Here is a 57,671-nt window from a genome sequence, read left to right as displayed (position 1 = left end):
ATATTTGCTGATAGCCTTCGTGGTTGTCAGCGGCCCCGCTAAACTGCCGCTGTGAGTCAGATCTCCCTATGGTCTGAAACAAAGGGTATTTCAATACTGACCTGTTTCTGTGTTTCAATGTGTTTTCCCTATCCATCACCGCAAGGGAGTTTTGGCACATGCTGAGCGCATTTAAATTAAGTAACAATCGCTTATCCCGTTTGGAGCTGGATGAATCAGATGACCTGACTTCCTCACTTTGGGTCGATTTAGTCGAGCCAGAAGAGGGTGAGCGGGAACGCGTCCAGAATGAGTTAGGGCAAAGCCTGGCGACACGGCCAGAGTTGGACGACATCGAGGCCTCCGCACGATTCTTTGAAGACGAAGACGGCCTGCATATCCACTCCTTCTTCTATTATGAAGATGCTGAAGACCACGCCGGTAACTCAACTGTGGCATTTACTATTCGTGATGGCCGCCTGTATACGCTGCGCGAACGCGAATTACCGGCATTTCGCTTGTATCGCATGCGCGCGCGTAATCAAACACTGGTTGACGGCAACGCCTATGAATTGCTGCTAGATTTGTTTGAAACTAAAATTGAACAGCTGGCAGATGAAATCGAGAATATTTACAGCGACTTGGAAGCCTTGAGCCGCGTCATCATGGAAGGCCAGCAGGGCGATGAATATGATGCTGCGCTCTCCACACTGGCAGAACAGGAAGATATCGGCTGGAAAGTCCGGTTGTGTCTAATGGATACCCAGCGGGCGCTGAATTTCTTGGTGCGTAAGGCCCGTTTACCCAGTGGCCAGTTGGAACAGGCCCGTGAGGTACTGCGCGATATCGAATCTCTGTTGCCGCACAATGAATCTTTGTTCCAGAAAGTTAACTTCTTGATGCAGGCGGCGATGGGTTTTATCAACATCGAGCAGAACCGCATTATCAAGATTTTCTCGGTGGTGTCGGTGGTGTTCCTGCCGCCCACCTTGGTGGCGTCCAGCTACGGGATGAACTTTGAATTTATGCCGGAATTGCGCTGGTCGTTTGGTTACCCAGGGGCAATCAGTTTGATGATTATTGCCGGGTTAGCGCCATATCTCTATTTCAAACGCAAGAACTGGCTTTAACCTTCGCTCTTGAAGCTGCAGGGGTGTTAGCTGCGTTCACGCACCCGAATCACTTACTTATGTAAGCTCATCGGGATGAGTTCGCTTGCTGCCTACCTGCAACTTCAAGTTCTTTGGTTATCAATTCATAACTCAATGAGTAACCGGCGTTTTTGTAGGCTTGATATCTAGGTGCGCAGCTTGCGTTGGGTGTAAAGCGCATCCAAGGTGAACAGTAACAGCGCCGCCCAGATAAAGACGAAAGTGACCATTTTATCGTTGCCGATAGTCTCGCCATAGAAAGTGACCGCCAGAATAAACATCAGCGTCGGCCCCAGATATTGGAAGAAGCCCAGCGTTGATAGCCTTAAACGCGTGGCGGCGGCGGTGAAGAACAATAGCGGAATAGTGGTAATCACCCCTGCGGCGGCTAACAGAACATTCAGCGACCAAGTATTGGCGGCCATATGGCTGGTCGGGCTGTCGGCAATAAAGAACAGATAAACTGCCGCAATCGGCAATAGCCACATTGTTTCAACCAACATACCGGTTTGGGCATCAATCCCCAGTTTTTTGCGAATTAAGCCATATAACGCAAAGGTAATCGCCAGGCCCAAACCAATCACGGGCAGCGAACCGAATTGCCACAGTTGAATGAGCACGCCGCCGAACGCCAGCGCCACCGCAACCCATTGCATGCGGCGAAAACGCTCGCCGAGAAATAGCATGCCAAATAACACGTTGACCAACGGGTTAATAAAGTAACCCAGACTGGCTTCCAGCATGTGGTTGTGGTTGACCGCCCAAATGAATAATAGCCAGTTACTGGCGATTAGTACGGCGGTAACAGCCAGTAATAACAAACGTTTACGGTTTTTAATGGCGCGGCGAACTTGGGGCCAATTGCGGCTGACAGTCAGTAAAATCAGCATAAAGAAAAATGACCAAATAATCCGATGAGTCAAAATTTCATCAGCTGGCACCTGTTGGATGAGCTTGAAATAAGCAGGGGCAATACCCCAAATAAAATAGGCAGCCAGCGCAAAAAAAATGCCCTGACGGGTTCGTTGTTTATCCATGGTGTGGCTCAGAACAAGAAAGGAGATGCGGTGAGTGTACTTAACTTCACGTTATTATTCATCACCGCAATAGGTCGCATCAGCCAACCAAATAGGTCGCAGTCGCGCTGGCGATATGCATTTGGTTTTCATTATGCAATTCAACTCTGGCAACAGACACCTTGTTACCACTGCGTAAAATACTGCTGCTGGCAGTAAAGTGCTCACCACGGCCAGGGCGCAAATAGTCGACGCGCAGGTCGATGGTGCCCATTTTCGCCAGCTTCATTTGCAGTTGTTCCTGAATCAGTGGTTCATGGCGAACCAGACTATTCCCAACACATACCAGACCAGCGGCAACATCTAACACTGCGGCAATAACACCGCCGTGCAATATCCGCTGCGCAATATTACCGACCAGCTTGTCATTATTATCAAAAGTAATTTCGGCGTAATCTTGCTCGAAACGAGTTAATTTTAATCCCAATTCGCGGTTAAATGGCATGTGATAAACAAAAATTTCACCAATAAGGCTACGGGCACTTTCCAGTGTTAAAGGTGTTACAGGCATTATTTTTCTCTTAAAAGATAATTTCTCATGTTATTAGTTTGTTTATTTTATGCTCCTATTTTGTTGTTTTCCAGTCGTTAAATCATAAATATAAACAACACTAATCTCAGATAACATTTGTGTGTAGAATGAGCTGTTTTCATTACAAATAGAAATAATTCGTAAAACGATGAGGGAATTATGGGTAGATTTTGGCAGGTTTTAATCGCGTTATTACTGGTGCCAACATTGGCGCAAGCAGAAGAAGCAACGGTTGAGAAAATTCATGACGCACCGACAGTGCGTGGCAGCATTATCGCGGCGATGTTGCAGGATCACGACAATCCGTTCTTACTTTATCCGTATGAAACAAACTATTTGTTATACACCTATACCAGCGATATCAATAAAGATGCGATAAGCTCTTATGATTGGGCGCAGAATGCCAATAAGGATGAAGTTAAATTCCAACTGAGTTTAGGCTTCCCTATCTGGCGCGGTATTGCCGGTGATAACTCGTTGCTGGGTGCGTCTTATACTCAACGTTCCTGGTGGCAAGCATCGAACAAAGATGAATCCTCACCCTTCCGTGAAACCAACTACGAACCGCAAGTGTTCCTGGCATGGGCCACAGATTATGAGCTGGCGGGCTGGACATTCCGTGAGGTAGAGTTTGGTTATAATCACCAATCTAACGGCAAAGCCGATCCAACCTCACGTAGCTGGGATCGCGTTTATACCCGCTTCATGGCACAACGCGGCAACTTGGAAATTGACCTGAAACCTTGGTATCGTTTGCCCGAAAATGATGCCAAAGATGACAACCCGGATATCAATAAATACATGGGTTATTACCGCCTGAAAGTGGGCTATGCTCTGGGTGAAAGTGTGTTTAGTCTGGATGGTCGCTATAACTGGAATACGGGTTACGGCGGTGCTGAAATGGGCTGGAGCTACCCGATTACCAAGCATGTTCGTTTCTATACCCAAGTGTTCAGTGGCTATGGTGAGTCAATGATTGACTATAACTTTAGGCAAACACGGGTGGGTGTGGGTATCATGTTGAATGATGTCCTTTAACGTCATCCGGCGTTAGAAAAGTTTCAGACACAGGCCGGTTCACCGGCCTGTGCAGATCTCATAGTTGGGGAATAGTGTGTCAACCGCCGCAGTGATAAATAGGGAGTTACTGGCACAGCAAGTATTGCGAGATACTTTCGGCTACCAGCAATTTCGGCCCGGACAACAAGAAATTATCAATGCCACCCTATCAGGGCAAGACTGTCTGGTAGTGATGCCAACGGGCGGTGGTAAATCTTTGTGCTATCAGATACCGGCATTGGTGACGGATGGCCTAACGTTGGTGGTCTCCCCCTTAATCTCTCTGATGAAAGACCAGGTTGACCAACTGCTGGCCTATGGTGTGGGCGCGGGGTGCTTAAACTCATCACAAACTCGTGAGCAGCAATTGGCGGTGATGGACGGGTGCCGCAGTGGTCAAATTAAACTGCTGTATATCGCACCGGAACGGCTGGTGATGGAGAGTTTTCTCGACCAACTACATCAGTGGCGTCCTGCGCTGTTGGCGGTGGATGAGGCGCACTGTATCTCTCAATGGGGCCATGATTTCCGCCCGGAATACCGTGCCCTTGGTCAGTTAAAGCAACGTTTCCCTGATTTACCGGTAATAGCGCTGACCGCGACGGCTGATGAAGCCACGCGCGGTGATATCGTGCGGCTGCTTAATCTGGAGCAGCCCTTAATTCAGGTCAGCAGTTTTGACCGCCCCAATATTCGCTACACCTTGGTAGAGAAGTTCAAACCCCTTGATCAACTGTGGCGCTTTGTTCAAGACCAGCGCGGCAAAAGTGGCATTATTTACTGCAATAGTCGGGCAAAAGTGGAAGACACCACCGCGCGCCTACAAAGCCGTGGTTTAAGTGTAGCAGCTTACCATGCGGGTTTGGATAATGAGCGCCGGGCGCATGTGCAGGAAGCTTTCCAGCGCGATGACTTGCAAGTGGTGGTCGCCACCGTGGCTTTCGGCATGGGGATTAACAAACCCAACGTCCGCTTTGTGGTGCATTTTGATATTCCGCGCACTATCGAATCTTACTATCAGGAAACTGGCCGTGCCGGGCGTGATGGTCTACCCGCCGAGGCGATGTTGCTGTATGACCCGGCCGATATGGCGTGGTTACGCCGCTGTTTGGAAGAGAAACCGGCCGGCGCACAACAAGATATTGAGCGGCATAAACTCAATGCGATGGGGGCTTTTGCCGAAGCACAAACCTGCCGCCGATTGGTGTTGCTGAACTATTTTGGTGAGGGTAAGCAGCAGCCATGCGGTAACTGCGATATTTGTTTGGATCCGCCAAAGCGCTACGATGGGCTGGCTGATGCGCAAAAAGCGCTGTCTTGTGTGTATCGGGTCGGGCAACGGTTTGGTTTGGGCTATATCGTCGAGGTGCTGCGCGGGGCAAATAATCAGCGCATTCGTGAGTTTGGTCATGACAAACTGTCGGTCTACGGCATTGGTCGCGAGCAAAGTCATGAGCACTGGGTCAGTGTGTTGCGCCAGCTAATTCACCTCGGATTACTGAGTCAAAATATCGCGATGTTCTCTGCTTTGCAGTTGACCGAAGCCGCGCGTCCGGTATTACGTGCTGAATTGCCATTACAATTGGCGGTGCCGCGTATTCAGAGTTTGAAAGTGCGCAGCAGTGCTAATCAAAAATCCTATGGCGGCAATTACGATCGCAAATTATTCGCCAAATTGCGGAAATTGCGCAAATCTATCGCCGACGAGGGTAATATTCCGCCTTATGTGGTGTTTAACGACGCAACCTTGCTGGAGATGGCGGAGCAAATGCCGATCACGGCCAGCGAGCTGTTGAGTGTCAATGGTGTCGGGCAACGTAAATTAGAGCGCTTTGGCGCGCCGTTTATGGCCATGATCCGCGACCACGTAGATAACAACGACGACTAACGGGCCGACTTTTCTGCTATGAGAACCTTATTATGCTAATGCTATTTCTGACTGTCGCGCTAGTGCATTTGGTGGCTCTGATGAGCCCCGGCCCTGATTTCTTTTTTGTCTCGCAAATCGCGGCCAGCCGCTCACGGCGCGAAGCAATGATGGGTGTGGTCGGTATTTCGCTGGGGATTGTGGTCTGGGCCGGTGTCGCCCTGATGGGGCTAAATCTCATTTTGCAGAAAATGGCGTGGTTGCATGAAATCATTATGGTCGGCGGTGGGTTATATCTGTGCTGGATGGGTTGGCAACTGCTGAAATCAGCCCGTTCCAAACAAGAGGCTTCAGAAAGTGAGGTGCAAGTTGCACTTCCTGCGCGTGGCCGAACTTTCGTGCGTGGTTTTCTGACCAATTTATCGAACCCCAAAGCGGTTATCTATTTCGGCAGCGTGTTCTCACTGTTTGTCGGCGATGACGTCAGTGCGGGCGCTCGTTGGGGCTTGTTTGTGCTGATTATCGCGGAGACCTTTGTCTGGTTCAGCATTGTAGCCTGCGTCTTTGCTTTACCGGTGATGCGCCGTGGCTATCAGCGGTTATCCAAATGGATTGATGGGCTGGCAGGGGTGTTATTCACCGGTTTTGGTATCCACCTAATATTATCCCGCTAGCGATTTCCCCGACCGGTGAATTACCCAGTTGGGGGCATCATAACGGTTTTATACTTTTCGTGCGGTGGCCAGTAACGCGCCTATCAACATGAATAAGCTACCAAATATTCTGTTCAATAATTTCATTTGCTGCGGTGATTTAATCCAACCTGCGATTCGCGTAGCAAGAGTCGCGTAACCCATCATCACGATAATATCGACTATCACACTGGTGCTGCCGAGAATCAGATATTGCGCCACCTGTGGTTGATGCGGCAGGACAAATTGTGGAAACAACGCGGCCAGAAAAACAATGCTTTTCGGGTTGGTCAGGTTGACGAACACCGCGCGTTTAAACAGCTTGCGCCGTGGCAGGCTGTTCGCTAATGCATGCAAGTCCAGCGCCCCGGCGGCGCGCCATTGTTGTATGCCAAGCCAAATTAAGTAAGCCGCTCCGAGCCATTTTAACAGCTCAAATGCCAGCAGAGATTGTGAAATCAGTGCGCCAAGGCCCACCCCGACCAGCACAATATGCACAGCCAGCCCCAATTGTAATCCGCAGATGGAGGCAATGACACCGCGCGTACCATGACTGATGGTGGTGCTCATGGTGTTGATGGCACCCGAGCCGGGGGACAAACTGAGAATAATTGTGGTCAGCAGATAAGTTAACCACCAGTCTAAGGTCATTGGCAAAACTCCCTGAATGCATAAATTTATGCCACAATACTCTATTGCTAATCATTGTGCTATGGCTCACAGAGTGCCCAGTTACTCCGGCCAAAGGATGCAATTAGCTATGATTTATAACGTTATATTATATCGGGCCGCACTATGCTGTTAGAGACACACTATTCCGTTATAGAGACACATTATGCCGTTAGATAATAGCTGGTTGAGCCGTGAAGAGCAGTTTGCTGCTTTTGTTAACGGCCCATTGTTAGATTTTTGGCAGCAGCGGGATGAAGACGAGTTTATGGGGGTCGATAATATCCCCATTCGCTATGTCCGTTTTTGCTCACCTCAACATACCCGCGTGGTGGTGGTGGTGCCTGGTCGCATTGAAAGTTACGTCAAATACCCCGAAGTAGCTTATGATCTATTCCAGCAAGGCTATGATGTTATAGTGTTGGATCATCGTGGTCAGGGGCGATCAGGGCGTATACTGGAGGATGGTAACCGCGGTCATGTGATCAAATTTGATGATTACATTGAAGATTTTGCGCAGTTGGTGCAGCGCGAAATAACCGGTAGCCATTATCAGCAGCGTTTTGCACTGGCCCATTCTATGGGGGGCGCAATTCTGACGCGCTTTTTGGCGCAGCAGCCAGAGGCATTTGATGCCGTGGCGCTTTGTGCGCCCATGTTTGGCATCCATTTGCCAATGCCGGGCTGGCTGGCTCACCGGATTGTCGACTGGGCTGAAAAGCATCAAAAACTGCGGGATTATTACGCAATCGGCACCGGGCAATGGCGGCCATTACCCTATATGGTCAATATGTTGACTCACAGCCGTGAGCGCTATCGCCGCTATTTGCGCCAATATGCGGATACGCCAGAAATCCGTGTCGGCGGGCCAACTTATCATTGGATCCGTGAAAGCATGCTGGTGGGTGAGCAAATTATCGCCCAGACAGACAAAATTACTACGCCGGTTCTGTTACTACAGGCCAGTGAGGATCGGGTAGTGCATAACCCGGCCCATAATGCATTTTCTCAGGCAATGATTCTGGCGGGGCACCCTTGCGAAGGGGGGCAGCCTAAGGTCATTCAAGGTGCACGCCATGAGATCCTGTTCGAGCGGGACACCCTGCGTGCCGAGGCGCTAAGCGCCATATTGCGTTTTTTTGCGCAACATAACTCTTCTTTGCAACATAAAACATTGTCTGCAACATAAACAATCCGTCGGCCGGTAAATCCCGACACCACCAGAGGTTAGAACATACCGCTATGTATCATGTTGTTGCTTCCGATTTAGATGGCACCCTGCTGTCACCTGACCACATATTGACGCCTTATACCAAAGAGACACTCAAGTTGCTGACGCAGCGCGATGTGCACTTTGTGTTTGCGACTGGCCGCCACCATATTGATGTGGCCCAAATCCGCGACAATCTGGATATCAGCGCCTTTATGATAACCTCCAACGGCGCGCGAGTGCATAACACCGCAGGGGAGCTGATTTTCAGTCATAACCTCGATGCTGACATTGCCCGTGATTTATACAATATTGAACATCACAATTCAGATATTCTGACCAACGTCTATTTGAATGATGAATGGTATATGAACCGCGAAAGCCCTGAACAGGAAGAGTTTTTCCGCGAGTCGGTGTTCAAATATCAAGTGTTCGAGCCGGCTTTGCTGCCGACTGACGGGGTGTGTAAGGTTTACTTCACCTGCGAAGATCACGATAAGTTATTGATTTTGGAAGAAGCCATCAATGCACGTTGGGGCGATCGGGTGAATGTCAGCTTCTCTTTCCCGACCTGTCTGGAAGTGATGGGCGGCGGGGTGTCCAAGGGCCATGCGCTTGAGCAAGTGTCTAAAATTATTGGTTATTCATTGAAAGAATGTATCGCGTTTGGCGATGGTATGAATGATCTGGAAATGCTGTCTATGTCGGGCAAGGGCTGCATCATGCGCGATGCTCATCAGCGCCTAAAAGATATGTTACCGAACCTGGAAGTGATCGGCTCAAATGCCGATGACGCAGTACCCCATTATCTGCGCAAGATGTTTTTAGGTACTGATAAGTAACTGATTCATTGCAGTAAAAAAATGGCGCACTGTAGATGAGTGCGCCATTTCTTATATTAAGTTATCTCAGATGCTAAGTTATCCCAGATAAATCACTTACTGGTGTTGTCCCTGTTTTTGCAGGAATTGCACACCCTTATCTGGGAAGTCGGTAAATACCCCGTCAACCCCGGCTTGATTGTAAATAATATCAAACAGTTGGTTTACATTAGTGGCGTATTTAGGCAGTTTGTCCGCGCGGATAGTAAACGGATGCACCATCATATTGCTGGCATGCGCTTCCTTGACCATATCCGTCAGCTTGATGTTATCTGGTGTCGAGGTTTCCACCACCAGCATATGGTAGTCTGGGCCGATGCCGTCAGCATATTGCGCGATTTTCTTCATTGCGCCTGGCTTGAACATCCAGTCATAGCTGTAATTAACCCACTCACCATTAGGTTTCTGTTCGTAGGTTTCTTTCCAGTCAGTGTAAGCCACCAGTTGAACCAGTTTCAGGTCCATGCCCATCTTGGGTTCCAGCTCATTTTTGATACGTTTTAATTCATTGGCATCAAAGCATTGCAGATAGACTTTATCGGCTTTGGTGGTGTAACCGTACTGTTTTAACACTTCCAACACTTTGGTAGAAATGTCCTTACCTTCTTGCTTATGGAACCATGGCGCTTTGATTTCAGGGTAGATACCGATATTTTTACCGGTCGAATGATTCAGCCCCTGAACAAATTCAATCTCTTCCTGGAAAGTGTGCACACGGAAATCAGACTTGCCCATTGGGAAGCGGCCCGGATAGCTCTGCACTTTCTTACCATCTTTACCAATATCAAAGCCTTCGGTAAATTTCAGTGACTTGATTTCTGGTAGCGTAAAGTCAATAGCGTAATAACGACCATCTTTACGGGCGCGGTCAGGGAAGCGATCGGCGACATCTGTTACCCGGTCAAGATAATGGTCATGGAGAACTACTAACTCATTATCTTTGGTCATCACCAAATCTTGCTCAAGATAATCAGCGCCCTGTGCGTAGGCCATAGCTTTGGCGGGCAGTGAGTGCTCCGGCAAGTAGCCACTGGCACCGCGGTGCGCGATGACAACTTTATCTGCTGATTTATCTTGGGCTAAGGGTTCCGCTGCCTGTGCCATGCCGACGACTGAGGATGCCAGAATCATACTGGCTATCAGTGATTTGATGTGGTTTTGCATTGATATTATTCCTTTTATCAATTTCAGGGTATGAAAAAGGCTGTGTCGCTATTCATCCATATAGATAACGGCACAGCCTGTAAGCTACTTGATCATTTGGATATTATTTTTTATCCAGCTCGGCCTGTCTGGCTAGCTCAGCGTGATGTTTTTTCTCACTGAACATGACGACGATCAATAACAGAACAGCGATAATGCTGCCGCCAATCATGACCATAAAGCCGCCGTCCCAACCGAAGTAGTCAACGGTGTAACCAACAATGGCGCTGGCCGCAACCGAGCCACCCAGATAACCGAATAAACCGGTAAAGCCTGCGGCAGTACCCGCTGCTTTTTTCGGCGCTAATTCAAGGGCATGCAAGCCAATTAACATCACCGGGCCGTAAATCAGGAAGCCGATAGTGATCATACAGGCCATATCGATACCTGGGTTACCGACCGGGTTCAGCCAGTAAATAATGGTCGCGATGGTCACCAATGTCATAAAGAACACGCCGGTGGCACCACGGTTACCTTTAAATACTTTGTCGGACATCCAACCACACAACAGCGTCCCTGGAATACCAGCGTATTCATACAGGAAATAAGCCCATGAGGATTTATCCAGCGCGAAGTGTTTGACTTCTTTCAGGTAAGTTGGTGACCAGTCGAGGATGCCGTAACGCAGCAAATAAACAAAAACGTTAGCAATCGCGATATACCACAACAGTTTGTTGGGCAAGATGTATTGCATAAAGATTTGTTTCGCGGTCAGCTCTTCTTCCGCTTCTTGACTATAGTCATCCGGATAGTCGTTTTTGTATTCTTCAATCGGAGGTAAGCCAACAGATTGAGGAGTATCACGCATTAGGCCGAAGACAATCAATGCCACCAAAATGGCACCGAAAGCGGGCATATAGAGCGCAGCTTTCCAGTCGTTAAACCATGCCATACCCAGCAAGAACAGCAATGGCGGCAAGCCACCACCGACGTTATGGGCGCAGTTCCAGACAGAAACGATACTGCCGCGTTCTTTCTTCGACCACCAGTGCACCATGGTACGGCCACATGGCGGCCAACCCATTCCCTGGAACCAGCCGCATAAGAACAGCAGCACAAACATCACGGCGATACTGGATGTTGCCCAAGGGACGAAACCCATAAACAGCATCACGGCTGCGGAGAGAATCAAACCGGCAGAGAGGAATACTCGTGGATTCGAACGGTCAGACACCGAACCCATGATGAATTTTGAGAAGCCATAAGCAATAGAAATACCGGATAGTGCGAAGCCCAGATCCCCACGAGAGAAACCTTGTTCGATCAAATACGGCATGGCCAGAGTAAAGTTTTTACGCACCAGATAGTAGGCCGCGTAACCGAAGAAGATGCCCATGAAGATTTGCCAGCGTAAACGGCGGTAAGTGGGATCAACCTGGTCTGCGGGAAGCCTGGCCACATGTGGCGCGGGCTTAAAAATACTCAACATGAGTGCCTCCGATGGTTTTTTTGTAATTTTTGACTCCGGTATAGCCTGGTATCTACCCGGTGGTAAGCGCTGCCGATGATTAAACGGCAAAGCAACTGTCGTTTATGTTCCATAACGAGCGTCATACTAGATAAGATTGCGAAACTTATCTGTGAGTGATGGCGCATTTGTTACAGTTATATGAAAGCGGCGGCAATTCTGAGCGATTGGTTAACATTTTGAAACCGCTAATGACAAATTACCTGTGACTTTGATCACAATCATGGTTTTTATGCGCCATATTGTTTTCGTTTTTGGTTCGTTTTTGTTCCTTATCAAACAATATCCATAAAGACTGTGGCTCAATAGACTCATAATTAGCCGTCAGGCGGCTGTCTGATAATATGGGGTCTTTCATGACGAACAGTTCTCCTTACACAGAAACGGATGTCATCATCATTGGTGGTGGCGCGACGGGTGCTGGAATAGCTCGAGACTGTGCTCGGCGGGGTTTGGCCTGTACTCTGCTCGAGCGGCATGACATTGCCACCGGCGCGACAGGCCGTAACCATGGCTTATTACACAGTGGTGCGCGTTATGCTGTGACTGACGGCGAATCCGCGCGTGAATGTATTGAAGAAAACCGGATTCTCAAACGCATTGCCCGCCATTGTATTGAGCAAACCGATGGTTTGTTTATCACCTTGCCGGAAGACTCCCTGGAATATCAGGCGCAATTTATTGCGCGCTGTCAGGAGGCGGGGATCGACGCCGAAGCCATTGATCCAAAACAAGCATTGCGGCTCGAACCTGCTGCTAACCCCGCGCTAATTGCTGCCGTCCGCGTGCCCGATGGCACTGTTGACCCCTTCCGCCTCACCGCCGCCAATATGTTGGATGCCCGTGAGCACGGGGCCAATGTACTCACTTATCATCAAGTTATCGGATTATTACGTCAGGGTGACCGGGTGAGCGGCGTGCGCGTTTTCGACAGTAAAAATCAGCGTCAATATGATATCCATGCGCAAATCGTGGTCAATGCCGCGGGGATCTGGGGTCAGCACATTGCTGAATATGCTGATCTTCGTATCCGCATGTTTCCTGCCAAAGGCGCGCTGTTGATCCTCGGTCATCGGATCAACAACATGGTGATCAACCGCTGCCGTAAACCGGCTGATGCCGACATTTTGGTGCCAGGCGATACTATTTCACTGATTGGTACCACCTCCACCCATATTGAATATGATCAGATAGACAATATGGTAGTAACGGCACAAGAGGTGGATACCTTAATTCGCGAAGGCTCAAAATTATCACCGCAATTGGCGCAAACGCGCATTTTACGCGCTTATGCCGGAGTCAGGCCGCTGGTCGCTAGTGATGATGATCCTTCAGGGCGTAATGTCAGCCGTGGCATCGTCTTGCTCGACCACGCCAGCCGTGATGGGTTGGAGGGCTTTATCACCATCACTGGCGGCAAGTTGATGACTTACCGGCTGATGGCGGAGTGGGCAACAGATAAAGTCTGTGAAAAGCTCGGTGTAACAGCGGCTTGCACCACGGCCCAAGAGCCACTTCCCGGTTCACAGCAATCAGCAGAACAAACGCTCAGCAAAGTGATTTCTTTGCCCGCCAGTATTCGCGGCTCAGCCGTTTATCGTCATGGCGACCGCGCGACCCAGTTATTAGCCGGAAACCGTCTGGACAACAGTTTAGTGTGTGAATGCGAGGCGGTCACCGCCGGTGAAGTGCGCTATGCCATTGAATCTTTGTCAGTTAATAACCTATTGGATTTACGCCGCCGCACTCGCGTTGGCATGGGGACGTGCCAGGGAGAGCTTTGCGCTTGCCGGGCGGCGGGCTTACTCAGCCGTTTTAAAGTGACGACACCGCAACAATCCCGTGAACAACTTGGCCAGTTTTTGAATGAGCGTTGGAAAGGGGTGCGCCCAATAGCTTGGGGCGACGCTTTGCGGGAAAGTGAGTTTACCCATTGGGTTTATCAAGGGCTATGTGGTCTGGATGATAGCCCGAGTGCGGCCAATGAGCAGGAGAAACGCGATGAAATTTGATGTGATTATCATCGGCGGCGGGTTAGCTGGGCTGGCTTGCGGTATCCGCCTCGCCGAGCAAGGCAAATATTGCGCGATTGTCAGCGCCGGTCAAAATGCACTGCATTTTTCCTCCGGTTCTTTGGATCTCTTGGCGAAATTGCCCAATGGGCAGGCGGTCAGCCAGCCACTCTCTGCGCTTGAAACCTTAGCGGAGCTAGCGCCTGAGCATCCTTATAGCAAAATGGGGCAAACAGGGTCGGTGGGCGAGCTCGCGTATCAAGCTGAATCCCTGTTAAGCCGCTGCGGGCTGGATTTGGTCGGCAGCGCGGCTGAAAATCACTTGCGTCTGACCCCGCTGGGCAGCTGTCGGCCCACGTGGTTGAGTTCGTCGGATATCCCCGTCGCACCATTAAAAGGCCCGCTACCCTGGCAAAAAGTGGCGGTGATTGGCATTGAAGGATTCCTCGATTTTCAGCCACAGATGGTGGCCAGTGCTTTGCAGGAGCAGGGCGTTGAAGCAACAGCAGATTATCTGCATTTACCGGCGCTCGACCGTTTACGCGATAACCCCAGTGAATTCCGTGCGGTGAATATTGCGCGGGTGCTGGATTTGCCCGAAAACCGGCAACCGCTGGCCGATGAACTGGCGCGATTATCATCAACAGCGGAAATGATTTTACTGCCAGCCTGCATTGGGCTGGATGAATCAGCACCCTTAGAGGCGCTGCGCGCGGCGGTGGGCAAACCGATTCAATTGTTGCCAACATTGCCGCCGTCATTGCTCGGCATGCGCTTACATCAAGCCTTGCGTCGTCGTTTCCAGCAATTAGGCGGCATTGTTATGCCGGGTGATGCGGTATTGCGCGCCGAACTGGTCGGAAACCGAATTACCGGGTTGTATAGCCGCAATCATGGCGATATTCCGTTGCGGGCGGCTCAGATGGTGCTGGCGAGTGGCAGTTTCTTCAGTAATGGGCTGGTGGCGACTTTTGAGCATATCTATGAACCCATACTGGATTTGGATATTTTATCACTGCCAAACCGCGCAGATTGGAGCCACAGCAATATGTTTGCGCCGCAACCTTATTTGCAATTTGGCGTGAACACCGATAACCGGTTACGGGCGCTGCGTGGCGGTGTCGCACTGGATAACTTGCATGTTATTGGCGCTGTTCTCGGCGGCTATGACCCGCTGCAACAGGGGTGTGGTGCAGGGGTTTCATTGACCAGTGCATTGTTCGTGGCAGAGCAGATTGTCAGCGCTATGGGGGTGACATTATGACAGCGTTACCGCAGCACAAAAGCGCTCAGGATGAGCCTCTCTCTCAGAATCAACATTTGGCACGGGATAACAGCTTTGAAAGTTGTATCAAATGTACGGTTTGCACCACATATTGCCCGGTAGCGAAAGTTAACCCGCTTTATCCGGGGCCAAAACAGGCTGGCCCAGATGGTGAGCGCCTGCGTTTGAAAGATCCGGCGCTGTATGACGATGCATTGAAATACTGTACTAACTGTAAACGCTGTGAAGTGGCTTGCCCGTCAGATGTCAAAATCGGCGACATTATCCAGCGCGCTAAAGCCAGTTACAGCAGCAATAAGCCCAAACTGCGTGATGCTATCCTCAGCCACACCGATCTCATGGGCACTCTCTCGACGCCATTTGCTCCAGTCATCAATGCGGTCACGGGGTTAAAACCGGTGCGGGTTTTACTGGATAAAGCGCTGAAAATTGACCACCGGCGCGAGTTGCCAAAATATTCGTTTGGCACTTTCCGCCGCTGGTATCGCAAACAAGCTGAGAAACAGCAGCAATATACGGAACAGGTGGCGTTCTTCCACGGCTGCTTTGTCAACTATAACCATCCGCAGTTGGGCAAGGATTTAGTCAGTGTATTCAATGCGATGAACATTGGCGTTCAATTGCTTAAACGCGAAAAATGCTGTGGTGTGCCGCTGATTGCGAATGGGTTTATTGAACAGGCGAAAAAACAGGCGCGGGTGAATTTGGAATCCCTCACTGACGCGGTAATTACTCGAGATATTCCGGTGGTTGCCACCTCCTCAAGCTGTACTTTTACCCTGCGCGATGAGTATCCGCATTTACTGGATGTCGATACCGCGCCGGTGCGCGACAGAGTGGAACTGGCGACTCGCTATCTCTACCGTTTATTAGAAAAAGGGCGGGAATTGCCGCTCAAGCCGCTGTATTCAGAGGAAAAGAGTTCGGCCCAAAACAAACCGCTGCGCATTGCTTATCACACCCCCTGTCATATGGAGAAAATGGGCTGGACGGCTTATACCTTGGCGCTACTTCAACGCATCCCAGGTATTGAGCTGGTGGTGTTAGATTCTCAATGCTGCGGGATTGCTGGGACATATGGTTTTAAATCAGAGAACTACGCGACATCCCAAGGGATCGGGGCATCATTATTCCAACAGATTGAAGACAGTGGCGTTGATTTAGTGATTACCGACTGCGAAACCTGCAAATGGCAGATTGAGATGTCGACCAGCAAGAAATGCGAACACCCTATTACCTTACTGGCACGAGCACTGGCGTGATAGTCAAAGACAGAGCGCGGGTTTACCCGCGCTCTTAGGCTGATGACAAAGTGGCTTATCGCTTACTGAGTGAAGGGTTGACCGCACCTCGGGGCACTCCGACGGCTTACGCCGTTACGACCCCAACGGCGCGTTTCCCCTTCATTTGGCTTTATCCGCGCTATATTGGGAAGATTATCCCAGATTTATGGCAGTGATAATGGGCTTAGCTTCAAGGTGCTAATAATGGATTCAGCTTCAGTTTGCGCTTGCTGTTGATTATCGGCCGGTAGCGTAATTTGTAATGTCATCAATCGGTTATCGACTTTACCCATCAATACGGACGAATAGGCTTTCTGCCCACCACTAGTAATAATGCTGTCCAATTGCTGGAAAGGATGCCCGTCTACCTTAATGGCTTTGTTCGTCACAACCTGTAGGTTGGCATCACGAGCGCGTTGCTGTTCAGCCAGACGCTCAGTCAGAACATCCAAAGCTTCATTGGTATTATCACCTAAAATCACGATAACCGCTTTATCGCCAGTTTTGTTGGCGTAAACGTGCATGTTATTGGTTTGGTTGCCCATTTTTCCGCTTTGGTCAGACAAATCTGCCGGCAAAACAAACGCTACTTTGCCATCTAACAAGCTGACGGGCTGGCCCACATTGTTATCGCTGCCGCCATCGCAAGCACTTAATCCCACGACCAGCAGGCCAACAGCAAGAAACTTGGTTATTTTATGCATGGTAATCCCTTATCGATGATTAATATCCCCTCTGATTTGAGATGGCAGAGGGAACAGCAACGCCAACCACTTTGGGTATGCGACCTTATCGCACCTTATTCAGACGCTAAAAGCAATCTATTATTAAGCAATCTATTATTCATGAATCTATGGGTTAGAAATCCATGGGTTAGAAATCTATTGTTCAGCGGGGCTGACCCGAGTTAGCGTTTGCTGTTCAGTCTGCCGGGCAAAATACTTCAGTAACACATTGAGCATCACGCCATAGGCAGGCAAGAAAAACAACATGCAGATCAGTAGCTTGAAGCTATAATCCACCAAGGCGATTTCCACCCAATTTGCCGCCATAAAAGGATCGGAACTGCGGTAGAACGCAATAAAGAAGAAAGCCATGGTATCGCTGATATTGCCAAAGAACATGGCAGCAGTGGGGGCAACCCACCATGCGCTGCGCTGGCGAAGGCGGTTAAAGACTTGAACATCAAGAATTTGACCCAGCACATATGCCATAAAGCTCGCCACCGCGATACGGGCGACTACCAGATTAAAACTGGTTAATGCCGGGAACCCTTGCCAGCTTCCCTGATAAAACAGGGCGGAAATCAGATAAGAGATAAGTAAGGCTGGCAGCATGACGGACAAAATAATCCGGCGCGCCAAAGGAGCACCAAAAATCCGTACAGTCAGATCAGTGGCTAAGAAGATAAATGGAAAGGTAAAAGCTCCCCAAGTGGTGTGAAAACCGAAGATAGCGATCGGTAATTGCACCAGATAGTTACTGGAGGTAATGATGACTATATGGAATAGCGCCAGCCATACCAAAGCGGTCATCCGCTGTTGGGCAGTAAACGAAAACATAAATGTGACCTTTTTGGTTATTGGGGTGAGGGAACCCAAACATAATGTGCCGCAATTTCTGCGACGCGCCGCATAATACGCGTTTGCGCAACGAATGCAATGCTTAGTTTTAGCGCAATCGCGGGCCTTTCTATGAAAGTTATTGTGCCCTTGCACCCAACAACCGGCGGAGTAAACTATTAGGCTTTATAAGTTCGCCCGCTTTGTAAGTTCGCTTACACTTTATATTATTAGTAACCTGCTTATTGACACACAAGAGAACTGCAATGACCGATATTTTTGCCGATCCGGACAAAACACTTGATGCACTAGGATTACGCTGCCCAGAGCCGGTGATGATGGTGCGTAAAACCGTCCGGCATATGGAGGACGGCCAAACTCTGCTGATTATTGCTGATGATCCGGCCACGACCCGTGATATCCCCGGTTTTTGCCGCTTTATGGATCACCAGTTACTGGCACAAGATACCCAACAGACACCTTATCGCTATTTGGTCAAGAAAGGGGCAAAAGCGGAATAACGTGGGCTTTTACCCCAGTGTTCAAAAACTGATATTTGTTTCAAAACTGACATTTGTTTCAAAACTGATAGTTGCTTCAAATATCTCGTTTGCGCAATAACCTCAACGCGTTTGCTGTCACTAAGGCAGTTGCGCCGGAATCGGCTAATACTGCCAGCCACAAGCCGGTTAAGCCCAGTAAAGTGGTTACCAGAAAAATACCTTTTAACCCTAATGCGATAGTAATGTTCTGGCGAATATTAGCGTTGGCCGCTCGTGATAACAGGATGATTTCTGCCAACCCAGTTAGTCGGTTATGGGTCAGTGCGGCATCGGCGGTCTCCAATGCGACATCAGTGCCACTGCCCATCGCGATGCCAATACTGGCTGCTTTCATTGCCGGAGCATCATTAATACCGTCACCCACCATCACCGTCGGGTGTGTCGCATTTAGCGCCATAACTGCCTGCACTTTATCGGCAGGCAGCAATCCAGCGCGGTAATCAATCCCCAGCTCACTGGCAATAGCCGCCGCCGCGCGAGGGTTATCACCCGTTAGCATTACTCCTTGAATACCTAACTTTTTCAGTGAATCAATGGCCTGTTTAGCATCAGTGCGTAAAGTGTCGCGCAGTGCCACTAAACCAATGAATTTCTCATTTTCCAACACGGCGACCGCCGTTTTACCGCTACTTTCCAGCTCATCAATCAGTACTTGCCACTCAGCACTCAATAATTCCGGTGATATCTTACTGGGAGCACTGACACGAACCACTATCCCGTTAACCGTGCCCTCAACACCGATACCCGCCAACGCACGCCGTTCCTCGGCGAGTGGCAACAAGGGGGTATTTTGTTGCGCACGTTGCATGATGGCGATTGCCAGCGGATGGTGCGACCCCGCTTCTACCGCTGCCGCAAGCGCTAACAGGCGAGTTTCACTCACACCGGATACTGGCAGAATATCAGTGACTTGCGGTTTCCCCTCCGTCAGAGTACCGGTTTTATCGAAAGCAACAGTTTGAATGCGGCCCAATTGCTCAAGCGCCGCGCCCCCTTTAATTAATGCCCCGCGCCGTGTTGCCGCAGCCAGTGCCGAGGTAATGGCCGCCGGAGTGGAAATGACCAGGGCACATGGGCAGCCAATCAGCAGCAATGTCAGGCCGCGGTAAATCCAGGTTTCCCAAGGCTCGGCGAAAGCTAAAGGCGGAACCAGCATCACCAGTGCTGAGAGAAGCATAATGGCGGGAGTGTAAATGCGACTAAAACGGTCAATGAAACGCTCAATAGGCGCCCGACGTTCTTCTGCTAATTCAATGAGTTGTAGAATGCGGTCAATGGCATTATTACCGGGTTCAGAGATAACTCGCATTTCGGTAGCGCGATCGACCGATAAACTCCCTGCCGCGACTTTCTCACCTTGCACGCGTTCAACAGGAACTGACTCGCCGGTGAGAGCACTTTCATCAAAACTGGCAAATGGAGTCATTAATTCCGCATCAGCGGGCAGACGGCCCCCCGGTGAGATTTCAATGATATCGCCGGGGCGTAAACTGGCAACAGGCACCTGCTGGCGTTCACCGTTCTTGAGCAGCAATGCCTCTTCAGGTACCAGCGCCATTAGCGCGGTCACGCCACGGCGTGCGCGGTTTGCCGCATAAGATTCCAGCAATTCGCCGATCATAAACAGCAGTAATACCATTGCGGCTTCAGCCGTCGCGCCAATAAACATCGCGCCGATAGCCGCGACGCTCATCAAGGTTTCGATTGCAAAGGGGGTGCCGGAACGGATGAGTTTCCAGGCTTTGGTCGCAACGGGGATCAGCCCGACAATGGTGGTTGCGGCAAATGCGAATTCACTCAGCTGAATGCTGAATAATGAGATTCCCCAACTGATGAGCATCAGTGTGGTTAATAATATGATTGGTAAATATTCACGAACACGAGATTCTGGCGCAGTGTTTTTGCTCGCCATGGTCGACTGAGTATCGACCAGACTGAATCCAGCCTGTATGACGGCCTGCTGCACTTGGGAGCGAATATCTAAACGGGCATCGACCACCAGTTTTTCTGTAGCAAACAGGACTTTTACATTTTCAACGCCGCTCAGACTGCTGACTGTATTTTCAATTTTACGGGCACAACTTGGGCAATCCATTCCGTTAACTTGCCAACTAAATCGCTGGCTATCAGAAGGCGTCACGAGAGTAAGTCTGTCGCTTTCCTCGTCACCTTCATCGGCATGACTCTGGCTACAGCAACCTCCTTCTTGATGTGAATGCTCACTCACTGAATTTGTGCTGTTATTGCTGTTATTGCTGTTATTGCTGGAATTGGTTGCTTGTTGGCTACTGCAACCGGTTTGTTTTTTGGCATGACTATGACCACAGCCGCATTGGCTCTGTGTATCTGTTGAATGTTGATGTTCGGAATGTGAATGCATGGTGCCTCCTGGACAGAATGTAAAAGGTATACAGGATTTAGCCGGTATAGCTGCACTCTACACCTTAGAGTCAACTCCAGAGTCAAGAGGGTAAATGAGAATAATTACTAAACAGAGCTGAGAATAAGAGGGCATATCTGAAGATCACGCATTCTGTGCTGAGTACTCAGGCTCCATCCTTGGAACCTGCTGGTCGGCATTCTTTGCAAAACAATATGTTGCTGAACAATACATCCACAAAATAATGTTTCGCGGTAATGGGTAATTACAAATACAGCGACCTGACAATCAGGAAGTGCCCAACAAAATAGCATCCTGCAACAATGGCGTCAGAGGCTCGGAAAGAAAAACGATAGCGATTTAGGAGCCAGACGACATGGGATAGCAGCAATAACACGGTCCCTGTCAGCAATGAGAAACTCATGTCGGTGCTACGAGCAAAATACTGTTCGCCAGCCATCCACACCATGAGTAATGTCATTCCGACGAAAGCAACCACCGGCCAGCGCATTTCATCTAGCCGAGTCCAAATTGTGGCTAACAACAATGTGCCCACGATGATGAGAACTAAGGGAAGCGGCCAGAACAGGGTGAATGTCATCTGGCTGGCAAAACTAATGGTATACAGTAAATGGGAGAGGAAGAATGCACCCAGAGCATAAAGTAAGCGCTCACTGGGTAGCAGCAAGAGAGCATCCGCAACCAGAGTTGCCAGCAAGCCCAAAACAATCAGATAGCCCGCAGGGCCTAGAATAGGCGCTTGCCATGCGAGTAACAGCAACAGTAACAGAGTGACGGGTTTGAATACCCAACGTTGCCAGCGTGGGCCTCGGTAAGTTGCATCGACAAACAACCAACCAGAAAAGAATACGGCAAGGAATGGCCAGCTCATTATTTATCCTTTTTTCTATACAGGTTTCAGTGAAAGTACCTGTGTTGTAATGATAATCCGCAACGCCAATGACTCTGAGAATACATCAATTAAGTGTAAGGGATGGAAGCCAAGAGTGATAGCAGCACTACAGTGATTTGCATGATTTGTGCCACTTAATGCGTAGCAGTGCGCATAATCAGATTTAGCTGTGGGGGCAAACTGCTGAAGTCTTGGCCTTGTCTGGTTCACATGTTATGTTAACGCCGATTTCCGTTCGCTAAATCAAGGGATAGAGGCAATAGCACATGGTCAATGAACAATTGCTTTATCGCATTCAGTTTATAAATAATGGTAAGAATTATCAGCTTTATGTCAGAGAAGTCGGCCCAAGTACCTTATTTGGGTTTATTGAAATTGCAGATTTTGTCTTTGATAGTCAATCGACCTTACTGGTTGACCCCTCAACAGAAAAATTGAAGACAGAATTTTCCGGCGTTAACCGCAGCTATATCCCCCTTCATTCAGTCATTCGCATTGATGCGGTAACTGAAAAGGGCAGTGCTCGGATCTCTGAGTTGGGCAGCAACGTGATGAGCTTCCCTTATCTACCAGGTAATAAACCTTAAATCCCTCTCGCCAAGTGAGCTTTAGCGAGCAAGATTATTATGAATAAACTTCCGTTATTATTTATTGCTGTGGTGGTATTGATTGTTGTGCTGGCAACTCGCCAATATTGGCAGAAAAAACGGCAAGATGCGGAAAATGACCGCTCACCGGTGCGCAGCTTACAAGTTGAAGTTATTGATAAACGTGAAGTATTAGCGCCAAACCGCCGTTCGCGTCAACGTGAAGAGATTGTTGCTGAAGATAAACGCTATGAAGTTTATTTCCGGCCACTGCTGAGTACCCTAGAGGTAACTAAGGGCAGCGACATCAAAATGATACTGCCACAGGCAGAGTATAATCGTATAGATCAAGGTGCGAAAGGCACTCTACGTTTACAGGGGACGCGCTATATTGGCTTTACCCCAAATTCACTCGGTCAATAAATAACCTGTCGCCATAACAAAAATATATCTAGCGACAGTGAGTATTATTTTTTAGGCAATGGCGGCTGTTTTTTTTGCCAAGCCAACAATTCGAAAACCCCGAACACAAAAATTTTGAATTGTTGCCATCCACTGATTGGCTGATCTTTCGGCTGCGTAGATTTAAGTAATATCAGTTGCAAACCATGCATCAAGACCATGAAGATCATTGCGACATCAATAAAGTATTTCAAAGGCTTAGGAAACGGCTGGAACAGATTCAACAATAAGAAAAACCATACTCCTAACATCAATAACCGGCCGATATTAATCCACATGGTGTTGCTCCTGTTCTTCAGCTGATACCGTGTTTTTGAGGGTTTCTTCGCTACGAATATAGAGGCGATAAGCAACCTGTCCGGCAATTTTCTCTCGATGTAACTGCCAATTGGCCGGGACATCAGTGGCGGCACTTTCTGCTTCTGCTTCAACATAAATCCAGGCATCAGCCGTCAGCCAGTTGAATTGTTCCAATAAATTGATGGTTTCAGCCAGTAAACCTTTACGAAAAGGAGGGTCAAGGAATACCAAATCGAAAGGCTGGCCCGGCTGGGCTAACCATTGCAAAGAATTGGTATTGACCACTTGTCCATTGGCGGCACTCAATAATGTCAGGTTGTTGCTCAACTGTTTAGCGACATGTCGGTCAGCTTCTAGCAGTATAGCAACACCTGCATAACGGGATAGTGCCTCCAGTCCTAAGGCGCCGCTGCCTGCAAAGCAATCCAAACATCGGGCGCCTTGAATCATGGGCGCAAGCCAGTTGAACAATGTTTCTCTGACTCGATCAGTGGTAGGGCGCAGCCCAGGGCTAACGGGGACAGGTAATTTGCGCCCTCGCCATTTACCGCCAATGATGCGGATTTGTCCTGCGGACTGCTGTGGAGCTTGTTTTGCTTTTGCTATCGGTCGCTTTGCCATAGATCGCTTTGCTTGAAAGTTGGCCAGTATTACAGCACTGAATAAAAAAGTTAGTCACTATTCTACCTATGTGTGCAGTGTGGGGGAAACGTTAAACCTTTGTTGATTGAATTCACAATAGAAAGCAGCATCGTGCGCGTGTTGCTGTTCAGGGGAAAGTGATAGACTTGCGAACTATTATCTTATTTATGCAAACCCAAAGTAATTAGAGTCCAAAAATGGCAAAAGAAAAAAAACGTGGATTTTTTTCCTGGTTGGGCTTAGGCCGTCAGAATGAAGAACACACAGCAGAGCCATTGGCTACTGAGAAAGAAGATGCAGCTGAGCTGGCTATCGAAGAGCAGGCTATCAGCGAAAAACAGGCTGAAATAGCTTCAGAAAATACCGCTGACGCGGCGGCAGAGCTCGAGCAGGTCGCCCCAGGTGAATGGGATAGCGCTGCAATTAGCGAAGCTGCGGCTGAAATTTCGCCAGAGGTCGCAGTAGAACCAACTACGCAACTATTTGAAGAAAATATAGATTTTGCTGAAGATCCTCAATATTTACAGCATCATTTCTCACAGAGTCACAGTGATAAAGCCAACGTTGACTCATGGGATGAAGGTACTGTTAGTGCGCCAGAATTGCCGCTGACGGAAAGTCATGTTGTTATCGATATTCCAGAGCCACAAGCTATTGTTGATGAACCTCCGGTCGAGGTCATTGAGGAGTTTGCTAGCCTTGAAGACGAAATCGTAGCCGAAGAAAGCATTGAAGACGAACAAGACATTGAAACCGAAGAAACAATCGTAGCAGCGGCTCAAGAACAAGAACGGCCAACCAAAGAAGGTTTCTTTGCCCGTTTAAAACGCAGCTTAATCAAAACCAAGCAGAATCTTGGCTCCGGTTTTATGGGGTTGTTCAGCGGTAAGAAAATCGACGACGATCTGTTTGAAGAACTGGAAGAACAACTCCTGATCGCCGACGTTGGCGTCGAAACAACCCGCAAAATTATTACCTCTCTGACAGAGCATGCTAGCCGTAAGCAACTAAAAGATGCTGAGGCTCTGTATGGCAAGCTCAAAGAGGAAATGTCTGAAATTCTGTCTAAAGTAGACAAACCATTAGATGTCAGTGGTAAGAATCCATTTGTTATTTTAATGGTTGGCGTCAATGGGGTGGGTAAAACTACTACCATCGGTAAGTTGGCGCGCCAATTCCAGGCCGAAGGGAAATCTGTCATGTTGGCTGCGGGTGACACTTTCCGCGCAGCGGCGGTAGAACAGCTGCAAGTTTGGGGTGATCGCAACAAGATTGCTGTAGTTGCACAACATACTGGCGCAGATTCAGCATCAGTCATTTTCGATGCTATTCAGGCGGCTAAAGCGCGAGGCATTGATGTGCTGTTGGCTGATACCGCCGGGCGTTTGCAAAATAAAGCTCACTTGATGGAAGAGCTGAAGAAGATTGTCCGCGTGATGAAAAAGCTGGACGGCGATGCCCCCCATGAGGTTATGCTGACGTTGGATGCCAGTACCGGACAAAATGCGGTTAGTCAGGCGAAACTGTTTAATGAAGCCGTGGGGCTGACCGGAATTACCCTGACTAAGCTCGATGGTACCGCCAAGGGTGGGGTAATATTTGCCATCGCAGATCAGTTTGGTATCCCAATCCGTTATATCGGTGTTGGGGAAGGTATAGAGGATTTACGGCCATTTAAGGCTGACGATTTTATTGAGGCTCTTTTTGCCCGAGAGGATTAATACGGATGATTCGCTTTGAACAGGTCAGTAAAGCTTATCTGGGCGGACGACAGGCGCTGCAAGGGGTAGATTTTCATCTGCGTCCAGCGGAAATGGCGTTTTTGACTGGCCACTCCGGTGCAGGGAAAAGTACTCTGCTGAAACTGATTTGTGGCATTGAGCGCCCTAGTGCTGGTCATATCTGGTTTGGTGGTCATGACATCAGCCGCCTGAAAAATCGCGAAGTGCCATTCTTGCGCCGCCAGATCGGGATGATCTTTCAAGATCACCACCTGCTGTTGGACAGAACGGTCTATGACAATGTTGCTATGCCATTGATTATCGCAGGTGCCAGCACCGAAGATATTCGACGCAGAGTGTCAGCAGCACTGGATAAAGTGGGGTTGTTGGATAAGGCGAAAAACTTCCCTATTCAGCTCTCTGGTGGTGAGCAACAGCGTGTTGGTATAGCCAGAGCGGTAGTGAACAAGCCCGCGGTATTACTGGCAGATGAGCCGACCGGTAACCTGGATGATGCATTATCCGAAGGTATTTTGCGTTTGTTTGAAGAGTTTAACCGTGTGGGCGTTACCGTGTTAATGGCCACCCATGACACGTCGTTGATTGCTCGGCGGCGCTACCCGATTCTGACATTAAGTCAGGGGCGGATGTCAGGAGCGCATCATGGCGAATAATAGTGCGCAGAAAGCAAAAACCAAGGCGCTGAAAGGCGGCTGGCGTGAACAGTGGCGTTATTCGTGGGTTAATGCTGTTGCCGATATGATGCGCCAACCGCTGGCGACGTTGTTAACCGTGATGGTCATTGCCATCTCGCTGACCCTGCCAAGCGTGTGTTATATCGTGTGGAAGAACGTCAGCCAGGCGGCGGATCAATGGTATCCAACGCCGCAATTGACGGTCTATCTGGATAAAGCACTGGATGATAACGCGGCCGAAATTGTCGTGACCACGCTAAAAGCAGAAGCCGGTGTAGAGAAAGTTAATTATCTGTCGCGGGAAGAAGCGATGGGCGAGTTCCGCAACTGGTCAGGTTTTGGCGGTGCTTTGGATATGCTGGAAGAAAATCCGCTGCCCGCAGTTGCCATTATCACGCCTAAACTAGATTTTCAAAGTTCAGGGACGCTCGATACCCTGCGCGACCGAGTCAGTAAGGTCGAGGGGGTAGCTGAAGTTCGTATGGATGACAGCTGGTTTGCTCGTTTGGCGGCATTAACCGGCTTGGTCGGGCAAGTTGCTGCCATGATTGGCGTATTGATGGTCGTTGCTGTATTCCTGGTCATTGGTAATAGCGTGCGTCTGAGTATCTTTAGCCGCCGTGATACCATTAATGTCATGAAACTGATTGGGGCAACCGATGGGTTTATTCTGCGGCCATTCTTGAACGGTGGTGCGATGCTGGGTTTCGGCGGAGCGGTGTTATCACTGATTCTCTCTGAAGCGCTGGTATGGAAGCTCGGTTCGGTTGTGACACAGGTGGCCACGGTGTTCGGCACTAGCTTTACGCTACATGGGTTAAGCTGGGATGAATGCCTGTTGTTGGTGTTGATCTCGGCGATGATTGGCTGGATCGCCGCCTGGCTCGCGACGGTTCAACATTTACGCCGATTTACACCGCAGTAAAAAATGTTTGTTATACTCTTTCCCTGCAGTACTTCGATAAAGGCAGGGAAAGGGGCGTTGTTTACCCGTTCATACCTTAAGTTTTCCCTGATACGCACAGCGAGTTATCTGCTAAGATCAATAGCTGAAACTGTGATCCAGGCTGAACTTTTATGGCAATGGCCGGTCGAAGAACACAGTGAAATGATAAGGTGTCCAACGCTTGAATCTGCTTAAGCAGGTGCTAAAATATTGGCGTTGAGAGAAATCTGCACTAAACATGCATGCAATGAGAGGGTTTCGAATGACCAAAGAAATGCAAACTTTAGCCTTAGTACCCCAAGGTAGTTTGGAAGCCTATATTCGGGCTGCCAATGCCTATCCAATGCTGACTGCAGAGGAAGAGCGGGAACTGGCTGAACGGCTGCATTACCAGGGCGATCTGGGGGCGGCTAAACAGCTAATCCTGTCTCACCTGCGCTTTGTTGCTCATGTTGCCCGTAACTATTCCGGGTATGGTTTGCCACAGGCTGACCTTATTCAGGAAGGTAATATTGGCTTGATGAAAGCGGTTCGCCGTTTTAACCCTGAAGTTGGGGTACGTCTGGTGTCTTTCGCAGTACACTGGATCAAAGCAGAAATTCATGAATATGTTTTGCGTAACTGGCGGATTGTCAAAGTTGCGACCACTAAAGCTCAACGGAAGTTATTCTTTAATCTGCGTAAAACTAAGCAGCGTTTGGGTTGGTTTAACCAAGATGAAGTCGAGCTGGTTGCCAAAGAACTGGGTGTGACCAGTAAAGATGTTCGTGAGATGGAATCACGCATGTCCGCACAGGATATGACTTTTGACCCATCTCCAGATGATGAAGCACGTGATGGCCAATCTATGGCGCCCGTCCTGTATTTGCAGGATAAAACCTCAGACTTTGCAGATGGCATCGAGGAGGATAATTGGGACAATCACGCGGCAGACAAATTATCTTATGCATTGGAAGGCTTGGACGAGCGCAGCCAGCATATTATTCGTGCTCGTTGGCTGGACGATGACAACAAGTCTACGTTGCAGGAACTGGCTGATCAGTACGGCGTATCTGCTGAACGTGTTCGTCAGCTTGAAAAGAACGCGATGAAAAAATTACGAATGGCTATTGAAGCCTAATACAGCGACATAGATGCTGTGTGATACAAAAAAGGGCGATATTGATATCGCCCTTTTGCTTTTCTGACAGTTACGGCACCGCCATGATTTAGAAAGTTATCGCTGCCAACCCTGCGTATTACGGCTAAAACCACAGGCACGCAGAAGGCCATCTATTGCTGCGTAGTTTGTCGCAGTGACTTGCTTATCACTCAAATTCCACTGCTGAATCGTGGGCAACTGACGCAATGTTTCTTCAATGAGATAAAGCCCGACGCCGCGCCGCCGCGTCACTTCCCTGACACACAAATCCTCAAGTTCAGCCTGTTGGCCATCTACCGTAACTTTCACTGCACCTAACAAACGCTCATTAAATCGCGCAGCGAAGAGTGGCTTGCCGTCATTAATCCATTGCAGCCAACGGGTTTGTTGCTGTTCGGGCCAAATTTTAGCTAAATCGATAAGGTCCTGATGGGTAAGGTTTGTTAAACGTTCAATAGTCAGTTTCATCGTCGATAAACCGCAGAAATGTAAGGGTTATAGGGCTATGGTTTATTGTACTAGATCATAGGTCAGAGAGTTGTGTAAGTTTTTCTGTACGTTCATGGGGGAAAATGTTTTTTCGCTACTGCATTTTCCGAGTTTTAACAGAGTAAATGATCACATAACCAGCACAACTCACTAGCATTTGTGCAAAACCCATTCAATTTAATCCTAATTTTATGCTGTTTACACCGCTTGTTTCTGCTTGTCTCAGTTGATTTACAGCATAAAACTCCTGTTTAATAGCATGAAAAATAAAGTCTTATTAGAAAAAAGCATCACTTTTGAGACTAAATCATTATTACTTATGAATAAAACGTTACGGCGCTATAAAACGTTAAGACCAACACAACAAGCACGTTCACAATGACAGATGGGGAATTCGCGGATGAAATTAACAAAAGGTAAAATGTTGCTGGCTGGGTGTATAGCAATGGCGATGAGCCATTCTGTGCTGGCGAAAGACATCAAAGTTGCCATTGTTGGCGCGATGTCCGGCCCGGTGGCCCAATACGGTGACATGGAATTTACCGGTGCACGTCAGGCGATTGCTGATATCAATGCCAAAGGCGGAATTAATGGCGATAAGCTGGTCGGCGTGGAATATGATGATGCTTGCGACCCGAAACAAGCCGTAGCTGTTGCCAACAAAGTGATTAACGATGGCATTCGTTACGTTATCGGCCACCTGTGCTCCTCTTCAACTCAGCCTGCTTCAGATATTTATGAAGATGAAGGCGTGATTATGATCACCCCTGCTGCAACCAATGCTGATCTGACCACCCGTGGTTATAAAATGATCATGCGGACCACCGGTCTGGATTCTGACCAAGGCCCAACAGCAGCTAAATATATCCTTGAAACCATCAAACCTAAACGTATCGCTGTGGTACATGATAAGCAGCAATATGGCGAAGGTTTGGCGCGCTCCGTGCGTGAGAGCCTGAAAAAGCAAGGTACAGAACCTGTGCTGTTTGAGGGGGTGACCGCCGGTGATAAAGATTTCTCTACCTTGGTTGCTCGTTTGAAGAAAGAGAATGTTGATTTTGTTTATTTCGGCGGGTACTACCCAGAGATGGGGCAAATCCTGCGTCAGGCTAAGCAAGCTGGCCTGACAGCACGCTTTATGGGCCCAGAGGGCGTGGGTAACTCCTCACTGTCTAACATCGCGGGTGATGCTTCTGAAGGCATGCTGGTAACTTTACCAAAACGTTATGATCAGGTTCCTGCTAACCAACCTATTGTTGATGCGCTGAAAGCGAAGAAACTCGACCCAACCGGCCCATTCGTTTGGACAACTTATGCTGCGCTGCAATCGCTGACTACCGCGATGGAGCGGAGTGGTAGCCAAGAACCTGCTGATTTGGTCAAAGATCTGAAAACTGGTAAGCCGGTGGAAACCGTGATGGGGCCGCTGAACTGGGATGATAAAGGCGATTTGAAAGGGTTTGAATTCGGTATTTTTGAATGGCATGCGGATGGTTCATCAACCGCAGTCAAATAACAATAATATTAGAATCATCAAGTTTTAGGGTTGCTGTTGCAGCAATCCGGCCCCTTTTACCAACTGTATCCCCCCAGGTTTCGGGGGGATTTTTCCTCACTGCGCACAGTAGATTTGGTGCAGTTGGCTAGGGCAGCCAGGCAAGTGAATCAAAGGGTTAGAGTATGTCAGAGCAGTTTCTTTATTTCCTGCAACAGATGTTCAACGGGGTTACGTTGGGCAGCACTTATGCGCTGATCGCCATTGGTTACACCATGGTGTATGGCATTATCGGCATGATCAACTTTGCCCACGGCGAAGTGTATATGATCAGCAGCTACGTCTCCTTTATCGTGATTGCCGCATTGATGATGGTGGGGATTGATGCCAGTTGGTTATTGATAGGCTCTGCTTTTCTCGTCTCAATTGTTATTGCTAGTGCTTATGGCTGGAGTATTGAACGGGTGGCGTATAAACCGGTTCGTAGCTCTAAGCGCTTGATCGCGTTGATCTCGGCGATCGGGATGTCTATCTTCCTGCAAAACTACGTCAGCCTAAATCAAGGCTCGCGGGATTTGGCTCTACCGAGCTTGGTTACTGGTCAGTGGACGTTGGCTGAAACTAATGGCTTTGCCGCAACCATCAGCACCATGCAGTTGACCATTTGGATAGTCACCTTCTTGGCCATGTTGGCGCTGACACTCTTTATCCGTTATTCCCGCATGGGGCGCGCATGCCGAGCCTGTGCTGAAGATTTAAAAATGGCCAGTTTGCTGGGCATTAATACTGACCGAGTTATCTCACTGACTTTTGTTATCGGGGCGCTGATGGCCGCCGTCGCCGGGGTCTTATTGGGGCAGTTTTATGGCGTCATTAACCCATACATCGGCTTTATGGCTGGCATGAAAGCATTTACCGCCGCAGTGTTAGGTGGGATCGGCAGTATTCCGGGTGCGATGATCGGTGGTTTGATTCTGGGTGTGGCCGAAGCATTAACTTCTGCATATCTCAGCACAGAATATAAAGATGCAGTTTCATTTGCGCTGCTGATTGTTGTGTTATTAGTGATGCCTACCGGGATCTTAGGCCGTCCGGAGGTTGAAAAGGTATGAAACAACTCAACTTCCTTAACGCCATTATTTCCAGTTTTGTTTTACTCGTCCTTGCCTCGTTTGTGATGGGATTGCAGCTGCAGTTAGACGGCACCAAGCTTATAGTGCAAGGGGCTTCAGAGGTTCGCTGGTTGTGGATTGGCGCAGCTTGCATCGTAGTATTTTTCTTCCAATTAGTGCGGCCGTTCATCCAGCAAGGGATTAAAAAGGTCTCTGGCCCAGCATGGGTATTACCCAGCTTTGATGGCACCACCCCGCGCCAGAAATTATTGGCGGCTGCGATTATTATTGCTGCAATAGCCTGGCCATTTTTGGTCTCCCGAGGTTCGGTAGATATCGCCACCCTGACACTGATTTACGTCATGCTAGGGCTGGGATTGAATGTTGTGGTCGGGCTATCAGGCTTGCTGGTACTGGGCTACGGTGGTTTTTATGCTATCGGCGCTTATACCTATGCTCTGCTGAATCACTATTACGGTTTGGGTTTCTGGGAGAGTTTACCCCTGGCGGGGATTGTCGCGGCACTGTCCGGCTTCCTGCTCGGGTTCCCTGTTTTACGCCTACGTGGGGATTATTTGGCGATTGTGACACTGGGCTTCGGTGAAATTGTGCGTATTTTGCTGCTCAATAATACTGAAATTACCGGTGGGCCGAATGGGATTAGCCAAATTCCTAAACCGACACTGTTTGGTTTGGAATTCAGTCGCACCGCGAAAGACGGCGGCTGGGATACTTTCCATAATTTCTTTGGCCTGACGTACGACCCAAGTGACCGCATTATTTTCCTGTATCTGGTGGCGCTGCTGCTGGTAATCCTGACTCTATTTGTGATTAACCGGTTGCTCCGCATGCCGCTGGGCCGGGCTTGGGAAGCATTGCGTGAAGACGAAATTGCTTGCCGCTCATTGGGCCTGAGCCCAACTAAAATCAAGCTGACCGCGTTTACCATCAGTGCTGCTTTTGCCGGTTTTGCGGGCACGCTGTTTGCTGCTCGACAAGGGTTTGTTAGCCCTGAGTCTTTCACTTTTGTAGAATCGGCTTTTGTACTGGCAATCGTGGTATTAGGCGGGATGGGGTCACAGTTCGCTGTTATTCTGGCGGCCGTATTACTAGTGGTTTCGCGTGAATTAATGCGAGATCTCAATGCGTACAGTATGTTGCTGTTGGGTGCATTGATGGTGTTGATGATGATCTGGCGTCCGCAGGGCCTATTACCGATGAAACGGCCACAGTTGAAACTGAAAGTCGCCGATATCAAAGCTAAACAGGGGGAACAAGCATGAATACGCAACCTTTGTTAGCGGTTGAAGGGCTATCGATGCGTTTTGGCGGGTTATTGGCGGTAAATAATGTTGGCCTGAATCTCAATCATGGTGAGATTGTCTCACTGATTGGTCCGAATGGTGCCGGTAAAACCACTATCTTTAACTGCCTGACCGGCTTTTATCGCCCGACAGGTGGCACCATTAAATTGCGTGATCGCCATATTGAAGGGCTACCAGGGCAGGTCATTGCTCGGATGGGGGTGATTCGCACTTTCCAACACGTGCGTTTGTTCCGTGAAATGACGGTGGTTGAGAACTTGCTGGTGGCACAGCATCAGCATCTTAAAAGCGGTGTGTTTGCTGGCCTACTGAAAACGCCGGGTTTTCGGCGGGCAGAGGCCGATGCATTGGAACGTGCCGCAACTTGGTTAGAGCGGGTCGGATTATTGGAACTGGCTAACCGCCAGGCAGGAAATCTGGCTTATGGTCAGCAACGGCGTTTAGAAATTGCCCGCTGTATGGTGACCCGCCCTGAGCTATTAATGCTAGATGAACCGGCAGCTGGCCTGAACCCGAAAGAAACTGATGAACTGAATCAATTGATTATGGAACTGCGCGACCAACAGCAAGTTTCTGTATTGCTGATTGAGCATGATATGAAACTGGTGATGGGGATTTCTGATCGTATTTATGTAGTGAATCAGGGAACCCCGTTGGCTCAGGGCTTACCAGCAGAAATCCGTAATAATCCAGATGTGATCCGGGCCTATTTGGGCGAATAACTTATTTTTAAGTAAAAGTATTTTTAGATAAATAAGAAACGGGCGAGGCATAAACATAACATGTTGTCATTTAATAAAGTTTCCGCCCATTACGGCAAAATTCAGGCATTGCATCAGGTTAGTCTGCACATCCAGCAAGGTGAAATTGTTACATTGATTGGCGCCAATGGTGCGGGTAAAACCACTCTGTTGGGCACATTGTGCGGTGAACCGCGAGCTACCGAGGGCCGCATTGTTTTCGGCGAGCAGGATATTACGGACTGGCAAACCGCGCGTATTATGCGTGAGGCGATTGCCATTGTGCCGGAGGGGCGACGGGTATTTTCCCGTATGACAGTTGAAGAGAACCTTGCAATGGGCGGGTTCTTTGCTGATCGTCAGCAATATCAGCAACGTATTGAGCGGGTTTACGACTTATTTCCGCGGCTGTTTGAACGCCGTATTCAGCGATCTGGCACCATGTCTGGTGGCGAACAACAAATGTTGGCGATTGGACGCGCGTTGATGAGCCAGCCTAAATTGTTATTGTTGGATGAGCCATCTTTGGGGTTGGCACCGATTATCATTTTACAAATATTCGATACTATTCAACAGCTACGGGAAGAGGGAATGACAATCTTCTTGGTTGAACAGAATGCTAATCAGGCGCTGAAATTGGCTGACCGAGGCTATGTGCTAGAGAATGGGCGTATCGTTCTGGAAGATACCGGTGCTGCCTTGTTGGCGAATGAAGCCGTGCGCTCTGCTTATTTAGGCGGCTAAGTACTTTTTCTTCACATTGCCTGCATCTTAAATAAGGCCCAGATCCGGGCCTTATTACTTATCTAATAAATTTTATGCTAAAGGAATAATAGTAAAATTAAGTGTATCGCTATAACTACCTTTATCGGTGGTATCAGTAGGGTAAAGTCGTATTTTTGGTGACCAACACATTTGTTCCTCCCCCGCGTGATTATCATCTTTCAACTGTATGAATTTTTTATTGAGTGGTAATGAAAAGTCTGTTTTGGCATCTTCATCACTTTTAAGTGCTACATTATAGTTGATAATGTTATTCCCTTTACTTTCTTTTAATTGAAAATATCGGTTGTTTGGTGCTAACCCATTTATATTACTGGCACTTATCATATAACGGGTGTTTTGTATTCCTATAGCCCGATAGCTGATACAAAAACGATTGCTGGCTGGATGTATCAGTGGGGCATGTAAACCACTGCCACCGGCAGTTTTATCGAGTAGATTATCTAAATCGATACTTTTTAATCGCCATGTTGCGGTAGCTAAACGAAATTTAGGATCAACTTTTAGAGTCGATGGTGCCATATTCGCTTGAGGGTCAAAAGATTCGCATTGGTTTCCTGACGGGCTAAAAGAAACTCCTCTGGATGAAAGTAAAGGATGTTTTTGGTCATTGGAAATAAGCACACCACCAACAGTTGCCCCTATTCTGATATTTTTCAGGGCATTTGCATTAACCGTAAATGATACATGGTAGTGAGTAACGTTAAAGGCACTTGAATTATTTTTAAACTTAATTACTTTAATATTATTGCTCGACCGATCATGGTAAATACCATTAAGAGAAATATCATGTAGGTCTTGTAGCTTAATATTTAAATTTGGTGAGCCATCAGCATTATAAAAATAGAGTGAAAGTAGGGCTTTACGTGAATGTAATGATGTATTTTTCAAGTTAGCATCAGAAATATTGATTAGCTCCTTCCACTTTATACGATGCCCACCCGCATTCAGACCAAACAAGCCATCAATCAGACGTGCTTGAAAAGAAACTTTCACACTGCCATCATCTAATAGTTTTGCTGAGCAGTTAGAGTAGTATTGTGTATAGTCATAAAAATAAGGATTAGCCATCGCGACGGGGTGTAATATTAACAATAATAGTCCCATCAATAGTTTTCTGCTTGTAGTATTCATTTCGTGTCTCTCCATGACAGTCAACGATGAGTATTAGCTGTTCGTTTCAAATATTAATGTCAGCTGCCCGTAATATTTCCCTGCAGTATCTGGTTCGTTGGGAGCCAATGCCGAAATTTGCAATATATAGTCAGTGCCAACCGAATGAGTTGTTCCCTTATCTATGATGAATACTTCGGGAATAGCTGATAGTGGCTGTAAAGTTGCGTGGTCACGCCCCCAGCGTATTTCTGCCGGAGAGAATGCCACTTCCTGCGCACCAGAATTATTCGCCTGACGTACCAGTATCAATGGGTTTTTAACTGAAACTCGGAACCCCTCTTGCCGCCGTAGCTTTACTGTTACAGGAACTTCAGATTGATAAATCTTATGATTTTCCAGGCTAGGATTAAGTTTAATATTGTCATACCAACCGCCCTGTGGTTTTTCTACTTCGATTCTGGGCTGTGCGGTAATGTCTAATTTGACGTTAATATCCCCTAGAGGTATTGGAATACCTTCTGAAGCTGCTTGCCAGGGCAGCAATAGTAATATGGCTGCTATCTTTATCATGTTCATAATGCTCCTTAATCTTTATCCAGCAGAGCACTGCAAGCTGAATAATTTATCCTCAATCATCCCTTGTATATTGCTGAAGGGCAGTTGCCGGAATTGTTCGGGATAGAGATTAAAATCGTCTACTTCTCCCAATGGGGTTTTCAACTGATGCCACTGTAGGCGGGTATTCCCTGTATTTTCTAACGCTAACTTTCCGCCAATACAGTGATGCACCCACTGCGGTCGCAGTGAGGCCGGCAAATGTCTGACCAACCCCATATAACTTAGCTGTACGCCGACAACTGCACCTTCACCACCAGTGACTTTCAGGGTGTTTTCAGGTGCGACGGATAATCGATAAACTTGCTCTTTATCGGGTGCTTGCAATGCTTTAATGATTATTCTCGCGCTCTGCTTTGGGCCGAGTGTCAATTTGGAGGGGGCAGCAAACAGTATCGGATGAGATTGCTCCCCGACAGGAGTTAATGACTCCTGCCCGGGGGATTCACCGGGATTATTTAACTGAGACAGTTGCACCCTGATGTACTGTGTGTTTATGCCCCGATTAATCACCTTGACCACTGCCTTGGATTGCTGCATCTCCAACACATGCGGCTGAATATCGATGGTAGCCAAGACACTCAGCGGCAATAAACTAGCTACAACTAACAGTAAAGGTTTCATTATCTACCTGCCCGTTAAGCTGTTTTACTGACAAAGTGATAGGCACACCTGGGTACAAATTTAGGCTATCCGCCAGCGTGGCATTATCACGCGATTTTAGTTGTGCGAACTTATTGTGGACATTACCTGTGGAGCTGAGCATCAGCCCGTCAGGCAAACATTCATGCTGCCAGCGGCGAGACTGCGTTGCCATTGGAGGGACATGATGAATAAGCACGCCATAGCCAATACTGATGGTCATTGGGGTGTGGATTTTGCTTTTATCTTCGCTTCCTCCAGAGACTTTGGTCGCGACTACCGGATCGATATACAAGCGATATAGCGTTTCCTGAGTGGGCGATTTTAATGGCAGTAACTTTATATCCCGCTTTTGTTTCGGCCCTAATGTAATCCGGCTGGGATTAAAAATTATCTCAGGTTGAGGAATATCACTGATCAGTGTCTTTTTTTCTGGAGTCACTCCTGGGTTATCCACCCGTTGTAACGAGATATCTAAATAAAGTGCTTTATCACCACTGTTATAAACTTGCACTGTACGATTTTGCTCCAAAGCCTCGACCGTCGTGCGTGTGGGAAGGGCCATTAACTGCCCATAAGTTGCAGCAATGGGGGCTAGCAGCAAGACAATGGCCGATAGTAACTTATTATATTTCATGGTCATTCCTGTTGATGTTGGTCGGGGTGACAGCGATAAATATGCTCATGTTGCTGACGCATATTGCAGCGATAACGGACAGCACCATTTTGAACCGTGATATTTTTCAACATGACGTCAGAATTAATGGCAAATAGCCCATTGGGGTGAATAGTATCGCCAGTCTCCTCAATTGTTCCTGTAATTGGTTGATTTTGTTTATCTTTAAGAAATCCACTGTAAAGTATGTCGAGAGTGATATCGGCTTTGCTGACAAAGACTTGCCCTGGATGTGCACGGATAATATTGACCGGCAACTGAATGTTCATATCCAGATCACTGCTATCGTTATGGGTGCGGACAAAGAAACGGTCTTGATAGCGTGGAATCGGTATCGCGTAGATCCCTCCACCGCTTATCGGGATGCCTTCAGCGTGGAAGTTATAAGGCGTACCTGATAACTCTGGCGTTTCTATCAGTAATGCCGAGCCGCTGTAACTACTGCGCCCTAATGCTGCCCCTTGTGGACTAATGGCTAGCATGCCTCTGTAGCTGATGCTGCCGTTGGCTATCTTGTTATCGATACCTGCTCGGGCAGAAATATCCCCGCGACTTCCACTGCGTTGAGCAAAAGTGCCGATGCCATTGATTTTGCCACTGGTGCTGCCATTAATACCCAAAGCGCTGGTGCCATAGCTATCCGTAAACTCTTTTTGATAACTGGCGCTGCTGTTTAACTTCTGCTGAGCATAAGCACTGTTGATGTTGGCGCGGCTCTGGCGGAAGGACAATGTGGTATTAAGAAATACCCCGTAGTTGTTTCGGCTGTGCCATTGCCCACCTTTTTGCAGACCAAGAGACAGGTTCAGGCCAAATTGTGGCCGCCGCCAGTCCCAACTGCTTTGAATACGATGCCGATGATGACTTTTATATTGGTTGAATTGATAACTAAGTTGAGTTGGCCCTAAACGGCGGCTATAAGAGGCTGATGTACTGCCCGAGTTTGGTGCATATATCGACACATCGGGTGTTTGATAACGGGCCGCAGTGAAATATCCTATTGCAGAATTTCCACCCTCTAAACGCAGATAGCCCCCACCGTGTTTTTCACCAGACATCATGCTAAAGGTGGGCGTGATATTAAAGCCAGAAAACCCTAATGGACGCGATATGTTCGCTTCTGCCGCCCAGTGGCGACTATTATCTTTAAGTAACGAGATATTGGTTTGAACATTTTGTATTTTCATACTGCGGCCAAATTGCGCCAGATGATGAGAATGGTGTTTGCTACGTGTCGTCCCCTGGCCCATGGTCAGGAACCAACCATCATTGGTTTGAGTACCTAAATTGCTGATGGCTTGACTTTCTTGGCTGACGACGCGGCCAGTGTTATCCACTAAGCGAATATCAACATTGTAATAGCCGCCAGGGAGTTGGCTGTAATCAATTTCATTACGGCCAATTTGTGCAGGAATACGACGGATAAGTTGGTTATCACGATAGATTTCATAATCGCCATCTGAGATTGCGTACAGTACCAGACTACCTGCCGAGGGCTTATCGAGGGCTAAATAGCTTTGGCTACCCATGGTCACAAACTGTTCTAGCGCTGGATTAATTAGGGTATGGATACTGCCCGCGCTGTTATCCAGGTTATTTTGCTTACCTGCTCGTAAGTAAAGGGTTTGAAAGTTCTTTTGCAGGTACCAACTGTCAATGCCCATTTGAGTCATCTGCTGGTATTGCGATTGATTTACGAACGGGTAATTTCTCTTCGAACGGGCAGTGTTATAGAACCATTGCACAAAACCATAAGATTGCAGCGGAAGCCCGAGGTAGCCATTCCCGCGGGCAGAGATAGCACGGTAGTTTTTCGCTGTCATGCGCAGGTCAAAAGATTGGTTATGCACCAATCCCCACGTAGTGGTTGGCATCAGGTAGCGGCTGTCATTATTGGTGATGGTGATAACCTGATTTATCTTATCCAGAATGACGTTATATCCAGATACAATATAGTCACAACCATTTTGGCATTGTAAATAGGGGATGTGGAGCAAAATTTGCTCTAATAATATGATTGACTGTTCATCAACATTGTTATCGCGATATTGCTGATGGTCGAAACTTAAAGATTGTTTCTCTTCTGAGAAAACTATTTTTTCTGGCAATATTTTCCCATCAAATATACCCAATAACTTCATCGTGCCATTCTCTTCAACAGCTGAAAACCCAGCAGGGACTAAATGCTCGATGGTTATATTTTTTGCATGTATTGAATTAAATATTGGGAGTAGTAAAGACAATAAAACGATCTGATTGATACTCATGTTTTTTTTCATTGGATTCCATTCCATTATTGGTCGTTTTTATAGAAACAGATCTCCTCAGACGAATATACTTTATGTGTTGATGGTTTCCATTAGACCATGATGATATATATTTAAGTCAAAGGATAAAGCAGTCAGATGGTTAAGCTCCTGACTGCATATATTTATTTAACTGATGTGTGATTAAATATCATCTTCGATAGTAAGTTGAAGCGTCCCTGTATACGTTTCGCCAGATAGGGCTTCTGCGGGTTTTTTTGCTCTTATTGTTAACGCATGGTTTATCTCATTATGAACACCTAATGCGAAACTTGCCCCTGCTCCATTGAGTTGTGTGCGGCCTAACTGCACGACAACATCATTAAATGTTTTTACCGGACCGTCAGCGTCGCCCTCTAGAACGAGTGGGTTTCTGAGCTTGATGTTGACTCTAGCTCCAGTATTACTCGTTATCTTAACATTCTCTGTGTATTCATACGTGCCATCATTGCTAACATGGTCATAGTCCATGGCGATATTATTAAATGGATCACCATTACCTTTTGTCATGCTGATTGAACCATTAATTTCTGCTGTAACCGGTATGTCTTTATCGAATGGTTGCGCATGAGCAATAGTACTGCTGGCCAATATTGCCACAGTCATAATAGATAATAGAGTTTTTTTCATCATAGATACCTGAGTGTCCTTTGTATTAAGCCCCATTCAATATATGAATGGGAGTTATTTCCTTGGTTGCTCTTGTGAGTTATATAACGGAACAATAACGAGGGTGTTAATATAGTCGTGTTAATATAGTGTCACTCACAAGGCGGACAAACATTAACATGTGAGATAGAGGATCATCAATAATGATACAACCAATTTAAGGAAATAAAATAAATATAAGTTGAACGATGAAATAAATACCTAATCGATATTTTTGTTTTTATTTCTTTCATCGGATAACGCCTAATAAAATTATTGTTGTTTTAGTTAAAAAATAATTTTATTAGTGAGTAGTCGCAAGGTTAATCGATAATTGGATTTTTATCCTTACTTTTTGTCATTTTTATGTCATCTGAGAGTTATATTTCTGTCATGAAACGGTGTCATGTTTGCTTTCGAACAAAAACTGATTTATTTCGCTCATTCACCACAGTTTATTGAGATGAGCCAGACGGATTTATTCAGGGGCTAGATATGTTTAATAACACTATTCGTAAAACATCGATTTGTATCGCGCTTACTTTGGCATTCAGTGCTAATGCGATGGCGGTAACTGAAATTCCTTTCTGGCATTCAATGGAGGGGGAGTTAGGGGTTGAAGTTAACTCATTAGCTGATCGCTTTAATCAGTCGCATACCGATTATAAAATTGTACCGGTCTATAAAGGTAACTACGAACAAAGTCTGGCGGCGGGTATTGCTGCTTTCCGCTCAGGGAAAGCCCCCGCAATCTTGCAGGTCTATGAAGTGGGCACCGCAACCATGATGGCGAGTAAGGCTATCAAACCGGTATTCCAGGTATTCAAAGACGCTGATATTAAGTTTGATGAATCCGTTTTCGTCCCAACGGTTGCGGGTTATTACACTGATGCCAAAACCGGGCACTTATTATCTCAGCCGTTTAACAGCTCTACACCCGTGCTGTATTACAACAAAGATGCATTTAAGAAAGCCGGTCTGAATCCAGATCAACCGCCTAAAACATGGCAAGAACTGGCCGAAGACACCGCTAAATTACGTGCCGCAGGAGCAACTTGTGGTTACGCCAGCGGTTGGCAGGGTTGGATTCAAATTGAAAACTTCAGCGCCTGGCATGGTCAGCCAATTGCCAGCCGTAATAATGGTTTTGATGGCACTGATGCCGTATTGGAATTCAACAAACCAGTGCAGGTTAAACATATCCAATTGCTGTCGGATATGAACAAAAAAGGTGATTTTACCTATTTTGGCCGCAAAGATGAATCGACCGCCAAGTTCTATAACGGCGACTGTGCCATTACCACCGCCTCTTCCGGTTCTCTCGCCGATATCCGCCATTACGCCAAATTTAACTACGGCGTGGGTATGATGCCTTACGATGCCGATGAGAAAAACGCACCACAAAACGCCATTATTGGTGGGGCCAGCTTGTGGGTAATGGAGGGTAAAGACAAAGATACCTACAAGGGCGTGGCTGAATTCCTGCAATTCCTGACCCAACCGGAAATTGCCGCCGAATGGCACCAGAAGACAGGCTACTTGCCTATCACCACCGCCGCTTATGAGCTGACGAAGCAGCAGGGTTTCTATGATAAGAATCCAGGTGCCGATGTTGCAACTCGCCAAATGCTGAACAAACCGCCATTGCCATACACCAAGGGCTTGCGTCTGGGCAATATGCCGCAGATTCGCACTGTGGTAGACGAAGAGCTGGAAGGCGTTTGGACGGGTAAGAAAACGCCGCAACAAGCATTAGATACCGCGGTGTCCCGAGGTGATGTGTTGTTGCGCCGCTTCGAGCAAACCAACAAATAAGGTTATTTGACTACTTTACTTGTCAGTTTGGGGTTGGGCAGTGCTCGGTCTCCTCACGTACGATGTGTACGCTCCGGGGCTTGTGCGCTGGCTGCTCCCAAACTGACTGCGCCAGTAACGCCAAATAGTTTGTACTGTATTGAGTCAGGACATGGCGTTTTCGATTGGCGCTCTGGTGCTAATCAATCCACGTCAGATAAACGGTTAATTCTATGTCATCTTCCCGTCCCGGTTTTTCCTGTAGTTGGTTACCTTACCTGTTGGTATTACCGCAACTGGCCATCACCGCTGTTTTCTTTTTGTGGCCAGCGGGCGAAGCGCTGTGGTATTCGGTGCAAATGCTGGACCCATTCGGCCTCTCCAGCCAGTTTGTCGGGCTGAGTAACTTTATTGCGTTGTTTCACGATGAATACTATTTGGCTTCGTTTTATACCACGCTAATTTTCAGCTCGCTGGTGGCGGGCATCGGTCTGGTGGTGTCGCTATTCTTGGCGGCGATGGTGGATTACGTTTTACGTGGCAGCCGCATCTATCAAACTTTAATGATTTTACCTTATGCCGTCGCCCCCGCCGTGGCTGCGGTGTTGTGGATATTTCTATTCAATCCGGGGCTGGGGTTGATAACCCATTTTCTTGCCACGCTGGGCTACAACTGGAATCACGCACAAAATAGTGGTCAGGCGATGTTTCTGGTGGTGTTGGCTTCGGTATGGAAACAAATCAGTTATAACTTCTTATTTTTCCTTGCCGCACTGCAATCGATCCCGCGCTCATTAGTTGAGGCTGCGGCTATTGATGGGGCGGGGCCCGTTCGCCGCTTCTTCAATCTGGTGTTGCCGCTGATTTCGCCGGTGAGTTTCTTCTTGCTGGTGGTGAATTTGGTTTATGCCTTCTTCGATACTTTCCCGGTTATTGATGCCGCGACAGGCGGCGGCCCGGTACAGGCGACCACCACCCTGATTTATAAAATTTACCGCGAAGGCTTTGCCGGGTTGGATTTATCCAGTTCAGCGGCTCAGTCAGTTGTTTTGATGTTGCTGGTGATTGGCCTGACGGTTATCCAGTTCCGCTTTGTTGAGCGTAAGGTGCGTTACCAATGATTGAGAATCGCCGTGGGCTGGATATCTTTTGCCATGTCATGCTGATTATTGGCGTGCTATTGATCTTGTTCCCGCTGTATGTGGCTTTTGTCGCAGCGTCTCTGGATGACACTCAGGTGTTTCAGGTGCCCATGACCCTGATTCCGGGGCCACATTTATGGCAAAACATCAGCCATATTTGGCATACCGGAGTGGGCAATAACAGTGCCCCCTTTGGGCTGATGCTGTTTAACAGCTTTGTGATGGCGTTTGCGATTACCATCGGCAAAATTACGGTATCAATGTTGTCTGCTTATGCCATCGTTTACTTCCGTTTCCCGCTGCGCAATCTGTTTTTCTGGTTGATTTTCCTGACCCTGATGCTGCCGGTGGAAGTGCGAATTTTCCCGACGATTCAAGTCATTGCCAACCTGGACATGCTGGACAGCTACACCGGCCTGACTCTGCCGCTGATGGCGTCCGCTACCGCAACCTTCTTGTTCCGCCAGTTCTTTATGACCTTGCCGGATGAGTTATTGGAAGCCGCGCGCATTGATGGCGCGGGTGCCATGCGCTTTTTCTGGGACATTGTCTTGCCGCTGTCCAAAACCAATTTGGCGGCCCTGTTTGTTATCACTTTTATCTATGGTTGGAACCAATATCTCTGGCCAATCCTGATTACCAGCGATGCTTCTATGGGCACGGCGGTCGCGGGAATAAGAAGCATGATTTCCAGCTCGGGCGCTCCAACCCAGTGGAATCAGGTGATGGCAGCAATGATTTTGACTTTAATTCCACCGGTCGCGGTGGTCCTTCTGATGCAGCGCTGGTTTGTTCGCGGCCTGGTAGACAGTGAGAAGTAACCTGATATGGCATGTTTAAAGCTTCAAGCAGTAACCAAATCTTATGACGGCGTGACGCCAGTGATAAAGCAGATTGATTTAGATGTCGCGGATGGCGAGTTTATCGTGATGGTCGGCCCATCCGGTTGTGGCAAATCGACCTTGCTGCGCATGGTCGCGGGGCTTGAGCGCACCACCAGCGGCGATATTTATATTGATAATCAGCGGGTAACCAATCTGGAACCCAAAGATCGTGGCATCGCCATGGTGTTTCAGAACTATGCGCTCTATCCCCATATGAGTGTGTTTGACAATATGGCTTATGGCCTGAAAATCCGGGGCTTTGGCAAAGAGCAGATCCGCCAGCGCGTCGATGAGGCGGCCCGAATTCTGGAGCTAGGCCCGCTACTGAAACGCAAACCACGCGAGTTATCCGGCGGTCAGCGCCAACGGGTCGCGATGGGCCGCGCGATTGTGCGCGAACCGGCGGTATTTCTATTCGATGAGCCATTGTCTAATCTGGATGCTAAGCTCCGGGTACAGATGCGCCTTGAGCTACAACAGCTACATCGCCGGTTAAGAACCACCAGTTTGTATGTGACTCATGATCAGGTTGAGGCTATGACGTTGGCCCAAAGGGTGATTGTGATGAACAAAGGCGTGGCGGAGCAAATTGGCACGCCAAGTGAAGTCTATCAACGGCCCGCAACCCTGTTTGTCGCCAGTTTTATCGGCTCACCGGCGATGAACCTGCTAGCCGGAACGGTCAGTTCGGACGGGCACGCCTTTATTTTAGCCGATGGCATGACTCTGCCGCTGGAAGTGCCGCGACCACAATGGGCTGATCGGCGCTTGACCCTAGGTATTCGTCCGGAGCATATTCAGCAAACGGCATCTCAGCAAAAAACGTCAGCGCAGAGTGTGCCGATGTCCTTATTAACACTCGAATTATTGGGTGCGGATAATTTAGCGCATGGGCAATGGGGCGGACAGAGTGTTATTGCTCGTTTATCCCATGAAGAAATGCCCGCGGCGGGCAGTGTATTGCACTTGTATCTGCCGCCTGCGGCGCTGCACTTTTTTGATTCAGAAAGCGGACTACGGATGGAATCATGAGTAAAAACTGGCCTTATCCTACCTTTGTTGCCCATCGCGGTGGCGGTTCATTAGCACCCGAAAATACATTGGCAGCCATTGATGTGGGCGCGCATTACGGCCACAAAATGATTGAGTTTGATGCTAAATTATCGCAAGACGGCCAGATATTTCTACTGCATGACGACACACTGGATCGCACCAGCAATGGCTGGGGTGTAGCCGGAGATTTACCCTGGGAAAAACTGATTCAGTTGGATGCCGGTGACTGGTACAGCCCGGCATTTCAGGGGGAGCGCTTGCCTCTGCTTTCTGAGGTGGCTGCTCGCTGTGCTCAGTATGGCATGGCAGCTAATATTGAAATCAAACCGACCCGCGGTGTTGAAACTCCTACCGGTCGGGCCATTGCTTTGGCGGCGCGCCTTTTGTGGCAAGGTCAGGCGATTCCGCCCTTGTTATCGTCATTTTCGGTTGATGCATTAGCCGCAGCACAGCAAGCCGCACCTGAGCTACCGCGCGGTTTATTGCTGGATAAATGGGATGATAATTGGCAAGCATTGACCCGCGAGCTGGATTGCGTTTCTTTGCATATCAATTATAAACAACTGACAGCCGAGCGAGTGGCGTTACTCAAAGCCGCAGGGCTGCGTATTTTGGTCTATACCGTCAACCAACCGGCGCGGGCGCAGGAATTGTTAAATTGGGGCGTTGACTGCATCTGTACTGACCGTATAGATTTGATATGCCCTCAAACTTGAAGCTATAGGGGCGCTAGCTTGCTGCCTACCTCTAACTCCAATGACTTTGATATAAACAGAACAGGAAACAGAGCGGGTCAGTCATTCTTACATTTACGGGCTGACTTGGCCCGGCTTGACAGGAAGTGAACCATGCCCGCCTTTGTTATTTCGCTCTGGCACCAAATTGTCTTGTCTTCACCGCTGTTTGTTTTACTTGCTCTGGGCTACTGTTTGGTGCGATTTGGTCAGTGGCCATCCACGATTACTGATGGTTTGACCCGCTTTGTGTTCTCCCTCGCGTTACCTGCCATGCTGTTTCGTATGATGTGTGACTTCTCCGAGCGCCCTGCGGTTGATGCTCGCCTGCTGATTGCCTTTTTTGGCAGTTGTCTGGTGGTATTTATTATCGGGCGCATTGTTGCCAGCCGAGTCTTTCATCTGGATGGCGTGTCCGGCTCAGTGTTTGCCCTCGGCGGGATTTTTTCCAATAACGTGATGTTGGGGCTGCCCATCGCCACCATCATGCTGGGGGAAAAGTCTATCCCGGCAGTGGCGCTAGTTTTAGTGTTTAACGGCCTGATTTTGTGGACATTAGTGACCATTTCGGTGGAATGGGCGCGCAATGGTTCACCGACGCTAGCCGGTTTTGTCAAAACGGCCCGCAGTGTACTAACCAACCCCCTGATTATCGGCATTATTTCCGGCACATTATTCAGCTTGACCGGTTTGCAATTACCGCAGTTTATTGACCAACCGGTCACTATGCTGGGGCAGCTGGCGCCGCCGTTGTCATTGATTGTTCTGGGAATGGGGCTGGCGGAATACCGCGTGAGTGAAGGTTGGCAAATCAGCAGTGCCATCTGTTTCCTCAAACTGATTGTGCAGCCGATGGTGATATGGGCGCTGGCGTGGGCGATGAATTTACCGGTGCTGGAAACGCAGGTGGTGGTATTGCTCGGGTCAATGGCAACTGGCGTAAATGTCTATCTGATGTCACGCCAATTTAATGTGCTGACCGGCCCTGCCGCCGCCAGTTTAGTGATGTCGACGATTTTGGCGGCAGTCACCACGCCATTGATTCTGACTATTATTGGCGTCGGAATGTCTTAATCGTAGAAGATGAGTTTTCACCAATGAATCATGCTCCTACCGTGGGTATGATTCGTTTGGTTTATTATTAATCAGATGTAAACCTACTCCGCGCAAAAATTCTTTCTTGCTTCCGCTACAATGGCGCATTGTCATCTTATTGAGCCAATTTATTGTGTTTTTACTGATTATCACCACCATCTTATGGGCTTTCTCTTTTAGTCTGATTGGCGAATATTTAGCAGGGCAGGTGGATAGCTGGTTCTCTGTGCTGATGCGCGTCGGGCTAGCGGCACTGGTCTTTTTGCCTTTCCTGCGCTGGCGCAATATCAACTGGCGGGTGATTTTACTGTATATGACGGTGGGCGCAATTCAGTTAGGAATCATGTACTTGTTCAGCTTCCGCGCCTATCTCTACCTCAGCGTGCCGGAGTTTTTGCTCTTCACCGTGATGACCCCACTGTATGTTACATTGATCTATGATTTGTTGCGGCGTCAGCGCCTACGGTGGAGCTATGCCCTGAGTGCTTTGCTGGCAGTGGTCGGGGCGGCAATCATTCGTTATGACCATCTAAGCGAACATTTTTGGTGGGGATTGATATTGGTTCAGGCGGCCAATATCTGTTTTGCCATCGGGCAAGTGGGCTACAAAAGGCTGATGGAAGTTCATCCGATCCCGCAGCATGTGGCCTTTTCATGGTTCTATGTTGGCGCTTTGGTCGTCGCTATCATTGCCTGGTTTGCTTTCGGCAATCCGCAAAAACTGCCGACCACATCATTGCAGTGGGGCGTGCTGGTGTGGCTCGGTGTCGGCGCCTCTGCTTTGGGCTATTTCATGTGGAACTATGGTGCAACACAAGTTGATGCTGGCACCTTGGGTATCATGAATAATGTGCATGTTCCGGCTGGGTTACTGGTGAATCTGGCCATTTGGCAAGAGAAACCCCATTGGCCCAGCTTTATCATTGGGGCCATTGTGATAATGGCTTCGTTATGGGTACACCGGCGTTGGGTCGCTCCGCATTCTTTACAAACGGCAGACTCTCGCAAGCGTGTTGGCGGGCCGAACGAATAAAAGCTTCAGTGACCGGTTGGCGCTGCTCTCCATCACGGACGGCGGCGTATAACCGGCTCCACAAACCATTCCCCAGTGTTTTCGTCACCACCAATCCCTGACGTTCAAAGCTCTCTACCACCCAATGTGGTAAGGCGGCGATCCCCATTCGGGCCGAAACCATTTGAATCAGCAGCAAGGTGTTATCGACATTTTTCAGTGAGGGGTTAACCCCCGCCGGTTGCAGGAAATGCCGCCAGATATCTAACCGTTGGCGCTGTACCGGGTAAATCATTAACACTTCTTGTGCCAAATCTTCCGGCTCGATGCGGGTTTTATTGGCCAATGGGTGGTCGGGAGCCAGTACCAAGCGCACCTCAAAATCAAACATCGGCGAATAGTGCAGGCCACTGCGCGGCAAAATATCAGAGGTCAGCACCAAATCCAGCTCCCCTTGCTGCAAGGCAGGCTGTGGATCGAATGTCACGCCTGATTTGAAATCCATAGATATTTGCGGCCAGTTTTTGTGGAAGCTATCCAGCGCCGGTGTGAGCCACTGAATACAACTGTGGCATTCGATGGCGATACGCAGCGCAGTTTGGTGTGGTTCGTTGCAGGTTTGCAGTGCTTGCTTGATTTGCGGCAACACTTGTTCTGCCAGCTGCAACAGGATTTCACCTTGTGCCGTGAAACGTAACGGCTGACTTTTACGCACAAACAGACGAAAACCCAAGCGCTGTTCCAGATCACTGAATTGGTGGGACAAGGCCGATTGAGTCTGATGAAGCTGTGTCGCCGCTGCCGCCAGTGAGCCGGTATTACGCAAAGCTTGTAGGGTGCGTAAGTGTTTCAGTTCGATCATGAGAGTCCTTCACAGTGATAGTGAACAAATTGCGCTTGTGATTAATACAGTACCTGCTGATTATGGATGTGTAAACATCTGGATGGCTAAATGGGAAATAAGACGATGACAATTTTAAATCACACACTGGGTTTTCCGCGTGTAGGTCTGAAACGTGAACTGAAAAAAGCACAAGAAAGTTACTGGGCAGGCAACTCCACGCAAGAAGAATTGCTCAATGTGGGTCGTGAATTGCGCGCCCGCCATTGGCAACAGCAACAACAAGCTGGCGTTGATTTAGTGCCAGTCGGTGATTTTGCCTGGTATGACCATGTCCTGACCACCAGTTTGCTGCTGGGTAACGTCCCAGAGCGTCATCAGAATGCTGATGGTTCGATTGATTTAGATACCTTATTCCGTATTGGCCGTGGCCGCGCACCCACCGGTACACCAGCCGCAGCGGCAGAAATGACCAAATGGTTTAATACCAACTATCACTACATGGTGCCCGAGTTCCAACAGGGCCAGCAGTTCAAACTGAGCTGGACTCAACTGTTGGATGAAGTGGACGAAGCGCTAGCATTAGGCCATAAAATCAAGCCGGTACTGCTTGGCCCGGTAACTTATCTGTGGCTGGGTAAAGTGAAAGGTGAGCAGTTTGACCGCCTCTCATTGCTGAAAGATATCCTGCCGGTTTACCAGCAAGTGTTGGCTGAATTGGCAAAACGCGGCATCGAGTGGGTGCAAATTGACGAACCGGCATTGGTGCTGGAATTGCCACAAGAGTGGCTGGATGCTTACCAACCGGCTTATCAAGCGCTACAAGGCCAGGTTAAATTGCTGCTGACCACCTATTTCGATAGCATCGGCCATAACCTGGACACCATCCGCGCTCTGCCAGTGCAAGGTCTGCATGTTGATGTGGTTGCCGGTCAGGATGATATTACTGACCTGAATGCAAAATTGCCAAAAGAGTGGTTGTTATCACTGGGCGTAATTAATGGTCGTAATGTATGGCGTGCGGATCTGAGTCACTGGTTCGAGCGTTTGCAACCACTGGTCAATAGCCGTCCGCTGTGGCTGGGTAGTTCTTGCTCCTTATTGCACAGCCCAATTGATTTAAGTGAAGAAACTCGCCTTGATGCCGAAGTAAAAAGCTGGTTTGCTTTTGCCCTGCAAAAATGTGCCGAACTGGCGCTGCTCACACAAGCACTGAATGCACCGACTGAAGCCAAACTGGCTGAGTTGGCAGCTTACAGCGCACCAATCCGCGCCCGCCGTGCTTCCAGCCGTGTGCATAACGCGCAAGTAGAACAACGTTTGGCGGCCATCACTGCGCAAGATATTGAACGTCAACTGCCTTATGAAGCACGTGCGGCTGCTCAGCGTAAGCGCTTTAATCTGCCCGCCTGGCCGACCACCACCATTGGCTCATTCCCGCAAACCACCGAGATCCGTGGCTTGCGTTTGGACTTCAAACAAGGCCGCCTGGACGGCAAAAACTACCGCACCGGTATTAGCGAGCATATCAAGCAAGCTATTGCAGAGCAGGAACGTTTGGGTCTGGACGTGCTAGTGCATGGTGAAGCTGAACGTAATGACATGGTGGAATATTTCGGCGAGCATCTGGACGGTTTTGTCTTTACGCAAAATGGTTGGGTGCAGAGCTACGGTTCACGTTGCGTTAAGCCGCCAGTCATTATTGGTGATATTAGCCGCCCTGAAGCCATTACTGTTGAATGGGCTAAATATGCTCAATCTTTGACAGACAAACCGGTAAAAGGGATGTTAACTGGGCCGGTGACCATTCTGTGCTGGTCATTCCCGCGCGAAGATGTCAGCCGTGAAACCATTGCTAAACAAATTGCGTTAGCATTGCGCGATGAAGTAGAGGACTTGGAAAAAGCCGGTATCGGCATCATCCAAATTGATGAGCCTGCACTGCGCGAAGGCCTGCCGCTGCGCCGTGCGGACTGGCAAGCTTATCTACAGTGGGCAGTTGATGCCTTTAAATTGAATGCTGCGGTTGCACAAAATGATACCCAAATTCACACCCATATGTGTTATTGCGAGTTCAATGACATCATGGATTCCATTGCTGCGCTGGATGCGGATGTGATTACCATCGAAACTTCCCGCTCAGATATGGAACTGCTGGAGTCATTTGAAGATTTCGCTTATCCCAATGAAATTGGGCCCGGCGTTTATGATATTCACTCACCGAATGTGCCAAGTGTGGAATGGATTGAAGCTTTATTACGCAAAGCCGCCCAGCGTATCCCAGCGGAACGTCTGTGGGTTAACCCGGACTGTGGTTTGAAAACCCGGGGTTGGCCGGAAACTCGCCAGGCACTGGCGAACATGGTTCTGGCGGCGCAACGTCTGCGCGAAGAACAGGCCTGATTATTTATCTCAATAACAGGGCGTGCAAGCGCCCTTGTTGCTGTTTATCTGCTTCAACTATTATCTTCTTCAGTGACAGGATTCCCGGCGACTCCGTGCTGCGAAAACCAGTCAAGCATGCGCTGCCAACCATCAAGTGCCGATTCTTCATGGTAGCTTGGGCGGTAATCAGCATTAAATGCATGCCCTGCATCCGGATAGACAATGATTTCAGCATCGGCATTTGCGGCTCGTAATGCCTGGCGCATGATATCGATATGTTCTTGCGTGATACTACCGTCTTTACCGCCATACAATCCGAGCACCGGAGCACTGAGATCCACTGCAATATCAACCGGATATTTCGGCAACAGCAAGGTTTTTTCTCCCACCAGTTTGCCATACCAGGCTACCGCCGCTTTTAATTGCGGATTATGGGCGGCATACAGCCATGCAATTCGTCCACCCCAACAAAAACCAGTAATGGCTAATTTGCTAGTATCCCCACCATGGCGCGATGCCCAGTGGGCGGTATGGTCAAGGTCGACCATAACCTGCCGGTCGGGTACTTTGCTGACCAGATTTTTAACTAATGCATTGATATCATCATATTCTTTGGCATCACCTTGGCGAAAGTACAGCTCAGGGGCGATGGCCAGATAGCCCTGTTTCGCCAATCTGCGGCAGATATCTTGAATGTGTTCATGCACACCGAAGATTTCTTGCACAACAATAACTACAGGATATGGCCCCGAGTGTTGGGCCGGTTTAGCAACATAAGCCGGTAGCTCATCGCCTTGAGAGGGGATGGTGGTTTCTGTGCAGTGAATACCTTGCTGATCGGTATGGCGGATAGTCGAGGCCAGCGGATCGACCGCGGGCGTGAATCCGCTGACTGCCGATCTGAGAGTCATAGATTGATCAGTTTTCACTGTGGTCTCCTTACGAAATGAGGAAAATATGACTCGGTAAAGTCTTATTGGGTTGAGCTATCCATTGCCCTTGATATTTGCTGCTGACGATTTTAACTATAGGTAATATTTAAGATTAATGAGGCCAGGATGACAGTAATTAAGTGTTTTATTACGACATGGTGACATCCAATAAATAAATCGATGATAAGAAGATAGTCACCCAACAATTACCAATGAGTCCTATTATTGTTATTCATATCCAAAATCATTGATGCCGTGGGTTGTTTTTGTATGGAAAATAGACTCAATGAGTTAATAATGTGAAGCTAATCACATATATAATGTATTTGAAGTTATCATTTCTTTTGTCATGGTGACCATGATCACGAAATTATGTGGTGATTTTGAGTAAAGTATTCCTTTGTACCCCCTATAACATCTCTCATGAAAGAGGAGTCTCACACATGGCTAAATCCGACGTTTTTCACTTGGGCCTGACTAAGAATGATCTGCAAGGGGCGACTCTGGCGATCGTTCCGGGTGATCCACAGCGTGTTGAGAAAATCGCTAAATTGATGGATAACCCAGTACACCTGGCTTCGCATCGTGAATTTACCTCATGGCGTGCCGAACTCGATGGTAAAGCTGTGATTGTCTGCTCAACCGGTATCGGTGGCCCATCAACCTCTATTGCAGTTGAAGAGTTGGCGCAACTTGGTGTGCGGACGTTCCTGCGTATTGGTACTACTGGTGCCATTCAGCCACATATTAATGTTGGTGATGTATTAGTCACCACCGCAGCCGTGCGTTTAGACGGTGCCAGCCTCCATTTTGCTCCAATGGAATTCCCGGCCGTAGCTGATTTTGATTGCACCACAGCATTAGTGAATGCCGCTAAGTCAGTTGGTGCGAAAACTCATATTGGTGTCACAGCTTCTTCAGATACTTTCTATCCGGGACAAGAACGTTACGACACCTTCTCTGGCCGTGTTGTCCGCCGTTTTAAAGGCTCCATGGAAGAATGGCAAGCAATGGGCGTGATGAATTATGAAATGGAATCTGCCACTTTGTTGACCATGTGTGCTAGTCAGGGTCTGCGTGCCGGTATGGTCGCTGGGGTAATAGTTAACCGCACCCAGCAAGAGATCCCGAACGAAGAAACCATGAAAGCGACTGAAAGTCATGCAGTAAAAATTGTCGTTGAAGCGGCCCGCCACTTGCTGTAATTCATCCAGCTGATGGGTAACTAACCCATAGTGGATAAATCAATGAATATCATATGAGCGGGTCAGTTTACTGGCCCGTTCTTTATTTCGGCTGAGTATCTGTTAATGTCGTAGCTCTTATAATGGACAATAATAAGAGGAAAATATGACGACACCTGTTTTATCTCATCCTTCTCTACTGCCACTGGATGGTGGTATTAACTTCCGTGATCTCGGTGGTAACGTTGTTGCAGATGGCCGACGAATCAAGCGTGGGTTATTGTTTCGTTCGGGTTCGCTTGACCGTTTGAGTACCAAAGATTGTACTGTTCTCAGCAGTGGCTCCGTCACTCAAATTCTTGATTACCGCGATGCGGATGAAGTCCAGGCCAAACCCGATATCGTTTGGCAGGGTGCCAGTTATCACAATACTCCAGCCAATCCACTTAGTAGTGAAGTTAACGCCAATCTCGAGAAACTGACTAACGAGACGTTAGCAACATTTGATGCCCGTGCCTTTATGTTAGAGCTGTATCGCCGCTTGCCATTTAATAATCAAGCTTATAAACAGCTCGTCAGTTTGCTGCAAAATAGTGCTTCACCAGAGCATGTCGCTGCGGGCGTAGTACAACACTGTGCCGTCGGGAAAGACCGTACCGGTGTAGGTTCGGCCTTGGTGCTGTTTGCTTTAGGTGCCGATGAATCGACCGTATTGGAAGATTACCTGCTGACCGAAACGACACTCGCACCTTTCCGTGAGCATATGTTGGCGGAATTGGCGCTAAAGCTAAATGATCAAGCATTAGGACAATTCGCTTTTGTGCTGTCAGCTCGAGAAGAGTTTATCCAAACAGCACTGCGCAGTATTCAAGATCATTATGGTAGCCGTGAGCAGTGGCTACGGCAGGAGTTTGGTCTTGGCAGCACTGAGCGTGAAAAATTACAGTCATATTTCTTGGAATAGCAGTCATATTTCTTGAAATAGTTGTTCCCTAAGAAGCCGTTTTTCTAATTTGTCGTGTCTTGAGCCACCACTGAGTGGCTCTTTTTAACCGCTTAATGATGCAAACTACCGCTTAACCAGTTCGCTGATATTTCTTTTAGGGACCAAGCGTATGTTAACGCCTGACAAATTCCCTGGAGAGAATGCTCATGCAACATGCGATTACCTTTGTTATCGCCTCCGCGTGTGTCCTTGTGATCTGCTACCGTCTATACGGTATCTTTTTTGTTCGTAAGGTTCTGCGCGTCGATGACAGTGAAGTAACACCTTCCCACACCTTTGAAGATGGTAAAGATTACGTTCCAACTAAAAAGTGGGTGAACTTTGGTAGCCACTTTGCAGCTATTGCTGCGGCTGGCCCCTTGGTTGGCCCTGTACTGGCAGCCCAATATGGTTATTTACCTGGCTTCCTGTGGTTATTGATTGGTTGTGTTATCGGTGGTGCCGTTCACGACACCGTTGTTCTGTTCGCTTCCATGAAACATCAGGGTAAATCTCTATCTGAAGTGGCTAAATCAGAACTCGGGCCAGTCGCGGGCTGGTGTACCGGTCTGGCTATGCTATTTATTATCACTATTACCATGGCCGGGTTATCAATGGTTGTGGTACATGCACTGGAACGTAACCCCTGGGGTACTTTTGCGGTGTTCATGACAATCCCTATCGCGATTTGTGTTGGCTTATGGGAGCGCATGACCGGCAGCATGAAAGGGGCTTCTTATGTCGGTATCGCCGCCATTATGGTGTGCGTGTTCGTCGGTCCTTACATTGAAGGCACCTGGCTTGGTGAATGGTTAATGCTGAAGGCGGATACCGTTAGTATCATTCTGCCAATGTATGCTTTCTTCGCAACGGCCTTGCCTGTCTGGATGTTGTTAACTCCTCGCGGTTATCTCTCCAGCTTTATGAAAATCGGTGTGTTCGGTGCACTGATTGTAGGGGTTGTGTTTATTAACCCTGAAATTCAATTCCCAGCAGTAACACAGTTTATCCATGGTGGTGGCCCCGTTCTGGCTGGCCCAGTCTGGCCGTTTATCTCGATTACTATTGCTTGTGGTGCTATCTCTGGTTTCCACGCCTTTATTGGTTCAGGCACTACACCAAAACAAATCGACAAATGGAGTGATATCTTACCTGTCGGTTTTGGTGCGATGTTGGCCGAATGTATGGTCGGGGTGATGGCCTTGATCGCTGCAACTTCTTTGCACCCTGCTGACTACTTCGCGATTAACTCTTCAGCCGAAGCCTGGAGTGTGCTCGGTATGGAAGTGGTTAACCTGCCAAAACTGAGCCAGGAAATTGGCTTAGATTTGTATGGCCGTACCGGTGGCGCTGTAACCCTAGCTGTGGGTATGACAGATATCTTCATTCGTGTGCCATGGTTTAGTAGTCTGGCCGCTTACTTCTTCCAGTTTGTTGTGATGTTTGAAGCTGTTTTCATCCTGACAGCAGTTGACTCAGGTACTCGTGTTGCTCGCTATTTGCTACAAGATTTCCTGGGCGATATCTGGGCTCCATTAAAACGCACTGATTGGTTACCGGGTACATTGGCGTGCAGCGTTATTGCTTGTGCGTTGTGGGGTTATCTCCTCAACTCTGGTGATATCAATTCGGTCTGGGCGTTGTTTGGTGTATCAAACCAGTTAATGGCTTCTGTTGGTTTAATCATTGGTGCCACTATCATCCTACGCTTGGCAACCAAGCGGGTTTATATGCTGACCTGTGTTATCCCACTGGCTTATCTGTTTGTTACCGTCAACTATGCTGGCTACTGGATGATCACCCATGTGTACTTCAACTCAGCAGCGAAAGGTTACAATCTGTTCAATGGCATCATCTCAATCATCATGATGACACTGGGCGTAATTATCTTGATATCAGCACTGAAAAAATGGCGTGAGCTGTGGATTCGCAGATCAGCCGAAATGGCTGGCAATAAGGCGGTTACTGCCAACGCTTGATATCACAAGTTAATAGCTTTAGTCCTAATGAACGGTCGGAATCTTCTGGCCGTTTATTTTTTGTTAAGCAAAAATGTCGACACATTGGGTATGCTAGTGGCTACTTTATTGATAACAGGAAAATGCCTGTGACCTTAAATGACGTCATTGCTATTGTTACTGATTTTGTTCGTGAACATGAAGCATGGGCAATACCTATCGTGTTTATCCTAGCTTTTGGTGAGTCGTTAGCCTTTCTTTCCTTACTGCTACCTGCAACGGTTATCTTGCTCGGATTAGGTGCATTAATCGGTGAAAGCGGGATTTCCTTCTGGCCGATTTGGGCTGCCGCTGTGGCGGGGGCTTTCTTTGGCGATTGGCTCTCCTATTGGATTGGTGATTATTACAAAGATCGCGTCGGTACCCTGTGGCCACTTTCCCGTAATCCCCAACTACTTGTCCGCGGGCACGCTTTTTTTGAGCGTTGGGGGTTCTTCGGTGCTTTTATTGGTCGTTTCTTTGGCCCATTACGCGCGGTTGTTCCTTTAGTTGCCGGAATTTGTGCTATGCCAAGGTTCTATTTCCAGTTAGCTAATATCACCTCTGCCATCATTTGGGCATTCGGTATTCTGGCTCCCGGTGCCTTTGGTATTCAGTGGCTTTCTCACTGGATTGATTAACTCTGTTTGAACCTAAAGTGGTATCCATATTTTGTGGTTGACAGTTTTAACGCATTTTTTTGTCGCAAAGTAAGTGGTTTTTTATCTGCTTGTTATTTATGCGTACAGCATCGCAAGATGGTATGTAACGGAAAAACACTCTGGACATCCATACAGTATCCCCTTACCTTGACTGACAATAGGTTAATGGGGAGATAACCGTGGATATCAGTTTATTTTATGGGCTGGGAGGCTGCCTAATTGGTGGGCTTATTGGTTGGCTGATTGCCAGTTTGTATCAGCAGCGCAATAAAGCACAGCAAGATATAGAGCGGCGGTTGCTGGAGCAGTCACTACAACAGTTTCAGCAAAATACCTTAGAATTACAGTCCCTTTTACAACGTAATGAACAGCAATTACGGCAAGGTGAATTAGAACAGCGTAATTTGCACAGCCAGTTAGCGGCAAATGCTGAAAAACTACAACAATTAGCTCATTGGCATAATGAATGTGAGCAGCTCAATCAAGAATTACGGGCTCAACGAGAGGTGAATAGCGCGCAAGAAGCTGAATTGCGAGAAGTCACTATCCGCTTGGAAGAAACACGGTTGAGCGCAGAAGAAAAGCAGCGTTTACTCCTAAATAGTGAGCAACGGCTAACCACACAGTTCGAAAATCTGGCAAATCGCATCTTTGAACAAACCGGTCGTCGTACGGACGAACAAAATAAGCACAGTCTGGATCGCTTACTATTACCTCTCCGAGAACAGCTAGATGGTTTTCGAAA

Annotated in this window: 55 protein-coding genes (1 of these 55 running past the window's edge); 34 read left to right on the top strand and 21 right to left on the bottom strand. The window is 48.2% G+C overall.

Annotated elements, in window-relative coordinates:
• The first annotated feature begins 158 nt into the window (after positions 1-158).
• Positions 159-1,109, top strand: coding sequence for a magnesium/cobalt transporter CorA (corA, locus tag OP863_RS18720; RefSeq protein ID WP_004391303.1), 951 nt, complete (start codon positions 159-161; stop codon positions 1,107-1,109).
• A gap of 167 nt (positions 1,110-1,276) precedes the next feature.
• On the opposite strand, the gene rarD is transcribed toward corA, so the two are convergent.
• Both rarD and OP863_RS18710 read right to left on the bottom strand, forming a co-directional pair.
• A complete protein-coding gene (gene rarD / locus OP863_RS18715) occupies positions 1,277-2,167 on the bottom strand; it encodes an EamA family transporter RarD (RefSeq protein ID WP_145589505.1) in 891 nt (296 codons plus the stop codon).
• A gap of 79 nt (positions 2,168-2,246) precedes the next feature.
• Positions 2,247-2,717, bottom strand: coding sequence for a thioesterase family protein (locus OP863_RS18710; protein ID WP_038638214.1), 471 nt, complete (start codon positions 2,715-2,717; stop codon positions 2,247-2,249).
• A gap of 180 nt (positions 2,718-2,897) precedes the next feature.
• Here OP863_RS18710 and pldA point away from each other — a divergent pair, with 180 nt between their 5' ends.
• The 3 genes from pldA (at position 2,898) to rhtC (ending at position 6,338) form a co-directional block, all read left to right on the top strand.
• Positions 2,898-3,776, top strand: coding sequence for a phospholipase A (pldA, locus tag OP863_RS18705; RefSeq protein WP_038638216.1), 879 nt, complete (start codon positions 2,898-2,900; stop codon positions 3,774-3,776).
• A 76-nt stretch (positions 3,777-3,852) separates the two neighbouring features.
• Positions 3,853-5,685 (top strand): ATP-dependent DNA helicase RecQ, encoded by a 1,833-nt coding sequence (recQ, locus tag OP863_RS18700; protein WP_145589506.1) that lies wholly within the window; start codon positions 3,853-3,855, stop codon positions 5,683-5,685.
• Positions 5,686-5,717: 32 nt separating this feature from the next.
• A complete protein-coding gene (gene rhtC, locus OP863_RS18695) occupies positions 5,718-6,338 on the top strand; it encodes a threonine export protein RhtC (protein ID WP_265525701.1) in 621 nt (206 codons plus the stop codon).
• 48 nt (positions 6,339-6,386) lie between these two features.
• Here rhtC and rhtB read toward each other — a convergent pair whose 3' ends face one another.
• Positions 6,387-7,007 carry a homoserine/homoserine lactone efflux protein gene (gene rhtB / locus OP863_RS18690; RefSeq protein WP_038638223.1) on the bottom strand — a complete coding sequence of 207 codons (621 nt, stop codon included), beginning with the start codon at positions 7,005-7,007 and terminating at the stop codon, positions 6,387-6,389.
• A 184-nt stretch (positions 7,008-7,191) separates the two neighbouring features.
• Here rhtB and pldB point away from each other — a divergent pair, with 184 nt between their 5' ends.
• Together pldB and yigL are read left to right on the top strand one after the other, a co-directional pair.
• Positions 7,192-8,214 carry a lysophospholipase L2 gene (pldB, locus tag OP863_RS18685; RefSeq protein ID WP_265525700.1) on the top strand — a complete coding sequence of 341 codons (1,023 nt, stop codon included), beginning with the start codon at positions 7,192-7,194 and terminating at the stop codon, positions 8,212-8,214.
• A 53-nt stretch (positions 8,215-8,267) separates the two neighbouring features.
• A complete protein-coding gene (gene yigL, locus OP863_RS18680) occupies positions 8,268-9,077 on the top strand; it encodes a sugar/pyridoxal phosphate phosphatase YigL (RefSeq protein WP_038638227.1) in 810 nt (269 codons plus the stop codon).
• Between the two features lie 96 nt (positions 9,078-9,173).
• Here the strand turns inward: yigL and glpQ are convergent, their stop codons facing one another.
• The 3 genes from glpQ to OP863_RS18665 form a co-directional block, all read right to left on the bottom strand.
• Positions 9,174-10,280 (bottom strand): glycerophosphodiester phosphodiesterase, encoded by a 1,107-nt coding sequence (gene glpQ, locus OP863_RS18675; protein WP_145589509.1) that lies wholly within the window; start codon positions 10,278-10,280, stop codon positions 9,174-9,176.
• Positions 10,281-10,383: 103 nt separating this feature from the next.
• On the bottom strand, positions 10,384-11,748 hold the full coding sequence (glpT, locus tag OP863_RS18670) for a glycerol-3-phosphate transporter (RefSeq protein ID WP_145589510.1): 1,365 nt from the start codon (positions 11,746-11,748) through the stop codon (positions 10,384-10,386).
• A gap of 238 nt (positions 11,749-11,986) precedes the next feature.
• On the bottom strand, positions 11,987-12,145 hold the full coding sequence (locus OP863_RS18665; RefSeq protein WP_167335301.1) for a hypothetical protein: 159 nt from the start codon (positions 12,143-12,145) through the stop codon (positions 11,987-11,989).
• Here OP863_RS18665 and glpA point away from each other — a divergent pair.
• Genes glpA through glpC form a run of 3 tightly spaced genes read left to right on the top strand, consistent with a single transcriptional unit; the run spans position 12,144 to position 16,346 of the window.
• A complete protein-coding gene (glpA, locus tag OP863_RS18660; RefSeq protein ID WP_145585739.1) occupies positions 12,144-13,799 on the top strand; it encodes an anaerobic glycerol-3-phosphate dehydrogenase subunit A in 1,656 nt (551 codons plus the stop codon). The genes OP863_RS18665 and glpA overlap by 2 nt on opposite strands.
• Complete coding sequence (gene glpB / locus OP863_RS18655; protein ID WP_145589511.1) at positions 13,789-15,063, top strand: glycerol-3-phosphate dehydrogenase subunit GlpB; 1,275 nt, start codon at positions 13,789-13,791, stop codon at positions 15,061-15,063. The genes glpA and glpB overlap by 11 nt, the downstream gene beginning before the upstream one ends.
• On the top strand, positions 15,060-16,346 hold the full coding sequence (glpC, locus tag OP863_RS18650) for an anaerobic glycerol-3-phosphate dehydrogenase subunit GlpC (protein ID WP_145589512.1): 1,287 nt from the start codon (positions 15,060-15,062) through the stop codon (positions 16,344-16,346). Before glpB ends, glpC begins: the two co-directional genes overlap by 4 nt.
• A 185-nt stretch (positions 16,347-16,531) precedes the next feature.
• On the opposite strand, the gene OP863_RS18645 is transcribed toward glpC, so the two are convergent.
• The gene (locus tag OP863_RS18645; RefSeq protein ID WP_038638245.1) at positions 16,532-17,071 is read right to left on the bottom strand and encodes a DcrB family lipoprotein; all 540 of its coding nucleotides are present in this window, start codon (positions 17,069-17,071) and stop codon (positions 16,532-16,534) included.
• A gap of 177 nt (positions 17,072-17,248) precedes the next feature.
• Positions 17,249-17,929, bottom strand: coding sequence for a 7-cyano-7-deazaguanine/7-aminomethyl-7-deazaguanine transporter (locus OP863_RS18640; protein WP_038638253.1), 681 nt, complete (start codon positions 17,927-17,929; stop codon positions 17,249-17,251).
• A gap of 266 nt (positions 17,930-18,195) precedes the next feature.
• Between OP863_RS18640 and tusA the strand changes: the two genes are divergently transcribed.
• Positions 18,196-18,450: a sulfurtransferase TusA gene (gene tusA / locus OP863_RS18635; protein ID WP_038638256.1), complete on the top strand. Its 255-nt coding sequence runs from the start codon at positions 18,196-18,198 to the stop codon at positions 18,448-18,450.
• 76 nt (positions 18,451-18,526) lie between these two features.
• Here the strand turns inward: tusA and OP863_RS18630 are convergent, their stop codons facing one another.
• Together OP863_RS18630 and OP863_RS18625 are read right to left on the bottom strand one after the other, a co-directional pair.
• The gene (locus OP863_RS18630; RefSeq protein WP_265525699.1) at positions 18,527-20,872 is read right to left on the bottom strand and encodes a zinc/cadmium/mercury/lead-transporting ATPase; all 2,346 of its coding nucleotides are present in this window, start codon (positions 20,870-20,872) and stop codon (positions 18,527-18,529) included.
• A gap of 265 nt (positions 20,873-21,137) precedes the next feature.
• Positions 21,138-21,764 carry a lysoplasmalogenase gene (locus OP863_RS18625; protein WP_145589514.1) on the bottom strand — a complete coding sequence of 209 codons (627 nt, stop codon included), beginning with the start codon at positions 21,762-21,764 and terminating at the stop codon, positions 21,138-21,140.
• Positions 21,765-22,051: 287 nt separating this feature from the next.
• Between OP863_RS18625 and OP863_RS18620 the strand changes: the two genes are divergently transcribed.
• Positions 22,052-22,372, top strand: a complete 321-nt coding sequence (locus OP863_RS18620; RefSeq protein WP_038638266.1) for a DUF1820 family protein — start codon at positions 22,052-22,054, stop codon at positions 22,370-22,372.
• A gap of 39 nt (positions 22,373-22,411) precedes the next feature.
• Complete coding sequence (locus OP863_RS18615) at positions 22,412-22,795, top strand: DUF2500 domain-containing protein (RefSeq protein ID WP_038638269.1); 384 nt, start codon at positions 22,412-22,414, stop codon at positions 22,793-22,795.
• 44 nt (positions 22,796-22,839) lie between these two features.
• Here the strand turns inward: OP863_RS18615 and OP863_RS18610 are convergent, their stop codons facing one another.
• Both OP863_RS18610 and rsmD read right to left on the bottom strand, forming a co-directional pair.
• On the bottom strand, positions 22,840-23,112 hold the full coding sequence (locus OP863_RS18610) for a DUF1145 family protein (protein ID WP_004391333.1): 273 nt from the start codon (positions 23,110-23,112) through the stop codon (positions 22,840-22,842).
• The gene (gene rsmD / locus OP863_RS18605; protein ID WP_038638274.1) at positions 23,102-23,755 is read right to left on the bottom strand and encodes a 16S rRNA (guanine(966)-N(2))-methyltransferase; all 654 of its coding nucleotides are present in this window, start codon (positions 23,753-23,755) and stop codon (positions 23,102-23,104) included. The genes OP863_RS18610 and rsmD overlap by 11 nt, the downstream gene beginning before the upstream one ends.
• 218 nt (positions 23,756-23,973) lie before the next feature.
• On the opposite strand from rsmD, the gene ftsY reads away from it, so the two are divergent.
• The 4 genes from ftsY to rpoH all read left to right on the top strand — a co-directional run bounded on the left by ftsY (position 23,974) and on the right by rpoH (position 28,258).
• Positions 23,974-25,497, top strand: coding sequence for a signal recognition particle-docking protein FtsY (gene ftsY / locus OP863_RS18600; protein WP_265525698.1), 1,524 nt, complete (start codon positions 23,974-23,976; stop codon positions 25,495-25,497).
• Between the two features lie 5 nt (positions 25,498-25,502).
• Positions 25,503-26,171 (top strand): cell division ATP-binding protein FtsE, encoded by a 669-nt coding sequence (gene ftsE, locus OP863_RS18595; RefSeq protein ID WP_004391337.1) that lies wholly within the window; start codon positions 25,503-25,505, stop codon positions 26,169-26,171.
• Positions 26,161-27,117, top strand: a complete 957-nt coding sequence (gene ftsX / locus OP863_RS18590; RefSeq protein ID WP_145591070.1) for a permease-like cell division protein FtsX — start codon at positions 26,161-26,163, stop codon at positions 27,115-27,117. The genes ftsE and ftsX overlap by 11 nt, the downstream gene beginning before the upstream one ends.
• Positions 27,118-27,400: 283 nt before the next feature.
• Entirely contained in the window at positions 27,401-28,258 is an 858-nt protein-coding gene (gene rpoH / locus OP863_RS18585) for an RNA polymerase sigma factor RpoH (RefSeq protein ID WP_004391342.1), read from the top strand.
• Positions 28,259-28,354: 96 nt separating this feature from the next.
• Here rpoH and panM read toward each other — a convergent pair whose 3' ends face one another.
• The gene (panM, locus tag OP863_RS18580) at positions 28,355-28,747 is read right to left on the bottom strand and encodes an aspartate 1-decarboxylase autocleavage activator PanM (protein WP_145591072.1); all 393 of its coding nucleotides are present in this window, start codon (positions 28,745-28,747) and stop codon (positions 28,355-28,357) included.
• A 421-nt stretch (positions 28,748-29,168) separates the two neighbouring features.
• Here panM and OP863_RS18575 point away from each other — a divergent pair, with 421 nt between their 5' ends.
• The 5 genes from OP863_RS18575 to livF all read left to right on the top strand — a co-directional run bounded on the left by OP863_RS18575 (position 29,169) and on the right by livF (position 34,184).
• Positions 29,169-30,284, top strand: a complete 1,116-nt coding sequence (locus tag OP863_RS18575) for a branched-chain amino acid ABC transporter substrate-binding protein (RefSeq protein ID WP_145589519.1) — start codon at positions 29,169-29,171, stop codon at positions 30,282-30,284.
• A gap of 164 nt (positions 30,285-30,448) precedes the next feature.
• Entirely contained in the window at positions 30,449-31,375 is a 927-nt protein-coding gene (gene livH, locus OP863_RS18570; protein WP_004391347.1) for a high-affinity branched-chain amino acid ABC transporter permease LivH, read from the top strand.
• Complete coding sequence (locus OP863_RS18565; RefSeq protein ID WP_038638289.1) at positions 31,372-32,658, top strand: high-affinity branched-chain amino acid ABC transporter permease LivM; 1,287 nt, start codon at positions 31,372-31,374, stop codon at positions 32,656-32,658. The genes livH and OP863_RS18565 overlap by 4 nt, the downstream gene beginning before the upstream one ends.
• Positions 32,655-33,422: a high-affinity branched-chain amino acid ABC transporter ATP-binding protein LivG gene (gene livG, locus OP863_RS18560; RefSeq protein ID WP_038638292.1), complete on the top strand. Its 768-nt coding sequence runs from the start codon at positions 32,655-32,657 to the stop codon at positions 33,420-33,422. The genes OP863_RS18565 and livG overlap by 4 nt, the downstream gene beginning before the upstream one ends.
• 60 nt (positions 33,423-33,482) lie before the next feature.
• Positions 33,483-34,184: a high-affinity branched-chain amino acid ABC transporter ATP-binding protein LivF gene (gene livF / locus OP863_RS18555; RefSeq protein ID WP_038638294.1), complete on the top strand. Its 702-nt coding sequence runs from the start codon at positions 33,483-33,485 to the stop codon at positions 34,182-34,184.
• A gap of 72 nt (positions 34,185-34,256) precedes the next feature.
• Here livF and OP863_RS18550 read toward each other — a convergent pair whose 3' ends face one another.
• From OP863_RS18550 to OP863_RS18525, 6 genes are all read right to left on the bottom strand, one after another.
• On the bottom strand, positions 34,257-35,357 hold the full coding sequence (locus OP863_RS18550; protein WP_265525697.1) for a hypothetical protein: 1,101 nt from the start codon (positions 35,355-35,357) through the stop codon (positions 34,257-34,259).
• A 33-nt stretch (positions 35,358-35,390) separates the two neighbouring features.
• The gene (locus OP863_RS18545; RefSeq protein ID WP_038638300.1) at positions 35,391-35,915 is read right to left on the bottom strand and encodes a hypothetical protein; all 525 of its coding nucleotides are present in this window, start codon (positions 35,913-35,915) and stop codon (positions 35,391-35,393) included.
• A 15-nt stretch (positions 35,916-35,930) separates the two neighbouring features.
• Positions 35,931-36,578 carry a hypothetical protein gene (locus OP863_RS18540; RefSeq protein ID WP_145591076.1) on the bottom strand — a complete coding sequence of 216 codons (648 nt, stop codon included), beginning with the start codon at positions 36,576-36,578 and terminating at the stop codon, positions 35,931-35,933.
• A complete protein-coding gene (locus tag OP863_RS18535) occupies positions 36,550-37,233 on the bottom strand; it encodes a pilus assembly protein (protein WP_145589522.1) in 684 nt (227 codons plus the stop codon). Before OP863_RS18535 ends, OP863_RS18540 begins: the two co-directional genes overlap by 29 nt.
• Positions 37,234-37,235: 2 nt before the next feature.
• Entirely contained in the window at positions 37,236-39,566 is a 2,331-nt protein-coding gene (locus OP863_RS18530; protein WP_416222817.1) for a TcfC E-set like domain-containing protein, read from the bottom strand.
• Between the two features lie 156 nt (positions 39,567-39,722).
• Positions 39,723-40,211, bottom strand: a complete 489-nt coding sequence (locus tag OP863_RS18525; protein WP_265525695.1) for a CS1 type fimbrial major subunit — start codon at positions 40,209-40,211, stop codon at positions 39,723-39,725.
• 510 nt (positions 40,212-40,721) lie between these two features.
• Between OP863_RS18525 and ugpB the strand changes: the two genes are divergently transcribed.
• The 7 genes from ugpB to OP863_RS18490 all read left to right on the top strand — a co-directional run bounded on the left by ugpB (position 40,722) and on the right by OP863_RS18490 (position 47,961).
• Positions 40,722-42,041, top strand: a complete 1,320-nt coding sequence (gene ugpB, locus OP863_RS18520; RefSeq protein WP_038638308.1) for a sn-glycerol-3-phosphate ABC transporter substrate-binding protein UgpB — start codon at positions 40,722-40,724, stop codon at positions 42,039-42,041.
• Between the two features lie 212 nt (positions 42,042-42,253).
• On the top strand, positions 42,254-43,141 hold the full coding sequence (gene ugpA / locus OP863_RS18515; protein ID WP_145589524.1) for a sn-glycerol-3-phosphate ABC transporter permease UgpA: 888 nt from the start codon (positions 42,254-42,256) through the stop codon (positions 43,139-43,141).
• The gene (gene ugpE / locus OP863_RS18510; RefSeq protein ID WP_265525694.1) at positions 43,138-43,983 is read left to right on the top strand and encodes a sn-glycerol-3-phosphate ABC transporter permease UgpE; all 846 of its coding nucleotides are present in this window, start codon (positions 43,138-43,140) and stop codon (positions 43,981-43,983) included. The genes ugpA and ugpE overlap by 4 nt, the downstream gene beginning before the upstream one ends.
• Before the next feature lie 6 nt (positions 43,984-43,989).
• Positions 43,990-45,078, top strand: coding sequence for a sn-glycerol-3-phosphate import ATP-binding protein UgpC (locus OP863_RS18505; protein ID WP_265525693.1), 1,089 nt, complete (start codon positions 43,990-43,992; stop codon positions 45,076-45,078).
• Positions 45,075-45,815, top strand: a complete 741-nt coding sequence (ugpQ, locus tag OP863_RS18500) for a glycerophosphodiester phosphodiesterase (protein WP_145589526.1) — start codon at positions 45,075-45,077, stop codon at positions 45,813-45,815. Before OP863_RS18505 ends, ugpQ begins: the two co-directional genes overlap by 4 nt.
• Before the next feature lie 132 nt (positions 45,816-45,947).
• Positions 45,948-46,907, top strand: coding sequence for an AEC family transporter (locus OP863_RS18495; protein ID WP_265525692.1), 960 nt, complete (start codon positions 45,948-45,950; stop codon positions 46,905-46,907).
• 154 nt (positions 46,908-47,061) lie between these two features.
• Positions 47,062-47,961 carry a carboxylate/amino acid/amine transporter gene (locus OP863_RS18490; protein WP_038638324.1) on the top strand — a complete coding sequence of 300 codons (900 nt, stop codon included), beginning with the start codon at positions 47,062-47,064 and terminating at the stop codon, positions 47,959-47,961.
• On the opposite strand, the gene metR is transcribed toward OP863_RS18490, so the two are convergent.
• A complete protein-coding gene (metR, locus tag OP863_RS18485) occupies positions 47,849-48,802 on the bottom strand; it encodes an HTH-type transcriptional regulator MetR (RefSeq protein ID WP_038638328.1) in 954 nt (317 codons plus the stop codon). The genes OP863_RS18490 and metR overlap by 113 nt on opposite strands.
• Before the next feature lie 105 nt (positions 48,803-48,907).
• On the opposite strand from metR, the gene metE reads away from it, so the two are divergent.
• On the top strand, positions 48,908-51,184 hold the full coding sequence (metE, locus tag OP863_RS18480) for a 5-methyltetrahydropteroyltriglutamate--homocysteine S-methyltransferase (protein WP_145591079.1): 2,277 nt from the start codon (positions 48,908-48,910) through the stop codon (positions 51,182-51,184).
• Positions 51,185-51,237: 53 nt separating this feature from the next.
• On the opposite strand, the gene OP863_RS18475 is transcribed toward metE, so the two are convergent.
• Positions 51,238-52,095: a dienelactone hydrolase family protein gene (locus tag OP863_RS18475; protein WP_038638333.1), complete on the bottom strand. Its 858-nt coding sequence runs from the start codon at positions 52,093-52,095 to the stop codon at positions 51,238-51,240.
• A gap of 446 nt (positions 52,096-52,541) precedes the next feature.
• On the opposite strand from OP863_RS18475, the gene udp reads away from it, so the two are divergent.
• The 5 genes from udp to rmuC all read left to right on the top strand — a co-directional run.
• Positions 52,542-53,303, top strand: a complete 762-nt coding sequence (gene udp, locus OP863_RS18470) for a uridine phosphorylase (RefSeq protein WP_038638336.1) — start codon at positions 52,542-52,544, stop codon at positions 53,301-53,303.
• Positions 53,304-53,448: 145 nt separating this feature from the next.
• A complete protein-coding gene (locus tag OP863_RS18465) occupies positions 53,449-54,246 on the top strand; it encodes a tyrosine-protein phosphatase (RefSeq protein ID WP_038638339.1) in 798 nt (265 codons plus the stop codon).
• Between the two features lie 188 nt (positions 54,247-54,434).
• Positions 54,435-56,246, top strand: a complete 1,812-nt coding sequence (locus OP863_RS18460) for a carbon starvation protein A (RefSeq protein ID WP_038638341.1) — start codon at positions 54,435-54,437, stop codon at positions 56,244-56,246.
• A 128-nt stretch (positions 56,247-56,374) separates the two neighbouring features.
• On the top strand, positions 56,375-56,905 hold the full coding sequence (locus OP863_RS18455; RefSeq protein ID WP_373919509.1) for a DedA family protein: 531 nt from the start codon (positions 56,375-56,377) through the stop codon (positions 56,903-56,905).
• Positions 56,906-57,105: 200 nt separating this feature from the next.
• Positions 57,106-57,671, top strand: partial view of a DNA recombination protein RmuC gene (gene rmuC / locus OP863_RS18450; RefSeq protein WP_265525690.1) — the start only. It continues 961 nt past the right edge of the window; the window shows 566 of its 1,527 coding nt (coding positions 1-566); it begins with the start codon at positions 57,106-57,108; the stop codon falls past the right edge of the window.

This window comes from Yersinia sp. SCPM-O-B-9106 (C-191), assembly GCF_026183365.1.
GTDB classification, from domain to species: domain Bacteria; phylum Pseudomonadota; class Gammaproteobacteria; order Enterobacterales; family Enterobacteriaceae; genus Yersinia; species Yersinia rochesterensis.
This window is presented reverse-complemented; position numbering and strand designations above follow the sequence as displayed.

Bases quoted from the DNA above. Each gene is read 5' to 3' on its own strand.
- rhtC (WP_265525701.1), top strand. From the start codon at position 5,718: ATGCTAATGCTATTTCTGACTGTCGCGCTAGTGCATTTGGTGGCTCTG.
- pldB (WP_265525700.1), top strand. From the start codon at position 7,192: ATGCCGTTAGATAATAGCTGGTTGAGCCGTGAAGAGCAGTTTGCTGCT.
- ftsY (WP_265525698.1), top strand. From the start codon at position 23,974: ATGGCAAAAGAAAAAAAACGTGGATTTTTTTCCTGGTTGGGCTTAGGC.
- OP863_RS18530 (WP_416222817.1), bottom strand. From the start codon at position 39,566: ATGGAATGGAATCCAATGAAAAAAAACATGAGTATCAATCAGATCGTT.
- OP863_RS18565 (WP_038638289.1), top strand. From the start codon at position 31,372: ATGAAACAACTCAACTTCCTTAACGCCATTATTTCCAGTTTTGTTTTA.
- ugpA (WP_145589524.1), top strand. From the start codon at position 42,254: ATGTCATCTTCCCGTCCCGGTTTTTCCTGTAGTTGGTTACCTTACCTG.
- OP863_RS18665 (WP_167335301.1), bottom strand. From the start codon at position 12,145: ATGAAAGACCCCATATTATCAGACAGCCGCCTGACGGCTAATTATGAG.
- OP863_RS18505 (WP_265525693.1), top strand. From the start codon at position 43,990: ATGGCATGTTTAAAGCTTCAAGCAGTAACCAAATCTTATGACGGCGTG.
- OP863_RS18620 (WP_038638266.1), top strand. From the start codon at position 22,052: ATGGTCAATGAACAATTGCTTTATCGCATTCAGTTTATAAATAATGGT.
- livF (WP_038638294.1), top strand. From the start codon at position 33,483: ATGTTGTCATTTAATAAAGTTTCCGCCCATTACGGCAAAATTCAGGCA.
- yigL (WP_038638227.1), top strand. From the start codon at position 8,268: ATGTATCATGTTGTTGCTTCCGATTTAGATGGCACCCTGCTGTCACCT.
- OP863_RS18550 (WP_265525697.1), bottom strand. From the start codon at position 35,357: ATGAATACTACAAGCAGAAAACTATTGATGGGACTATTATTGTTAATA.
- OP863_RS18540 (WP_145591076.1), bottom strand. From the start codon at position 36,578: ATGAAACCTTTACTGTTAGTTGTAGCTAGTTTATTGCCGCTGAGTGTC.
- tusA (WP_038638256.1), top strand. From the start codon at position 18,196: ATGACCGATATTTTTGCCGATCCGGACAAAACACTTGATGCACTAGGA.
- glpC (WP_145589512.1), top strand. From the start codon at position 15,060: ATGACAGCGTTACCGCAGCACAAAAGCGCTCAGGATGAGCCTCTCTCT.
- OP863_RS18615 (WP_038638269.1), top strand. From the start codon at position 22,412: ATGAATAAACTTCCGTTATTATTTATTGCTGTGGTGGTATTGATTGTT.
- ugpB (WP_038638308.1), top strand. From the start codon at position 40,722: ATGTTTAATAACACTATTCGTAAAACATCGATTTGTATCGCGCTTACT.
- OP863_RS18710 (WP_038638214.1), bottom strand. From the start codon at position 2,717: ATGCCTGTAACACCTTTAACACTGGAAAGTGCCCGTAGCCTTATTGGT.
- udp (WP_038638336.1), top strand. From the start codon at position 52,542: ATGGCTAAATCCGACGTTTTTCACTTGGGCCTGACTAAGAATGATCTG.
- ftsE (WP_004391337.1), top strand. From the start codon at position 25,503: ATGATTCGCTTTGAACAGGTCAGTAAAGCTTATCTGGGCGGACGACAG.
- OP863_RS18630 (WP_265525699.1), bottom strand. From the start codon at position 20,872: ATGCATTCACATTCCGAACATCAACATTCAACAGATACACAGAGCCAA.
- rarD (WP_145589505.1), bottom strand. From the start codon at position 2,167: ATGGATAAACAACGAACCCGTCAGGGCATTTTTTTTGCGCTGGCTGCC.
- OP863_RS18465 (WP_038638339.1), top strand. From the start codon at position 53,449: ATGACGACACCTGTTTTATCTCATCCTTCTCTACTGCCACTGGATGGT.
- rpoH (WP_004391342.1), top strand. From the start codon at position 27,401: ATGACCAAAGAAATGCAAACTTTAGCCTTAGTACCCCAAGGTAGTTTG.
- OP863_RS18535 (WP_145589522.1), bottom strand. From the start codon at position 37,233: ATGAAATATAATAAGTTACTATCGGCCATTGTCTTGCTGCTAGCCCCC.
- OP863_RS18460 (WP_038638341.1), top strand. From the start codon at position 54,435: ATGCAACATGCGATTACCTTTGTTATCGCCTCCGCGTGTGTCCTTGTG.
- livG (WP_038638292.1), top strand. From the start codon at position 32,655: ATGAATACGCAACCTTTGTTAGCGGTTGAAGGGCTATCGATGCGTTTT.
- corA (WP_004391303.1), top strand. From the start codon at position 159: ATGCTGAGCGCATTTAAATTAAGTAACAATCGCTTATCCCGTTTGGAG.
- OP863_RS18610 (WP_004391333.1), bottom strand. From the start codon at position 23,112: ATGTGGATTAATATCGGCCGGTTATTGATGTTAGGAGTATGGTTTTTC.
- metR (WP_038638328.1), bottom strand. From the start codon at position 48,802: ATGATCGAACTGAAACACTTACGCACCCTACAAGCTTTGCGTAATACC.
- metE (WP_145591079.1), top strand. From the start codon at position 48,908: ATGACAATTTTAAATCACACACTGGGTTTTCCGCGTGTAGGTCTGAAA.
- OP863_RS18525 (WP_265525695.1), bottom strand. From the start codon at position 40,211: ATGATGAAAAAAACTCTATTATCTATTATGACTGTGGCAATATTGGCC.
- OP863_RS18645 (WP_038638245.1), bottom strand. From the start codon at position 17,071: ATGCATAAAATAACCAAGTTTCTTGCTGTTGGCCTGCTGGTCGTGGGA.
- ugpE (WP_265525694.1), top strand. From the start codon at position 43,138: ATGATTGAGAATCGCCGTGGGCTGGATATCTTTTGCCATGTCATGCTG.
- rsmD (WP_038638274.1), bottom strand. From the start codon at position 23,755: ATGGCAAAGCGACCGATAGCAAAAGCAAAACAAGCTCCACAGCAGTCC.
- OP863_RS18545 (WP_038638300.1), bottom strand. From the start codon at position 35,915: ATGAACATGATAAAGATAGCAGCCATATTACTATTGCTGCCCTGGCAA.
- glpA (WP_145585739.1), top strand. From the start codon at position 12,144: ATGACGAACAGTTCTCCTTACACAGAAACGGATGTCATCATCATTGGT.
- livH (WP_004391347.1), top strand. From the start codon at position 30,449: ATGTCAGAGCAGTTTCTTTATTTCCTGCAACAGATGTTCAACGGGGTT.
- OP863_RS18640 (WP_038638253.1), bottom strand. From the start codon at position 17,929: ATGTTTTCGTTTACTGCCCAACAGCGGATGACCGCTTTGGTATGGCTG.
- OP863_RS18575 (WP_145589519.1), top strand. From the start codon at position 29,169: ATGAAATTAACAAAAGGTAAAATGTTGCTGGCTGGGTGTATAGCAATG.
- panM (WP_145591072.1), bottom strand. From the start codon at position 28,747: ATGAAACTGACTATTGAACGTTTAACAAACCTTACCCATCAGGACCTT.
- ftsX (WP_145591070.1), top strand. From the start codon at position 26,161: ATGGCGAATAATAGTGCGCAGAAAGCAAAAACCAAGGCGCTGAAAGGC.
- glpQ (WP_145589509.1), bottom strand. From the start codon at position 10,280: ATGCAAAACCACATCAAATCACTGATAGCCAGTATGATTCTGGCATCC.
- glpB (WP_145589511.1), top strand. From the start codon at position 13,789: ATGAAATTTGATGTGATTATCATCGGCGGCGGGTTAGCTGGGCTGGCT.
- ugpQ (WP_145589526.1), top strand. From the start codon at position 45,075: ATGAGTAAAAACTGGCCTTATCCTACCTTTGTTGCCCATCGCGGTGGC.
- OP863_RS18625 (WP_145589514.1), bottom strand. From the start codon at position 21,764: ATGAGCTGGCCATTCCTTGCCGTATTCTTTTCTGGTTGGTTGTTTGTC.
- rhtB (WP_038638223.1), bottom strand. From the start codon at position 7,007: ATGACCTTAGACTGGTGGTTAACTTATCTGCTGACCACAATTATTCTC.
- OP863_RS18495 (WP_265525692.1), top strand. From the start codon at position 45,948: ATGCCCGCCTTTGTTATTTCGCTCTGGCACCAAATTGTCTTGTCTTCA.
- glpT (WP_145589510.1), bottom strand. From the start codon at position 11,748: ATGTTGAGTATTTTTAAGCCCGCGCCACATGTGGCCAGGCTTCCCGCA.
- pldA (WP_038638216.1), top strand. From the start codon at position 2,898: ATGGGTAGATTTTGGCAGGTTTTAATCGCGTTATTACTGGTGCCAACA.